At 72.9% G+C, this 57,671-nt stretch carries 43 protein-coding genes and 3 pseudogenes (1 of these 46 running past the window's edge); 18 read left to right on the plus strand and 28 right to left on the minus strand.

All coding sequences use genetic code 11. The features are described 5' to 3' along the window. Positions 1-249 precede the first annotated feature (249 nt). The 5 genes from ACIO5E_RS23770 to ACIO5E_RS23790 form a co-directional block, all read right to left on the minus strand. A complete protein-coding gene (locus ACIO5E_RS23770; protein ID WP_400671134.1) occupies positions 250-1,911 on the minus strand; it encodes a hypothetical protein in 1,662 nt (553 codons plus the stop codon). Further along, complete coding sequence (locus tag ACIO5E_RS23775) at positions 1,901-2,377, minus strand: hypothetical protein (protein ID WP_400671137.1); 477 nt, start codon at positions 2,375-2,377, stop codon at positions 1,901-1,903. Before ACIO5E_RS23775 ends, ACIO5E_RS23770 begins: the two co-directional genes overlap by 11 nt. Next, positions 2,374-2,709 carry a peptide deformylase gene (locus tag ACIO5E_RS23780; protein ID WP_400671140.1) on the minus strand — a complete coding sequence of 112 codons (336 nt, stop codon included), beginning with the start codon at positions 2,707-2,709 and terminating at the stop codon, positions 2,374-2,376. The genes ACIO5E_RS23775 and ACIO5E_RS23780 overlap by 4 nt, the downstream gene beginning before the upstream one ends. A gap of 931 nt (positions 2,710-3,640) precedes the next feature. Continuing rightward, entirely contained in the window at positions 3,641-7,906 is a 4,266-nt protein-coding gene (locus ACIO5E_RS23785) for a trypsin-like peptidase domain-containing protein (protein WP_400671142.1), read from the minus strand. Beyond that, complete coding sequence (locus ACIO5E_RS23790; RefSeq protein ID WP_400671144.1) at positions 7,903-8,229, minus strand: CU044_2847 family protein; 327 nt, start codon at positions 8,227-8,229, stop codon at positions 7,903-7,905. The genes ACIO5E_RS23785 and ACIO5E_RS23790 overlap by 4 nt, the downstream gene beginning before the upstream one ends. Positions 8,230-9,653: 1,424 nt before the next feature. Here ACIO5E_RS23790 and ACIO5E_RS23795 point away from each other — a divergent pair. Beyond that, positions 9,654-15,305, plus strand: a complete 5,652-nt coding sequence (locus tag ACIO5E_RS23795; protein WP_400671145.1) for a PA14 domain-containing protein — start codon at positions 9,654-9,656, stop codon at positions 15,303-15,305. A gap of 111 nt (positions 15,306-15,416) precedes the next feature. Next, positions 15,417-16,478, plus strand: a complete 1,062-nt coding sequence (locus ACIO5E_RS23800; protein ID WP_400671147.1) for a ricin-type beta-trefoil lectin domain protein — start codon at positions 15,417-15,419, stop codon at positions 16,476-16,478. Positions 16,479-16,940: 462 nt separating this feature from the next. On the opposite strand, the gene ACIO5E_RS23805 is transcribed toward ACIO5E_RS23800, so the two are convergent. The 3 genes from ACIO5E_RS23805 to ACIO5E_RS23815 all read right to left on the minus strand — a co-directional run bounded on the left by ACIO5E_RS23805 (position 16,941) and on the right by ACIO5E_RS23815 (position 19,578). Then, complete coding sequence (locus ACIO5E_RS23805) at positions 16,941-17,405, minus strand: hypothetical protein (protein WP_400671149.1); 465 nt, start codon at positions 17,403-17,405, stop codon at positions 16,941-16,943. Between the two features lie 51 nt (positions 17,406-17,456). Next, complete coding sequence (locus tag ACIO5E_RS23810; protein WP_400671152.1) at positions 17,457-18,245, minus strand: hypothetical protein; 789 nt, start codon at positions 18,243-18,245, stop codon at positions 17,457-17,459. Positions 18,246-18,642: 397 nt separating this feature from the next. After that, positions 18,643-19,578 (minus strand): TnsA-like heteromeric transposase endonuclease subunit, encoded by a 936-nt coding sequence (locus ACIO5E_RS23815; RefSeq protein WP_400671154.1) that lies wholly within the window; start codon positions 19,576-19,578, stop codon positions 18,643-18,645. 415 nt (positions 19,579-19,993) lie between these two features. Between ACIO5E_RS23815 and ACIO5E_RS23820 the strand changes: the two genes are divergently transcribed. Then, a complete protein-coding gene (locus ACIO5E_RS23820) occupies positions 19,994-20,725 on the plus strand; it encodes a thiopeptide-type bacteriocin biosynthesis protein (RefSeq protein ID WP_400671747.1) in 732 nt (243 codons plus the stop codon). Positions 20,726-20,734: 9 nt separating this feature from the next. Here the strand turns inward: ACIO5E_RS23820 and ACIO5E_RS23825 are convergent, their stop codons facing one another. The 3 genes and pseudogenes from ACIO5E_RS23825 to ACIO5E_RS23835 all read right to left on the minus strand — a co-directional run bounded on the left by ACIO5E_RS23825 (position 20,735) and on the right by ACIO5E_RS23835 (position 22,952). Next, a complete protein-coding gene (locus ACIO5E_RS23825) occupies positions 20,735-22,381 on the minus strand; it encodes a DUF4157 domain-containing protein (protein WP_400671157.1) in 1,647 nt (548 codons plus the stop codon). Between the two features lie 53 nt (positions 22,382-22,434). Next, positions 22,435-22,602 (minus strand): annotated as a pseudogene (locus ACIO5E_RS23830) (IS5/IS1182 family transposase); the annotation flags it as partial. 41 nt (positions 22,603-22,643) lie between these two features. Next, on the minus strand, positions 22,644-22,952 hold the full coding sequence (locus tag ACIO5E_RS23835; RefSeq protein ID WP_400671762.1) for a hypothetical protein: 309 nt from the start codon (positions 22,950-22,952) through the stop codon (positions 22,644-22,646). Positions 22,953-23,026: 74 nt separating this feature from the next. On the opposite strand from ACIO5E_RS23835, the gene ACIO5E_RS23840 reads away from it, so the two are divergent. Together ACIO5E_RS23840 and ACIO5E_RS23845 are read left to right on the plus strand one after the other, a co-directional pair. Further along, positions 23,027-23,974: an AraC family transcriptional regulator gene (locus tag ACIO5E_RS23840; RefSeq protein WP_400671160.1), complete on the plus strand. Its 948-nt coding sequence runs from the start codon at positions 23,027-23,029 to the stop codon at positions 23,972-23,974. 272 nt (positions 23,975-24,246) lie between these two features. Then, positions 24,247-24,507 (plus strand): annotated as a pseudogene (locus ACIO5E_RS23845) (transposase); the annotation flags it as partial. Positions 24,508-24,527: 20 nt separating this feature from the next. Here the strand turns inward: ACIO5E_RS23845 and ACIO5E_RS23850 are convergent. Continuing rightward, a complete protein-coding gene (locus tag ACIO5E_RS23850) occupies positions 24,528-24,920 on the minus strand; it encodes a hypothetical protein (protein ID WP_400671163.1) in 393 nt (130 codons plus the stop codon). 192 nt (positions 24,921-25,112) lie between these two features. On the opposite strand from ACIO5E_RS23850, the gene ACIO5E_RS23855 reads away from it, so the two are divergent. From ACIO5E_RS23855 to ACIO5E_RS23880, 6 genes are all read left to right on the plus strand, one after another. Next, a complete protein-coding gene (locus ACIO5E_RS23855; RefSeq protein ID WP_400671164.1) occupies positions 25,113-26,657 on the plus strand; it encodes a phage tail sheath family protein in 1,545 nt (514 codons plus the stop codon). Between the two features lie 20 nt (positions 26,658-26,677). After that, positions 26,678-27,199, plus strand: a complete 522-nt coding sequence (locus ACIO5E_RS23860; RefSeq protein WP_400671166.1) for a phage tail protein — start codon at positions 26,678-26,680, stop codon at positions 27,197-27,199. 14 nt (positions 27,200-27,213) lie between these two features. Beyond that, positions 27,214-27,960 (plus strand): hypothetical protein, encoded by a 747-nt coding sequence (locus ACIO5E_RS23865; protein ID WP_400671169.1) that lies wholly within the window; start codon positions 27,214-27,216, stop codon positions 27,958-27,960. Positions 27,961-28,973: 1,013 nt separating this feature from the next. Further along, the gene (locus tag ACIO5E_RS23870) at positions 28,974-29,417 is read left to right on the plus strand and encodes a hypothetical protein (protein ID WP_400671171.1); all 444 of its coding nucleotides are present in this window, start codon (positions 28,974-28,976) and stop codon (positions 29,415-29,417) included. Further along, positions 29,414-30,709: a DUF4255 domain-containing protein gene (locus ACIO5E_RS23875; protein WP_400671173.1), complete on the plus strand. Its 1,296-nt coding sequence runs from the start codon at positions 29,414-29,416 to the stop codon at positions 30,707-30,709. Before ACIO5E_RS23870 ends, ACIO5E_RS23875 begins: the two co-directional genes overlap by 4 nt. Further along, on the plus strand, positions 30,706-32,640 hold the full coding sequence (locus ACIO5E_RS23880) for an ATP-binding protein (protein WP_400671175.1): 1,935 nt from the start codon (positions 30,706-30,708) through the stop codon (positions 32,638-32,640). Before ACIO5E_RS23875 ends, ACIO5E_RS23880 begins: the two co-directional genes overlap by 4 nt. A 15-nt stretch (positions 32,641-32,655) precedes the next feature. Here the strand turns inward: ACIO5E_RS23880 and ACIO5E_RS23885 are convergent, their stop codons facing one another. From ACIO5E_RS23885 to ACIO5E_RS23930, 10 genes are read right to left on the minus strand one after another with little or no spacing between them, the layout of a single operon-like run. Then, the gene (locus tag ACIO5E_RS23885) at positions 32,656-35,802 is read right to left on the minus strand and encodes a DUF6519 domain-containing protein (protein ID WP_400671177.1); all 3,147 of its coding nucleotides are present in this window, start codon (positions 35,800-35,802) and stop codon (positions 32,656-32,658) included. A gap of 5 nt (positions 35,803-35,807) precedes the next feature. Continuing rightward, positions 35,808-37,985 (minus strand): phage tail protein, encoded by a 2,178-nt coding sequence (locus ACIO5E_RS23890; protein ID WP_400671179.1) that lies wholly within the window; start codon positions 37,983-37,985, stop codon positions 35,808-35,810. Continuing rightward, on the minus strand, positions 37,982-40,435 hold the full coding sequence (locus tag ACIO5E_RS23895; protein WP_400671181.1) for a putative baseplate assembly protein: 2,454 nt from the start codon (positions 40,433-40,435) through the stop codon (positions 37,982-37,984). Before ACIO5E_RS23895 ends, ACIO5E_RS23890 begins: the two co-directional genes overlap by 4 nt. Further along, on the minus strand, positions 40,432-42,975 hold the full coding sequence (locus ACIO5E_RS23900; RefSeq protein ID WP_400671184.1) for a hypothetical protein: 2,544 nt from the start codon (positions 42,973-42,975) through the stop codon (positions 40,432-40,434). The genes ACIO5E_RS23895 and ACIO5E_RS23900 overlap by 4 nt, the downstream gene beginning before the upstream one ends. After that, the gene (locus ACIO5E_RS23905; protein WP_400671185.1) at positions 42,972-43,349 is read right to left on the minus strand and encodes a GPW/gp25 family protein; all 378 of its coding nucleotides are present in this window, start codon (positions 43,347-43,349) and stop codon (positions 42,972-42,974) included. Before ACIO5E_RS23905 ends, ACIO5E_RS23900 begins: the two co-directional genes overlap by 4 nt. Then, positions 43,349-43,666 carry a hypothetical protein gene (locus ACIO5E_RS23910; RefSeq protein WP_400671188.1) on the minus strand — a complete coding sequence of 106 codons (318 nt, stop codon included), beginning with the start codon at positions 43,664-43,666 and terminating at the stop codon, positions 43,349-43,351. The genes ACIO5E_RS23905 and ACIO5E_RS23910 overlap by 1 nt, the downstream gene beginning before the upstream one ends. Continuing rightward, positions 43,666-44,202, minus strand: a complete 537-nt coding sequence (locus tag ACIO5E_RS23915) for a phage baseplate assembly protein V (protein WP_400671191.1) — start codon at positions 44,200-44,202, stop codon at positions 43,666-43,668. The genes ACIO5E_RS23910 and ACIO5E_RS23915 overlap by 1 nt, the downstream gene beginning before the upstream one ends. After that, positions 44,199-45,341: a hypothetical protein gene (locus ACIO5E_RS23920; RefSeq protein ID WP_400671193.1), complete on the minus strand. Its 1,143-nt coding sequence runs from the start codon at positions 45,339-45,341 to the stop codon at positions 44,199-44,201. The genes ACIO5E_RS23915 and ACIO5E_RS23920 overlap by 4 nt, the downstream gene beginning before the upstream one ends. A gap of 4 nt (positions 45,342-45,345) precedes the next feature. Next, complete coding sequence (locus tag ACIO5E_RS23925; protein WP_400671196.1) at positions 45,346-45,663, minus strand: hypothetical protein; 318 nt, start codon at positions 45,661-45,663, stop codon at positions 45,346-45,348. 2 nt (positions 45,664-45,665) lie between these two features. Further along, a complete protein-coding gene (locus tag ACIO5E_RS23930; protein ID WP_400671199.1) occupies positions 45,666-46,310 on the minus strand; it encodes a hypothetical protein in 645 nt (214 codons plus the stop codon). Between the two features lie 184 nt (positions 46,311-46,494). Between ACIO5E_RS23930 and ACIO5E_RS23935 the strand changes: the two genes are divergently transcribed. The 5 genes from ACIO5E_RS23935 (at position 46,495) to ACIO5E_RS23955 (ending at position 49,919) form a co-directional block, all read left to right on the plus strand. Further along, positions 46,495-47,325 (plus strand): BTAD domain-containing putative transcriptional regulator, encoded by an 831-nt coding sequence (locus tag ACIO5E_RS23935; RefSeq protein ID WP_400671202.1) that lies wholly within the window; start codon positions 46,495-46,497, stop codon positions 47,323-47,325. Further along, positions 47,322-48,062 carry a hypothetical protein gene (locus ACIO5E_RS23940; RefSeq protein WP_400671205.1) on the plus strand — a complete coding sequence of 247 codons (741 nt, stop codon included), beginning with the start codon at positions 47,322-47,324 and terminating at the stop codon, positions 48,060-48,062. The genes ACIO5E_RS23935 and ACIO5E_RS23940 overlap by 4 nt, the downstream gene beginning before the upstream one ends. A 69-nt stretch (positions 48,063-48,131) precedes the next feature. Beyond that, positions 48,132-48,881 carry a hypothetical protein gene (locus tag ACIO5E_RS23945; RefSeq protein WP_400671208.1) on the plus strand — a complete coding sequence of 250 codons (750 nt, stop codon included), beginning with the start codon at positions 48,132-48,134 and terminating at the stop codon, positions 48,879-48,881. Positions 48,882-48,945: 64 nt separating this feature from the next. Then, a complete protein-coding gene (locus tag ACIO5E_RS23950; protein ID WP_400671210.1) occupies positions 48,946-49,662 on the plus strand; it encodes a hypothetical protein in 717 nt (238 codons plus the stop codon). A gap of 65 nt (positions 49,663-49,727) precedes the next feature. Continuing rightward, a complete protein-coding gene (locus ACIO5E_RS23955; RefSeq protein ID WP_400671213.1) occupies positions 49,728-49,919 on the plus strand; it encodes a hypothetical protein in 192 nt (63 codons plus the stop codon). A gap of 197 nt (positions 49,920-50,116) precedes the next feature. On the opposite strand, the gene ACIO5E_RS23960 is transcribed toward ACIO5E_RS23955, so the two are convergent. Continuing rightward, a complete protein-coding gene (locus tag ACIO5E_RS23960; RefSeq protein WP_400671215.1) occupies positions 50,117-50,665 on the minus strand; it encodes a hypothetical protein in 549 nt (182 codons plus the stop codon). A gap of 390 nt (positions 50,666-51,055) precedes the next feature. Between ACIO5E_RS23960 and ACIO5E_RS23965 the strand changes: the two genes are divergently transcribed. Further along, positions 51,056-51,460, plus strand: a complete 405-nt coding sequence (locus ACIO5E_RS23965) for a nuclear transport factor 2 family protein (RefSeq protein WP_400671217.1) — start codon at positions 51,056-51,058, stop codon at positions 51,458-51,460. Between the two features lie 56 nt (positions 51,461-51,516). Here the strand turns inward: ACIO5E_RS23965 and ACIO5E_RS23970 are convergent, their stop codons facing one another. Together ACIO5E_RS23970 and ACIO5E_RS23975 are read right to left on the minus strand one after the other, a co-directional pair. Next, positions 51,517-52,725: an ROK family protein gene (locus ACIO5E_RS23970; RefSeq protein ID WP_400671220.1), complete on the minus strand. Its 1,209-nt coding sequence runs from the start codon at positions 52,723-52,725 to the stop codon at positions 51,517-51,519. Positions 52,726-53,012: 287 nt separating this feature from the next. Next, complete coding sequence (locus ACIO5E_RS23975; RefSeq protein WP_400671223.1) at positions 53,013-53,864, minus strand: SDR family oxidoreductase; 852 nt, start codon at positions 53,862-53,864, stop codon at positions 53,013-53,015. Between the two features lie 287 nt (positions 53,865-54,151). Here ACIO5E_RS23975 and ACIO5E_RS23980 point away from each other — a divergent pair, with 287 nt between their 5' ends. Then, complete coding sequence (locus ACIO5E_RS23980; protein ID WP_400671226.1) at positions 54,152-55,825, plus strand: SpoIIE family protein phosphatase; 1,674 nt, start codon at positions 54,152-54,154, stop codon at positions 55,823-55,825. A 117-nt stretch (positions 55,826-55,942) separates the two neighbouring features. On the opposite strand, the pseudogene ACIO5E_RS23985 reads toward ACIO5E_RS23980, so the two are convergent. From ACIO5E_RS23985 to ACIO5E_RS23995, 3 genes and pseudogenes are all read right to left on the minus strand, one after another. After that, positions 55,943-56,158: pseudogene (locus ACIO5E_RS23985) on the minus strand (PLP-dependent transferase); the annotation flags it as partial. A 95-nt stretch (positions 56,159-56,253) separates the two neighbouring features. Beyond that, on the minus strand, positions 56,254-57,597 hold the full coding sequence (locus tag ACIO5E_RS23990; protein WP_400671228.1) for a GH1 family beta-glucosidase: 1,344 nt from the start codon (positions 57,595-57,597) through the stop codon (positions 56,254-56,256). A 32-nt stretch (positions 57,598-57,629) separates the two neighbouring features. Beyond that, positions 57,630-57,671: the final stretch of a hypothetical protein gene (locus ACIO5E_RS23995; protein ID WP_400671231.1), read on the minus strand. It continues 549 nt past the right edge of the window; 42 of the gene's 591 nt are visible here — the last part of the coding sequence; its start codon lies beyond the right edge, outside the window — the gene reads right to left on this strand; the stop codon is at positions 57,630-57,632.

Consider the following 57,671-nt stretch of genomic DNA (forward strand, 5'->3'; position numbering starts at 1 on the left):
GCCCCCGGCCACCCTGGGGGGGGGGTGTTGTGGGCGTTGGTGCACAAGTTCATTTACAACTAACACCCGTGGCGGGCCGCCCGCCCCCGGGCGCCCCCCGCCGCCCGGGGGTGGCCCCCCGGGGCGGTCGTCGCTGGTGAGCGCTCCGAGTTCTACCAGAGAGACACCAACCCACGGCCAGGCCATAACAAGATCCGAACCTTGAACAGCTCCTAGCATCCTCAGAAAGGGCACTGGGGTCAGCCCGGTTCACCGGGTTGAGCTGCTGCGAGGCACATGCTCGAACTGGGCCTTGAAGCCGTCGTGTTCCTGGCCCGATGCAGCGAGGTTCTCACCGTCCAGGATTGTCTCCACGACCGATTGGATGGCGTGCATGACGGGCGTCGCCATGTAGATGCAGACGTCTGCCATTTCCTGCGTCGCCATAGGAGGCTGGGCCGAGCTGTGCCGCAGCCCAAACGGTTCTGGAAGCTGCACCTGACCGCGGACAGGCGTGGTGGACCAGCACGCGCGGGGTGCTCGGACCAGCAGTCGCGTGAGTTCGCCAAGGTCCACACGCGTCTCACTCTCACGCATGGTCGACAGTGGGTTGGCCTGGGCCCAGTGGGACTTGGGCGACTCCTGAAGTACTGCGGAGAGTGTCCCCAACGCGTAAGCGTCGATGTCCACGAGCAGGTGGGATCGCCGGATCTGCACGCGCACCAGAAAGGTCAGGACGGCGCGTCCCTCGAAGAGGTGCAACTGCAGTGCCAGGGCATGTCGGGGACCATGCGGGTCGGCCGTGTTGCAGATCCGCTGAAGCGCTGACGGCCGCATTCGCAGACCGTCCATGTCTGGGCCAATCGGCCAGGGGCGGTTCTCGGAGCGTGCCCGGAGCGGGTAGAGGGCCCAGTCATCCACGGCCACAGTACCTGGCACGGGCGGCTGCTCCGTCAAGCGTGCCCGTACAGCAGCCACCACGGTCCACGGGTGGAAGTCCTGGGCCGCACTGACGCGCTCGCCGTTCAGTGGCTGGTCGAGATGCCAGCTCGCCCAACGCTGGCCAGCCCCTGTGACGCCGGCGTCGTCGTAGAAGAAGATGTTGCTCTCCTGCTGCGCTGCGACGAGCGCGAGAGCGTCCCGTAGACGCTTCGCCTTGATGTCCCTGGGCCCGGTGGGAACTGCTTCGGGGACGAGCGCGCTGGGCGGAACTGGGCCGTACAGGAGGTCTCGCGCCGTGATCAGGTCGGCTTCCGCGTGCCGCAGCGCGATGTCGGTCGCGATCGGCCAGCACAGGACCGGCGCGAGCAGTGCGAGCGGGATGTACCAGTTCCACGGGGTCGGAAGACCGGGTGGGGTCACGGTGAGCCACATAGCGAGGCCGAGGATCAGGGCGATCGGGACGGTTCGTACGGCCTGTCGAGCCGGGAGCGTGGCCTTCACGCGAAGGGCTGCGTACCACGCTGCGGCGCCTGGTGCGAAGGGCAGCAAGGCAAGAGCGACCAGAGCCAGCTTGCGGTCCCGGGACCGGCGGCGGGCGCGGGCCTGGAGACAGTGCTCGATCACTGGGACGGGGTTCGTTCCGAACGCCTGCACCTGCGGGTGGTCTGTGTGGTCCAGCGCCCGGCGGATCAGAGCATCGCTGTATGCCTCGGCGAAGTTCTGTGCCAGCAGGGCTGGCCGGCGACGGAGACGACTGCCGGGAAATGCGTCGAGAATCCTCTCCACCGGCATGTTCCGGTAGGCGGCGGCGGCCATGATCCGGCTGGGATCGGCTGCCGCCTCGGGAGTGGTAGCGACCGCGTTCTCATCGGGTTCCACAAACAGGTACTCGAGGTCTGCTGGCTCGATGGGAGTCCTGAAGTGGAAGCGGCGCGACTTGTACTCCTCGAGCGCGCCCCGGAGCCGGGCGGAGGGCCCGTCAATGGCCATGAGCGTCTCCATTCGGCCGGGTCGGAAGGTCGCTGATCGGCTCACCGCTCTGAACTGGCCCGCGGGCGGGGGGCGGGAATGCCAGCACGCCGGTCTCGACGGCAGGTGGCGGTTCCGAGCCTGGCTGGGTGCCGCCCAATGGACTGCCGTTGAACAGTCTGACGAGTAGTGTGGGGGCCGAGGCGCCAACGATGACCGTAGCGTAGGGGCCGCTGATCTGGCCGCTCCCGGCCAGTAGGACTCCGGCCAAGCCGCCGAGCAGGACCTCCAGTCCGGCCACCGTCAGATCGGCTCTGTTGTAGAAGGTCCCGCCCCACAAGCGTGGAGGCGCCACGGGCCGTCGCCTGCGTTTCGCGGCTTCCTCGGCGAAGGCCGAGGCCCATTGGTTGGCACGCTGGTAGAAGTCGATCAGCCCTGCGAACGCTCCTCCCATGGCTCCCAGGAGAGCGGCCTGCCACAGGCTCAAGGGGACTCCTCTCGATATGAAGTGCGTAGTTGAAATGAGGGTTTCGGTCGGTGCCTTCGGTAGATCCGCGTTGATCCTGTGCCGCGGAACTCCTCGACGGGGATCGGGGTGACGCCTGGGCGCATGCGGTCGGTGTAGAGCAGGCCGTCGAGGTGGTCGATCTCATGGGCGACGAGCCGGGCCCGGCCCCTTTCGTAGGTCTCGGTGTCGTCGGATCCGTCGAGGGCGGTGGACGGGGTCCAGGTCGGCCGGGAAGTCGACGCGGACCATGAGGTGTTGGGTGGGCAGCCGTACGGCGCGCTGGAACCAGTGGCCGCTCCGGCCGGCCGCAAGGCTCAGCGTCTTCCTGTGGGCATCGAACCCTGTGTGGAGGCGGGCAAGGTCGCCCAGGTCACAGGCATCAGACCACAAGCCAGTACGTGCAGCCGGTCCCGCTGGACACCCGCCAGATAACGCCGAAGCCACGCCCCATCGCCTCCGTGGTGACCTGATCACGTGGGTCGAACCTACGGCGGAGATCCTTTCCCAGGGGCGCCTTTCGAGAATCCGGTGCACGGGAGTTCAACCGTGCTGGAGCGCCGCCCTGTACGTATGTGACAACAAGACTTGACAGTCCGAGCGCAGCCATGGCGAGAGTAACTGACACCACCCCAGCTCAGAGGGAAGCGCCGGTGGCATCTACGGCAGGCAGTCGCACGCCGTGCACCCGTGTCTACCTGGGTGCGATTGCAGTCTCTAGTTGACACATACCAGGTGTGATTGGCACACGAGAGGCTCCAGGCCCTGAAGCGGTGGGCTCACGGAGCCCACCTGTACGACGCGATCGACGAGGAGACGACCGCGCCGCCGCGCGAAGCCGCCGAGGTGCATTCCTGCTGTGTAGCTTTCCGGGCTCTTGTGGTATCGGGTGGCCAGGGTGCCGGGTCGCAGCGGCGTCTCGCGCAGCATCTCGCCGGCGTACAGCGGGATGCCCGAGAACGTCTCCGCCAGCCCCACCCTCGGCACGAAACCGGACGTCGTACCCGGCCGAGCCCGGCGGCAGCGGCCTGGTGGCGAGCGCGATCATCTCGGCGGGCCCGGTCACGTCCAGCGCGTCGATCCCGTTGAAGACCGGGATCACCACGAGGCGCGGGAGGGGTGGGAGCTGGCTCATGCCCCCGGCCTCGCCTGCGACTGGCCGTGGCGGCGATGACGGGAGTGTGCAGGATCCGGACACGGGGGCCAAGGGCGCCGGCAGCGGGCGGTCCAGGAGCGCGACAGCAGTCAGGGGCAGGTCTGGCGGTAGGACACGTCGGCGGGGACGTACTGCCGCCATTCCTCCCGGGTCATGGAGCGGCCGGCGGTCGTACAGAGCCTGCTGACGACGGCGTCGAGGTCGGTATACATCCCGGTGTCCCACAGGCGCACCGTGCTGTCCCCGCCGTTGGTGGCCAGGAGGGCTCCGTCCGGGCTGAAAAGCCCGGACGATACGTTGCCCGTGTGGCCGGTCAGGAGCGCCACCTGACTTCGCGTCTGTATGTTCCACAGCCGGACCGTGGAATCCTGGCTGCTGCTGGCGAGGGTGTTCCCGTCCGGGCTGAACGCCACATTCCACACGATGTCTGCGTGGCCCGTGAGGGCGGCCTTCTGGGTCCGGGTCCGGACGTCCCACAGTCGCACCGTGGCGTCCCAGCCGCCGCTCGCGAGGGTGTTCCCGTCCGGACTGAACGCCACGGACTGGGTGGAGCCGGTGTGGCCGGTGAGGGCGGCCTCCTGGGTCCGGGTCCGCACGTTCCACAGTCGTACCGTTCCGTCCCAGCTTCCCGTGGCCAGGAGGGCTCCGTCCGGGCTGAACGCCGCCGAGCCGACCAGGCCGGTGTGGCCGCTGAGGACCGCCGGCTGGTCAGGGTGCCGCACGTCCCACAACTTGACCGTCGGCGCGGTGAGGCCGCCACCTGTGGCGAGGGTGCTGCCGTCCGGGCTGAAGACCACGGGGCTCGACGTGCCCCTGAGGATCGTCAGCAGGCGATGGGACGACACGTCCCACAGCCGCACCGTGCCGTCGACGTAGCTGCCGGTGGCGAGCGTTCTTCCGTCCGGGCTGAAGGCCAGCGCGCCCACCAGGCCGGTGTGGCCGGTGAGGGTGGCGACTTCACGGTCGGTCGCGGTGTCCCACAGCGTTGCCGTCCCGTCGTCGCTCGCGGTGGCGAGGGTCCTCCCGTCCGGGCTGAAGGCCAAGGTGAGCAGCATGCCTTCCCGGCCCGTCAAAACGGCCAACTGGCGGTGCGTTCGAACGTCCCACAGCCTCGCCGACGGATCCCGGCCTCCGGTGGCCAGCGTCCGGCCGTCCGGGCTGAACGCCACCGGTCGCATCGCGCCGCCCTGCCCGGCGAACACGGCCAGCGGACGGCCCACGCGCATGTCCCACAGCCGTACCGTGCTGTCCTCGCCGGCGCTCGCCAGGGCACTTCCATCGGGACTGAACGCCACCGAATTGACCTCGCGCGTATGGCCGTTAAGTGTCACCAGAGCCCGGCGCGCAGGCGCGTCCCACAGTCGCACCGTCCAGTCCTGACCGGCTGTGGCCAAGGTCTGCCCGTCTGGGCTGAATGCCACCGCCCGCACAGCACCTCTGTGGCCGGTGAGAGTCGCCAGCTCCGTCCGGCTCCGCACGTCCCACAGGCGCACCGTGGCATCACCACCCGTACTGGCGAGGACGGTACCGTCGGGACTGAAGACCACCGCCAACACCTGTCCGGTGTGGCCGGTGAGGACGGCCAGCTGGCCGTGGGTTCGCACATCCCACAGCCGCACCTCCTGGTCGGCGCCGCCGCCGACGGCAAGCGTTGTCCCGTCCGGGCTGAACGCCGCCGAGATCGGCCACGAACCGTGGACACCTGCGAGTGTGGCCAGCTGACGGCGGGACTCCACGTCCCACAGCTGCACCGACCCCTGGGCATCGCCGACGCCTCCCGTGGCCAGGATCCGTCCGTCGGGGCTGAAGACCAGAGGACCCGCCGCACCGGTGAGATCTCCGACCGGGTCGAGCGTGCGACCGTCCCACAGTCGTACCCCTTGACGGGCGTAGTCGAAGGTGGCCAAGTTCCTTCCGTCCGGGCTGAACGCCACCACGTCGAGGTTCCGGCCAGGCAGGGTGCTCACCTCGCGGCGTCGGGATACGTCCCACAACCGCACCGCTTCATCCGCGCTGCCGGTGGCCAGGCTCTTTCCGTCCGGGCTGAACACCACCGATCGCACCGGGCCGGTGTGCCCGACGAGCGTACTGATCAACGGCGAGCTGGCTGCGGAGAGGAGCCGCGCCCGGGTGTCAGCCGTCGGGTGGATGCGCTGCGCGGCCAGGGCCAGGTTGGCGGCCATGGCGGGGTCGGCGGTGGCCAGGCTCGCGCTCCGGGCAATCAGTTGTCGGCTCGCGGCCAGGTCCCGCTGTTCATCGCCCGCCCGGGCGTTGACGAGAGCGAGGCCGGAGGCGATAAGTACGAGGACGGCGAGCAGCGCGAAGCCGCCCCGTACGAAGCGGCGCCGACGGGCGAGGCGCGCCTGGGCCCGCGCACTGGTGGAGACGAACTCGACTTCCTCGGCCGGGACTTCGTCCGGGCGCTCGTCGATCCATCGCCTTGCCTCGTCGACCTCGCGCCGCCCGAGCAGGAGTTCATCCGGTCGGCCCTGCTCCTGCCAGGCACGCAGGGCACGCCGGAGCTTCTCCTGCCAACTGCGGAAGGCACGGTTCGCCTCGACCCAGCGCTGCAGTCTCGGCCAGCTCTCCACCAGCGTCTGGTGGGCGAGCTCGACGGTGTCCGGCCCGTTCGGGCGGCGGGTCACGACGACCAGCCTGGTACTGGCCAACCGGTGGATCAACGACCAGTCCTGGTCCGAGAACTGAGTGCGGTCGGCGACCCTGCGGGTGTCGGGGCCGCGATCCCCTGCGTCCAGTTCCTCTGCCGGGCGGACCAGCTGGATGAAGATCCGTTCCAGCGCCGCGCGCTCGGACTCGTCCGCCCATTCCCACAGGGTGGACTCGGCGTTGCCGACCAGTGCCCCTTGGACCCCGCCGAGCCCCTGATAGGAGGCGGCGGTGAGAATGCCGCGGGTCTGCTGTTCCCAGAGTTGACTCAGGGTGAATTCCAGCATCGGCAAGGCGGCCGCGCCGAGCGGTGTGTCGCGGAGCAGCTGCTCGACCAGGCCGTCGGCGTAGCGGACTCCGCCGTGCGCCTCCAGGGGGAGGATGATGGCCGCATGCAGCTGGTCCCGGGTCATCGGCGGCACGACGACGTGCGTCGCTTCCCACGCCGCGCGCAGGACGGGAAGCTGCTCGATCTGGGAGAGGAAGTCGATCCGGGCGACGACGACGGCCTGGGCCGGCCTGCTGCCGTCGGTGCGCCGCGCGGTCAGGACACCCAGCATCGCGTCCAGCTTGCGTGCCGTTTCGGGCGCATCCGCGAGCAGAGTCTCGAACTGGTCGACGACGAGGAGGAGTTTGGCGTGTCTGCCGTGGCGGGCCAAGGTCTGTTCGAGTGCGGTGCGCAGTCCGTCCTCGCCGCTGGCCAGCTGACGGGCCAGGGCGGTCCATCGGTCGTGCCACTGGGCCGTGTCCGGGTCCGCATCGCCGGCCGAGGCGAGCGCCCAGGCGAGGAGTTCCTCGGCGGTGAGCCGCAGCCCGTGGGGCACGCGGGCGATCACATATGCCTGGTCGTCGAGCCCGGCCAGGAGGCCGGCGCTGACAAGTGAGGACTTGCCAACCCCGGAGGCACCGAGCACCGGCAGTACCGGCACCTGCTGCTCTCCGAGGAGTTCGAGCAGTCGGCGCGTCTCGTGACCGCGCCCGTGGAACACCGCCTCGTCCTGTTCGGTGAACGCCAGGAGCTCGCGGAAGGGGCTGTCGGCCAGCAGTCGGACGCGTAGTTCCGGCCATTCACGGGCCAGTGACTCGACGGTCAGGGCATAGCCCGTGCGCCGCCGCTGGTCCCCTTCGACCGCGACGACGACACCGACGACGCCCTGGAACTCCTCGTCCCACACCGGCGCGCCGCTGAACCCGCCGGCCAGCGGGAACCCGGCGTGCTCGTCACAGGTCAGCTGCCACCAGCCGGTGCCCTCGCGGCCCTCGATCGTGCCGGTGGTCCAGATTCCGGCGTCCTTGCTGCCGCCCGGCCCGGCGTACCGGGGGAACCCGAACGCCCGCCAGCGGTGTCCGGCCAGTTGGTCCGACTCCAGGATCCGCAGGGGAACGGCGCTCTCCGGCGGCGGGTCGGACAGGCGCAGTACGGCGACGTCACCGCTGTTGTCGGCCGCCACCGGGACGCTGACGTGGACTGTGGCCGATGCCCTGGGGCAGCCGGGAAGCAGCGGAAAGTCGACGGTCACGGGGAAGTCCGCCGGGAGGGGCTGGTCGTCAGGGATGCCCGCGACGGCGGCGACGACGTGCGAGCAGGTGAGCATGAGCCGTCCGGGTATCAGGAATGCGGCCCCGACCGGCCGTCCGTCGTGAAGGACGCGGGCCGTCCCGCGCTCCCAGGCCAGCGGCTGGCTCATGCTTCACTCTCGTGGCGGCTCCATTCCAGCTCCAGGGTGAAGTGCGCGTCGCCGGACGCCTTGGCCACGACGAGCCCCGCCTCGGCTGTGATCTTGATCCCGAACTCGGCCCGGATCTGGTCGGGTTTGCGGGGCAGATCGGCCAGCCGCTCCAGCAGGGCGGCGGCGACCTGCCGTACCCGGGCCAGGCCGGACTCGAAGGTCTCGGCCGAGGACTCGACCAGTGCATCTCCCCGAGCCGCCCGGAGTACGCCGGAACCCTGCCCTTCGGGCAGCTCCACGACGAACGTCTGGCCGTCGTCGAAAGGAACGCTGAGGAACATGCGACCACCCCCGTATCGCGCCGGTAAGTGTCCCGACTGGCCCGCCAGTTGACTGTGTTACGCAGCACTGCTGGACCGGCTACGCTAGGCCAGGGTGCCGGGCCGGGCAGGGGAACGATGGAGTTGTACCCCAAATCGTGATGTGGCCATGCCGTCACTTCGCAGGACTCAGCCGTTCCTCAAGGGCTCCAAGCCGAGCGCAGCCGCCGACCGCTGCATCACCGCGGTGATCCCGGAGCGGGTGGACCAGATGGCGAATCGGAAACGGAAGGGCGCCGCCGGCGGCCGCCCGGCTGTTGGTGGACCTTCTGATCGCCATCGTGCACCGGAGCGGCGACCGTCCTCGCCGCCGAACTGCGCGCCCCCGACCCCGACACCCGCCCCGACCTGCGCGTCGTCGCCCCTTGATCATCCGCAGCATGACGTCCAGGCGTCATACCGGCGGCAACCCTGTCCCCGGCGAAACGGATGGACGTCGCGCCGCAACCCGCGCTCGCCGGGCCGCCCGCCTCCTGTACGCCCGCGACCGGCACTTCCCGGAAGACCACATGGAATCCCGCCTGCGGCCCGCCGAGGCGAACGTCGGGTGGCCGCACTCCGGACAGGTCAGCTCCTGCACCGTGCGGCGGTCGCCCTGCAGTACGCGGCACCGAGCAGCGCGTGGCGCCGCCCGGCGATCCGCCGGTCCTGGTACGCCTGGGCCCGGCATGCGCCGTCGCAGTACCGGCGGCTAACAGGCGCCCTGAGGGAGAGCCGGCCGCCGCACGAATCGCAGAAGCGGACACGGGCCACGACTCCAGGCTCGCTCACCCGGCCGGGCTCCGGCTACGGCCGGGTGAGCAGGGCGGGGCCTACGCCGAGCGGGGTCCGCCTGTTCGCGTAGCGCACAACCGACTACCGGACCCCTGCCGCCTCTGTTCCATGGGCCGGTTCACCTCGTCGGCCGGAACCCTGGCCGTACGGTTTCGGCCAAATCCGGCACGGGCGCCGGGCAGTTCGGCGCTTCCGCTTAGCGGCGCCCAGGAGCACACGCTTAATCATGGCCCTGACAGGACAATGCGGCGACGACGGCCGGACCGTGCGGCGTGCCTTCCGTTTGGGGACCGGCGGTTCGGTGATTCCGGCCAAGCTGCACGCCACCTGTTCCCCGGGGCCCGCCGGTCGCGGAAGACTTCACGCCTCTGCCTGATCCGTCCAGTTGGGACCGGAGGAGAGTGGACCCGCGTCCTGCCGTGTCACGGGTTCCGGCGGACGTCGACAGCGTTGGAGGGGCCTTGTCCAGAGGTACCGGTCGAGCTCGGTTGTCCGTGCGGTCGTGGGTGCGGTTGCGGTGGATCGCGTTCGCCGTGGCGACGGTGTTGGTGGCTTCGCTAGCCCAGGCGGGCGTCCTGCCACCGGCACAGGCGTCCGCCGCATCGAGGCCGGTGCCGCGGGATCTGCCGATCCTGTCGGTCCCGTCGGCGGCCGAGCAGAAGCCGCAGGCCGAAGTGCCGCAGCAGAAGGCCGACTTCGCGCCGCTGGCGACCGGCGAGCACCCGCAGTTCGCTGCCCGCGCCGCAGCCCCGGGGGCGCCGCAGACCAGCCTGGTCTCCCCGGTCGACGGTGCCGTGGTGGGTACGGAGACGCCGGCGCTGCAGGTGGCCCCGGCCGGTGACGGCGTCCTGTACTGCTTCAAGATCTCCACCGGGTTCGACGGCCGTTCGGGCAGTGTGGTGGACTCCGGGTGCCTCGACCAGCCGCAGTGGACCGTCCCCAAGCACGTGCTGCACGACGGCGCACGCTACACCTGGACGGCGGCCACCGCGATGTCCGGCGCGACGACCGCGACCCCGCCGCAGTGGGTCGGGCACTTCACCGTCAACCAGCGGGTCGGCGACCCGGGCCCGGCACCGACGGACCACCTGGGCCCGGTGACGGTGAACCTGTTCAACGGCAACGCGCACGTCGAGGCCGCCGGCCCGGCGTTCCAGACCGTCGGCGGATCGGCGGGCGTGAACCTCGCCTACAACTCCCGCGAGGGCGCCCCGCACGGTGTGCGCACCTCCTACTTCAACGACTCCCGGCACGCGGGCACCCCGGACACGACCCCCGTGATGGTGCGCGGAGAGTCCCAGGTCAACCTGGACTGGGGCATCCCGTGGACCGGCAATCCGGACAACATGCCGTGGCGCGACAACCCGATGCCGCCCGCCCTGGACAAGAACTGGTTCGTCGTGCGTTGGGAGGGCCAGTTCAAGGCCCCGGTCAGCGGTGACTTCCGGTTCGCCGGCTCGCACACCGACGGCGCCCGGGTCTGGCTGGGCGACAAGCTGGTCTACGACAACCCCGGCCCCGCCGACCCCGGCGACGACTTCCTCCTGCCCGGCCCGCACCAGGCCCAGGAGATCGCACTGAAGGCCGGTCAGCTGGTGCCGCTGCGCGTCGAGCTGTACCACCACTCCGACCAGCGTCCGCGCATGGTGCTGTGGGCCAAGAGCAGCACCGGCCCGGACACCCAGCGCGTACACACCCTGGATCCGAGGATCGTGCCGACGGAGTGGCTGTTCTCCTCGGATGCGCAGGCGCTCCCGGCGGGTTGGACGCTGTCGGCGCAGTCCAGCGGCTACAGCCACGCCGAGATGCTGGACGGCTCGGTGGTGCTCACCGACGGAGCCGGCGGCAAGCACACCTGGGGCAAGGCATCCACAGCCGGCTACACGCCACCGGTGGGCGAGGACGGTGTGCTCGCCTTCGACACCTCCGGCCGGATCACGCTCACCGAGGGCGACACCGTGTCGCTGTTCAACCCCGACGGCACGCTGGCGGCGGTGGAGTCGGTGCTGGACGGCAAGAAGCCGGCCGCACTGCAGTACGTCTACAGCGGGACGCCGCCGCGGCTGACGCAGATCAAGGACCCGGTCTCCGGCCGGTCGCACCAGCTCTTCTACAACACCGACGGCAGCGACGGCTGTTACGGCGGGGTCGCCCGTCCGCCGGGCTCCGACCCGGCACCGCCGCAGATGCTGTGCCGGATCCGGTACTGGGACGGCAGCGAGACCCGGCTCTGGTACCAGATGGGCACCCTGGCCCGGGTCGAGAACCCCGGCGCGGTGATGCAGGACTTCGACTACGTGGGCCGGGCCTCGGCCAAGCAGCGCTACGACGAGGCCGGGGACAACGAGTTGGAGAAGCAGAAGGCCCTGGACAGCATCGGGCCGCTGGCCACCGTCCGGGGCAGCCTGGCGTACGACTGGGTGGCGCACCAGGCCCCGTCCGCGGAGAACGGGTGCACCAACACCGGTGACACCGCCGCCGCCTGCACGGTGATCGGCTACGACTCCGTGACCGAGGACCCCAAGGAGCCGCCCGCCCTGCGCGCGGTGCAGGTGCTGGCACCGGCCCCGGACGGCCGTTCGAGCGCGCTTCGGGCCGAACACTTCTACCAGTACTACCTCGAACGCAAGCAGGCCACCGTGGCGCTGGCCGGGGTGTACGACTCGACCCGCTCGCGCACCGTGACCTACGACGACGCCGGCCGCACCCTGGTCACCACCGACTTCACCGGGGCGAGCATCGCCGCGGAGTGGAACACCAAGGACCAGGCCACCGCCTCCGTCGACAGCGCCGGCCGGCGCTCCACCACGGTCTACGACCACGCCGACCGCCCGGTCGACAAGTACGGGCCCGCGCCGACGTCCTGCTTCACCGGCCAGACCCCCACGCCCGCGTGCGCGGCGAGGATGCCGCATACCCACACCACGTACGACGAGGGGCTGGCGGGGCTGTCCGCCGCCTTCTACGACAACCCGGAGCTGGCGGGTGTGCCGACGGTGTTCGCCACCGGGGTCGGCGCGGGCGACGGGGCGCTGTCGCGGTCCTGGGGCGCGAGCCCGCCGGTGGCGAACACCGGTGGCTGGTCGGGCCGGTTCACCGGCGAGGTCCAGTTCCCCGCCGCCGGCGACTACGGCCTCGGGTTCACGGCGGTCGACGGCGTCCGCCTGTGGGTGGACGACGTGTTGACCGTCGACAGCTGGAGCGACAAGCCCAGCACCGCGGTCACCGGCACGTACACCAACACCACGGCCGGCAGTCGGCACCGCGTCCGGGTCGACTACTACAACCGCTCCGGCACGACCGGGGCGCTGGCCTTCACCTGGACCCCGCCCGGCACCGGCGCCCCGGCACCGGTGCCGGGGGCGAACCTCGCGCCCCGGTACGGCTGGTCGACGGGTACCACCACCGAGGACACCTCCGGCGGCGACAAGGAACGGGCGCCGTCCAAGCGCGGCGCGAGCAGCTACTCCGACCCGGCGGCCGGGATCGACCCGGTGTACGGGCTCAAGGTGTCCGCGACGGCCGACCCCGGCGGGCTCAACCTCACCGCCCGCTCCGGCTACGAACGGCCCGGCACGGGATACCTGCGCAAGCTGACCGAAGCGCTGCCGGCCGGCGACATCACCGACCCCGACAGGCGCGACACCACCACCTACTACGGCGACACCGAGACCCGCGCCAACCCGTGCGACCCGAACGCCCCGGCCGCCAACCAGGGCGGCATGGTCAAGACAGTCACCGGAGCCAAGCCGGGCAGCGGGCCGGCGTTCACCAGCGAGACGGTCTACGACGAGACCGGCCGTCCTGTCGCCGAGCGTGTCAACGACGAGCCGTGGAGCTGCACCAGCTACGACGCCCGCGGACGGGTGGCCCAGAAGGTCTTCCCGGCCTTCGGGGACAAGCCGGCACGCACGGTCAGCTACGACTACGCGGTCGGCGGCAACCCGCTCGTCTCGAAGGCCGGCGATGCGAACGGGTCGATCACCACCGTGATCGACCTGCTCGGCCAAGAGGTGGGCTACACGGACGCCAACGGCGTCACGTCGACCTCCACCTACGACCAGGTCGGTCGGTTGACCACCGACACCACCACGGTCAAGGGCGTGTCCAGTGCCGTGTCCTACGCCTGGAACGACGCCAACCAGCTGACCCAGGTCAAGGTCGACGGCACCGTCGTCGCCACCCCCGCCTACACCGCCGCAGCCGAACTGGCCTCTGTCGCCTACGGCAACGGGTCCCGCCTCGACTCGCTGACGCGCAACGACTCCGGCAAGCCCACGGCGCTGGCGTGGAAGACCGTGGCGTCCACCGTAGTCGACACCGTCACCCGCTCCCGGGACAACCGCATCACCGACGAGGCGGTGACCGAGGACGGCAGGAACGCCGCGACCTACTCCTACACCTACGACCCGGTGGGCCGGCTCGTCGCCGCGACCGTCCCGCACCACCAGCTCACCTACCGGTTCGACCCGGCCGACGGGTGCGGACCGGCCAGGACCACCGGGCTGAACACCAACCGCACCGCGTCCACCGACAGCCGCGACGGTGCCGCCGCGGTCACCACCACCTACTGCTACGACGCCGCCGACCGGCTCACCGCGACCACCGGCGGCCTCGCACTGGCGTTCGGCTACGACGCCCGCGGTGACGCCGTGAAGATCGGCGACGACACCCTGGGGTACGACTCCACCAAGCGCCACATCTCCACCACCACCGCAAGCGGCGCCACCATCTCCTACACCCGTGACCCGGCCGACCGCTTGACCGGCCGAACCGTCACCGGATTCGCCGACCCGTCGAAGAACGGGACCACCCGCTACTCCTACACCTCCAAGCACGACGACGCGGACCTGATCCTGGACCAGGACGGCGCTCTGCTGCAACGGATCGTGGCGCTGCCCGGCGGCGTGCTGCTGACCAAGAACTACGACAAGGCCGCGACCACCAACTGGTCCTACCCCAACATCCACGGCGACGTCCTGTTCACCGCCGACGGCACGGCCGCCCGCACCGGCGCCCTGCACCTGTACGACCCGTTCGGGCAGAACATCGATCCCACGACCGGCGCGTTCGCCGACATCCCGATCCCGGCCACCGCCGCCGGCGGCATGGACTTCGGCTGGCTGGGCCAGCACGAGCGGCCGGTGGAGCACCTGGCCGGCCAGCAGGCCATCGAGATGGGCGCCCGCGTCTACCTGCCCGTGCTGGGCCGGTTCCTGCAGATGGACCCGGTGAAGGGCGGATCGGCCAACGACTACGACTACGTCAACGCCGACCCGGTCAACGGACTGGACCTCGCCGGGACGTTCTCCTGGAAGTCGGTGGTGCACGTGGCGACCACCGCGGCCGAGGTGGTGGCCTTCGTACCCGGCCCGATCGGGACGGTGTCCTCCGGGTTGGCTGCGGCCGGCCAACTCGCCCAGGGCAACAAGGAAGCCGCAGCCATGGACGCGCTCGGCATGATCCCCGGCGGCAAACTCGCCGCCACCGTGGCCAAGGACGCCGTCAAGGAGGCATCGACGCTGGGCAGGGCCGCCGCCGCCGTCGAGAAGTGCAACTCGTTCTCCCCGGACACCTTGGTGGAGATGGCCGACGGCACCACGAAGCCGATCAGCGAGGTCCATGAAGGCGACCAGGTCAAGGCCACCGACCCGGCCACCGATGCCACCCTCGGCGAGCCCGTCGCGGGAGTCATCGTCGGCCGCGGCGTCAAGCACCTGATCGACATCGGTGTCGACGGCTCGGGACAGGCGACGCTCACCGCCACCGCCGGCCACCCCTTCTGGGTCCAGGACCGCGGCTGGGTGGACGCCGGGAACCTCAGGACCGGCGACCTCGTCCGCGCCCCTTCGAGCACCGGTGCCGTACGCATCACCGTGATCCACGACCGCGGCGAGGTCGCCGACCAGACCGTCTACAACCTCAGCGTCAGCCGCATCCACACCTACCACGTCCGAGTCGGTGCCGACTCCCTCCTCGTCCACAACTCCGCGTGCCCCCTGCACGGGAACTCCCCCTTCAAGGAATGCCCGGGGTGCATGATCAACGGCACGGGGGAACGCAAAGCGGTCGACACCGTGGCAGAGCACGAAGTGGGGGCCAAGTCGACCAGGGAAGAGTCCAGCGCACGCGTGGACGCGGTGGACACCCTCAGCCACGCACACCTCGATCCGACCGGCCTGACCGCGGCGGTGGTCGCCGGCGCCGCAGCCGCCCGACTGGGGAGCGCGGCAACGAACGCGACCAGGAGGCTCAGGAGGTAGCGGAACGCTGTCCGCCTCCTCGGCCGCCTGTCGTTCGACCGGAATACGCCTCATGAAAGGACCACGCGTGTGGCCAGAACCGTAGCCAGGAAAAGAAGATCGTTGTGGCAGGTGGCGACCGTCATCGCCGCGCTGGTGGGCGCAGCCCTGGGGGTCGGCGCCGTTCCGGCCGCGGCCGCGCCCCCAGCGGATACGAGCCTGACGGCACTGATCCAGCTGCCGTTCACCAACGTCAGCAACGGCAAACAACTGGATGTCCAGGACGGCAGCTACGACGACAACGCGCCCATCTCCGTCAACTCGGCGCCGGGGTCCGCCACGACGTGGCGCATCAACACGGGCACCAGCCTCGGCTCGGGGTTCGCCATCGCCAACGCCACCACCGGCAAGTGCATGGACCTGACCACCGCCCGCTACCAACTGCGGCAACAGCCCTGTGACGGGCGCGCGTCCGAGCAGTGGTACTTCCAACCGGTCGCCGGATCGGCGCAGAAGGCGTTCAGGATCCGCCAGGTCGGCGACAACTCCTGCCTGACCGTCCAGATACCTCCCGGCACCGACAACTGGGTGTACACCTACCGCTGCGACAACACGCCGTACCAGCAGTGGACGCTGCCCACCGAGGTCTACCAGACGGCGTGGAACATGGCCGTGGACTATGCGGCCGCCCGGTGCAACAAGGACACCGCGACCTGCTCGTGGTCCACGACCAGTCAGACGCCGCCGTTCACGCTGCCGGAGCAGTGCGTCTCCCCGATCTGGTTCAACGACACCTCGACCACGATCCCGTGGGAGTTCTCGCTGAGCACCACCACGGGGTGGAGCAACACCATCGGCTTCAAGCTGGGGGGAAGCCTGAAGGTCGGCGGCACTATCGGTCTCGCCAATGTCGAGCTGACGATCAACGGTGAGGTCAGCGGCGCGACCACGGTGGACCTCAAGCAAGAGCTGGGCAGCAAGCTGACCGTGAGCGTGCCCCCACGCCAGTACGGGTGGGTCACGCTGTCCGAACTGGCCACCAAGGCCACCGGAACCTTCACGTTCGACGCCCAGGGCTTCCCGTGGACCGCCGACGACACCATCACCGTGCCCCTCAAGTACGACAACAATGGCGGCGCGAGCATCTACAGCGCACGGACCAGGGCAACGTTCACCAACTGCGCCGGAACCTAGTAGCAGCGCCCACCTGGTCCCGGACGCGGTGGCCCGGTCAATTCTGGGGCCATCGTGTCCAGGCCGGGTACGTGGGCATGCGTTCACTGGATCGGGTGCCGGTCGAATGGCGAACGGGGGCGGAATCGGTCGATTCCGCCCCCACATCATGATCGGCTCTCCCAAGTGTTCCGACGGCAACGGCGTGCAGCCTGAGAAGCGGGGCAGGCCACGGTGAGCATGCCCCGCTGCGGGTCTCACAGGTGGAACAGGCCGGTTCGGGTCTCGTCGCGCCGGGCAAGCTCCGGCACCACGGGCTCCGAACGCGTGGGATGGCCCTTGGAGCACGGCGTGTAGCCCGATGGGATCGGTGGCCAGAACCGCGGCAACGGGAGGTCGGAAGAGAGGGAAGGCGCCACGGCAGGGACGATATGACCTGTTGCGATCTTGCCGGGGGGACCGTGGCGGCGGTGACCGGGGCGTTCACCCCGTCGGCCGTTTGGGCCGGTGTCCGTGGTCCAGACGCTGGGCGAGGCGGTCCGCGTAGGCGGCAATGCATCGGCGCAGGACGAGGCGGCCTGCTTTCTGGTTGGCGGGGGTGTAGGTCTGGGTGATGTTGTCGATGAGGCGGGCAGCGTCCGCCTTGGCTTCGCGGAGGCCGGTCAGCACGGGGCTGTGGGTGTATTCGGCCTGGGTGATGTCGGTCCACACCAGGACGGTGGCGGTCAGCCGTCCCTCCTCGCCGGCCATCCGGGGGAAGCGGGAGCTCAGGCCGTCGAAGAGTGCAGCCCAGTGTTCGGCGGGCATCTGCCAGTGGGTGAGCGCTGTCCGGCGCCGGGTGTAGTCGACGCGGGTCTGGTCGTCATCGAGGCGGCTCGCGATCTGGTCCACGCGGTGCTCGAAGTCCCGCCACAGGGTGGGGCCCATCTGCGGGCGGAGCTTGTTCATTGTGCTGGTGGCCTTGGCGACGGGGATGCCGAGCAGGCGGGCGCACTGGGATTAGGAGCCGCCGGCCGCCATCTCGGCGAGTTTGAGGCTGACGGCTCGTCGCAGGTGCCGGGGTGTGTAGCTGGTGGGGTTGTTCAGGCGGTCGGCGAAGTCGGCGAAGTGCTGGTCGTACCAGGGCTGGGGGAGGTAGGGCGGGACGTGTTGGGGGCCGAAGCGGCAGTCGCGGGAGGCGACGCGCACGCTGCCGTTCTCGGTGCGGCCGGCGGCGTGGAAGCCGTGCCGGTGGCGCACGAGCGCGCGGGCCAGGCGCGGGGAGATGGTCTTGCGTCGCAGCGCGGTGTACGCGGTCGCGTCGCGCCGGAAGGCGGCCTGGGCCAGGGGCTGGAGCCGCTCGCGCATGTCGCCCGGGTCGTGCTCGTCGCCCAGGAGGTGTTCGGCGGCCAGCAGGAGGGCGCCGCAGGTGGCGCTGTCCTGGGGTGCGGTCCACCGGTCCGGGGCCTGGGGGTTCGGCAGGCCCCGGGCTGTGCGGTCCTGGGCGGCGGTGCGGGTGGTCTCGACGTGGTCGTCGATGAGGTGCAGCATCGACGGCTCCAGGGTGAGGCCGTCGGCGGGGGCGGGCCAGCTGAGTGTGATCAGCTGGCTGGTGGCGGCGAGGTCCAGGAAGTACGCCCCGCCGGGCGCTGGGCCGGCGCCGTGCAGCCGGGCCTGGAGCCGCTGCTGGAGGCCGATCAGCCTTCCGACGCCGCCGGTGGGAGGTGGCGGGTGTTCGCCGGGTGGGGGGTGGTCGAGGCGGGCGCCGCAGACGGGTCCGCAGGCACCGGGACGGCTGCTGCCCGGCACGGTGGCGTCGCCTCGGCAGGCCAATGGGTGGATGCCCGGTGTGCTGGGCCGGTGGAGCAGGGCAGCCCTGCGGTGGTGGACCGGATTCGGTGATCCGCCGCAGTGCGGGCACCGGTGGGTGAGCAGGCGCTGGTGGGCGGGGCAGGCGAAGACGACGGGCAGGTGCCAACTGGCTGCCGGCCGCGGCTAGCCGCCGGAAGGTCGGCCCGGGTGCGCGTGGAGGGGCGGCAGCGGGGATGGTGCATCAGCTCCCGCAGCGAGGTGGTCCACGGCTCGGCGCCGTCCCGCGCCAGCGTCACCCGCCCCAGCTGCGGCTCCACCACATCCACGGTCCACTCGCGCCCGTTCACGATCAGCTCGATGCCGGGTCCAAGATCCCAGCAGACCGCAGCCGGTGTCACGCGACCGCCCCCGTCCCCGCGGTACGAGGAGCGAGACGGACCGGGCTCCTGTCGGTCAGCGGCACCGACACGTCGATACCCAGACGCCGGTGCCACATCAAGTGCACGGCGTGGGCGCGGGCAACGGCCGGCACGCTGCACCGCTCGACCAGGTCGCCGAAGTTCAGCGGCCCGGCCGCGACGGCGCCGAGCAGCTCGCCCTGCAGTCCGAGCGGGTCGCTCAGCTGCCGCCGTCCGGCGGAGAGGGCGTCCACCAGCTCCGGTACGTTCTCCCGCCAGCCGGACACCACGCTGTAGCGCCACCCGGCGGCAAGCGCCGCCTCGGCCGCCGCCGCGAACTTGAGCGCGTCCTCGGGGCGGATCCGGTCGCCCGGCCGCACGTCCACCAGCCACGGCCCCGTCTCGGTCAGCAGCAGGAAGTCAGGAGTGTGCTCCCTCAAACCGGCCGCCGAATCGAACCGCAGTCTGAACGGCTGGGACAGCGCCTCCGTCAGGTCCGCGGCGAAGTCCGCCACCAGGAGCAGGCTCTCCTCCTCGACGCTCTCGAACCCGTGGTGGCGGCCGGTGGACACCAAGTACTCCAGGCCCGGCCGGTGCCACTGCCCGGTCCGCCAGGTGAACCGTCGCACCGGCCGGCTCCGGACGATCTCCGCTTCAGCCTCGGCCAAGTCCCGGACCGGGTACACCACCGGCGCCCGCCCGAATCGCCACGTTGTCGTCCACCTGCGCGTCCACCCAGGCTCCAGCGCCAGCTCGCCGGCGCAGCCGCGAAAGCCCGCGTCTACGTGAGCAAGGTCCTCAAGCCCTTGCGCATCCGACCACCGGACAGTCGACGTCGCCGCCCGCCCACCACGTAACGCCATGACCGCCCGCTCCTTCGCCGCCCCACGATCAACGAGCAACCTACGACGAAGATCCAGCTTTAGGTGCATGTTCCCGACAATCAGGCGGCACCGGCGCAGAGGCTGTCAGCACCGCCCTGTACGAATTTGCCAACTAGATTCTGCCGATCATGCGTTTGAGTACCACTCAGGACTGGCAAAACAGCAGCTCATAGCACTGATGGAGTGCCATCTACCGACAGTGGTCGCGCCCTGGCCCACCTGCCGCCCGGCGGCGCCGTCGTCCTCCAGGAGCCCCTCCCCGGACTCGACGACGCCTGGGCCACCGGCCCGGACGGCCCCCACCTCGTGGAGCTCGTCGTCTCCATGACCCGCCGCGCCGCCGCCCCTCCGGCGCCACCGCCCGGCCCGCCCCGCCCCCGTCAGCCGGGCCGACCGGCTACGCCCCCCTGGCAGCGACTGGACCTACCTCAAGCTCTACGGCGACCGTCAGGAGGAGAACGCCCTGCTCGCCGGCGCCGTCCGGGACCTCGCCACCGACCTGGCGGGGCACACCGACCGCCGGGTCTTCCTGCGCTACGCGGACCCCGACCCCCACCTGCGGCTTCGTCTGCGCGGCGACCCCGGACTACTCCTCCCGGCCCTCGGCGACTGGGCGGGCGCCCTGCTGGCGGACGGGTACCCGACCCGGTTCGGCTTCGATGTCCACGACCGGGAGGTCGAACGCTACGGCGGCCTCGCCGCGCTGGACGCCACCGAGGAGCTCTACACCGCCGACGGCCAGGCCGTCCTCGACCTGCTCGACCTGCGCCACACCGGGCGGCTGCCGCTCGACGACACCGCGCTCGCGCTCCTCAGCATCGACGACCTGCTGGCGGGCATCGGCCTGGACGAGCCGGCCCGGCTGCGCCGCTACCGGCACCGCCCCCGCCACGAACGCCTCGCCGGCGCCGAATTCCGCGCCCGCCAGGCCGAGTTCCGCGAGCTGCTGACCACCCCGCCGCCACCCACCGTAGCCACCGTCCTCGCCGAACGCCGTCGACTGCTGGCCCCCGTCGCCGCCCGGCTCGCCGACCTGGACCGGCACGGTCTGCTGGGCCGCCCGCTCCCCGACCTCTGCGACAGCTACGTCCACCTGCACTGCAACCGGCTCCTGGGCCCGAGCCGCACGGCCGAGCAGACCGCCCTCGACCTGCTCGACCGCACCCGCCGGAGCCTGACCCTGCACACCGGGTGACCGCGGCGACTACTCGTGCAGTGCCAGCTCCGCCTCGCGCTCCGCGTCGGCCGCGATCTCCGCCTCCGTCTCCAGCGCTTCCTCTTCCAGCATCAGCTCGTCGTACTTCCCGACGACCTCCGCGATGCGCACGATCACCTGCTGCGCCCCCGGCGCCGGCGCTCCCCGCGCCAGGAGTTGGGGCGCCACGAACGCCAGGACCGCCGTGACCGCCACGACGCCGATCGCCACCTTCGCCTTCGCGGCAGCGGGTTCCACCCCCTCCTTCCACGTGACGTAGCGCTTCATGGCCTTCAGGAACTCCCGCCGTCCCCTGATCAGGCTCTCCACCGCGCGCCGGACGTCTCCGGTCCGCACCGACGAGTCCAGCGCCGCCAACGAGGCGTCGGTGTTGAGCCAGATCGTCTGCGGCGGGATCTCGCTGTTGAAGAGCCGGTTGACCCAGAAGCCCGCGAACCCCGAGGCCGACGGCTTGTCGATCAGCTCGGCCTGGATCTTGTGATCGCCCGAGTAGAAGTCGTACTTCCGGCGCAGCGCCCGCCCGGCCTCCGCCAGCGCGGCGAGCGCCCGCGCCCGCTCGGCGGCCTCCTCCGCGCCGGGTGCGACGGGTTGCGGCTCGCGCTCCCGGCCGACGCGTCGGTAGACCTGGTAGAGAATCAGTCCTTCCTGCCCGCCCTCGTACTCGGTCTCCGCGGTGCAGACCACACGGTCGGGGCTGCCCTCCAACGGGCCCAGGACGTGCTTCGGGTACCACGTCGCGGCGGTCTGCCGGTTCCAGGGCTTGCCGCCGTGCTTGACCTGCAGGCTGTGCGCGAGCTCGTAGTAGTGCTCGAGTTGTCCCTGTCCCGCGTCCCGGAACCGGTGGGTCTTGATCTCGTAGATCGCCCGTTCCTCGAAGTCGATGATGTCCGGCGCTAGTTGGCGCGCTATGCCGCGCAGATCACCCAGAAAGGCGCTCGCGGCCTTGTCCTCCTCGCCGTCCGGCCCCCGGGGGAGGGTGATCCCGTAGTGCGGGGATCCGCCGTACAGGAACTGGGACCCGACCAGGACCCGGTCCTTGCTCTTCCGGTGTTCGGCTCTGTAGGCGTCCTCGATGAGCTTGTTCGCGGGCTCGTAGATCCACCGCTCGGCCGCCGATTCGGGCTCCCACTGCGGTGGTGCGGGGCACGGCCCGTCCGGGTGGCGCTGGATCGTCCCGGCCGGCGGCGCGCGCCAGGTGCCGGGCGGCGGTAGGCCGGTGCCGACCAACTCCGCGGCCCGGTCCGCCTGCTGTTCGGCGGCCGTGTCGGGGAGGCCTACCGCGGTCGGCGGGGCGGTGAGTCCGCGCTGCTGCCGCACGTGGGCCAGTTCATGGGTCAGGAGCCGGCGGCCCGACGCGGTTCCGGGGCTGTAGCGGCCCGGCGCGAACACGATGTCGCTACCGACCGTGAACGCGGCGGCCCCGAGGGCCCGGGTCGAGGACCCGTCACTGTGCACCCGTACGTCGCCGAAGTCATGCCCGAACCGCGTGTCCGCCCAGGCCCGGGTGACGGGATCCAGCACGGCCCCGCCCGTCCGGGCCGCGCGGGCGGCGGTCCGGGCCGGATGCTCCGCCAGCTGCCCGCCGCCCCGCCGGACGGTGGTACGGAAGGTGTCCGGGGTCTGGTGCGATCGCACACGTTCATCGTCCCGCCGCTGCCCGGCGGCGGCAACGTGGCCAACTGATCGCTTCAGAATGCCGTTCGGTGTCGTCGGAGGCAGATGATGCCGCAGGCGAGTTCGAGGAGGCTTTGGTGGAGGTCGGCGCGCCGCTCGTAGCGGGTGCGGAGTCGCTTGAACCGGTGCGGCCACGCGCAGGCGCGCTCAACAACCCAACGCACCTTGCCCAGTCCGGAGTGACAGTGGCGTGTCGCACAGTTCCTCGCGCCCCTGGGAGCGGTCAGCCGTTGAGCCAGTCCTGGTAGCGGGTCGGTGCCAGGCGGGCGCCGGGGCCCGGGGTGAGGACGTCTCCGTGGACGGCGCCGAACAGGCCTGCCCGGTCGTCGACGACGACGGGGCGCCGGTCGCCCCGCGCGGCCAGCGTCATGCGGCCGATCTCGTCGAGCGTGAACGTGTCGGGGCCCGCGATCTCGAGAACCCCGCCGAGCGGCGTGCCGGTGGCCACGTCTGCGAGGACATCTGGGATCCATTCCTTCGTCGATGCGGTGCCAGGGCTCGGCACCGCCATGGCAAGAACGTACGCCTCCACATCGAGACGGTGAATGACCAAAGATCTCGATTCTCTGTCATATCGTCTCGCCATACAGGCACTAGAGTGGCGCTATGGACATCCTGAGCGACACCCTCGAAGTTCTGCGCACGGGACGCCCGATGGTGACTCGCACCGACGCGCACGCCCCGTGGGCCCTGAAGTTCCAACCCATCTCAGGAGCCGGATTCCACGTGGTCGTGGAAGGCCACTGCCACCTGCTGCCACCGCACGGCCAACCGCTCGCGCTCGGGCCCGGCGACATCGTGTTCCTGCGGCGCGGCAGCGGACACACCCTGTGCGACGTGCCGGACCGCGATCCGGTGGACTTCGTACCGGAGCGCGTGGACCGTTCCTCGCCGATCGGCCAGGTCACCGTGGACGGACCAGGGCCACACACGGTGCTGGTGTGCGGCGCGTACGCGATCGACGTCGATCGCCCGCATCCGCTGTTCAGCGATCTACCGGAGGTCATCCACCTCCCCGCGGTTCCCGGCCGCCACCCGGTGCTGCGCTCGGCGGTCGATCAGCTGTGCGCCGAGTTCCACGCGCCGCAGCCGGGCTCGGACGCGGTCGTCACGGCGCTCATCGATCTGCTGCTGCTGTACATCCTCCGGTCGTGGTACGCCGAACTACCGAAGGAGCGGACCGGGGGTTGGGCGGCCGCGCTGACCGACCCGGCAGTCGCCCCGGCTCTGAAGGCGATCCACGACGATCCCGGCCATCCCTGGACCGTGGAGTCTCTGGGCACCAGCGCCGGGCTGTCCCGCGCGGCGTTCGCCCGCCGCTTCGCCTCGGTGGTCGGTGAGCCGCCGTTGACCTACCTGACCAACTGGCGGATGGCCACCGCGGCGCGGTTGCTGCACCAATCGCCGACCCCGCTGAGCACAATCGCGCAGCACACGGGGTACACGTCGGAGTTCGCCTTCGCGAAAGCTTTCAAACGACACTTCGGGTCGCCGCCGGGGGCCTACCGCAAGCAGGCCAGGACGGCAGGCGACGAACCACGCGGATACAACTGACGGTGAGGGCCCGGACATCACCGCAGCGGATGGGGATACGGTGGTCGCTGCCGATCCCGGCCTCGCGGTGGCCCCGATGTGGTGGAGCGCAGGAACTGCCGGCAGCCGGCGGAGCGCGCCGGCCATAGCCGTCCCGGTCCGATGCAGCGGCTGCTGCGGTGCGCCTGTTGGGACGCGGGTGCGGCGCGCGACAAGGTCCGCCGCCGCGCCGTGGACCGTCTCGGCGCCGGTGACGGTGTCCTGATCGTGGATGGAGCCGGGACTCCGAGCGGCGCCGCCACGACTTCGACAAGTACCGCCGCCTGCTGTGGAAGCGCGGCATCAAGCCGATCATCGCCAGACGCGGCGCCCACGGGTCCGGACTGGGCAAGGTGCGCCGGGTCGTCGAGCGCGCCTTCGCCTGGCTGCACCGGCTCAGGCGACTCCGCATCCGCTACGAGCGACGCGCCGACCCCCACCAAGGCCTGCTCGAACTCGCCTGCGGCATCATCTGCCTCCGACGACACCGAACGGCGTTCTGGAACGATCAGTAAGGCCGCCGGGCGCCCGCGGGTCAGGAGCCGCCCAGGCAGGCGAGGATGTCGACCCGCACGGGCTCACTGCCGCCGTTACTGACGGTCAGCGACTCCAGTCCGCCCGGCAGGACCGCCGCCACCGCCCCGGCGCCCCACACCAGCAGCTCACCGTCGATCGTCAGCGGCGTCGGCGTGCCAGCACCCGTCGCGTGCGGGGTGAAGGTGACGGCGGCGCGCTTCCCGGACTGCGTGCGCGCGCGGACGGCGAGCAGCACCGCGACACCGGTGGTCGGCAGCAGGGCCACACCCTGCTGGTGGCCGGCCGCTGCCGCCTCGGCGAGCGCCACCGACGTGAAGGTGTAGGACTCTGGGTCCAGCTCCGTTCCCACCGGCAGCACGGGCCCGTCGGCAATCGCGACGGAAGCGCTCACGGACACCTGCACCATTACGAACCTCCCACGTCGTCGGCCGTCCGGCCGCTACCGGCGCACGAGCCTCGCACCGCCCCTGTCAACGGGTCGTCACGGCGTCGTCATCGGCGGCCCGCCCGTGACGCGGCCGTGACGGCGGTTTGACGCGCTGCTGCGACGATCCGGCCCGAGGCCGTTGCCGAAGGAGTGAGCATGCCCAATCCCCGACTGAGCGCCCCCGGCGTCTACCTGACGGAGGTCGTCGGCGGCAGCCGGACGGTCACCGGCGTGACGACCGCCGTCACCGCCTTCGTGGGCCGCGCCCTGCGCGGCCCGGTCGACGAGCCCGTGCCGCTGTCCTCGATGTCCGAGTTCGAGCAGGTCTTCGGCGGGCTCTGGCGGGACAGCGGCCTCGGCTACGCGGTGCGCGACTTCTACCTGAACGGTGGCGGGACCGCCCTGGTCGTGCGCCTGGCCGGAGGCGCCGGCACCGCGCGGATGGACGCCGGCGGCCTGCCGTTGACGGCCGCGGGGCCCGGGAACTGGGGAAACGCCCTGTTCGCCCGCGTGACGTACCCCGACGACCAGGACGCCGGTGAGATCGCCCGGAGCCAGACCGTCGACGGCGGCACCCTGTTCAACCTGGAGGTCTGGGAGGCCGGCGGCGGGGACCGGGAGTCCTTCCTCAACCTCACGCTGGACGACGGTCGCCGCCGGGTCGACCGGGTGCTCGAGAACTCCCGGCTCGTCCGCGCCGGCACCCTCCCGCAGGGCACCGCCCGGCCGCAGGAGGGGACGTACCAGGTCGTCGCCGCCACCAGCGGTGACGACGGCCACGACCTGGAGGTGGCGGACTACCTCGGAGCGCAGGGCGAGGACCTCCAGGGCACCGGCAAGGGCCTCTACGCGCTGAACCGGGCCGATCTCTTCAACCTGCTCTGCCTGCCGCCGTCCCGCCCCGACGGGAACCTCAACCCCGCCGTCTGGTCGGAGGCCGCCGCACTGTGCGTGGCCCGCAGGGCGTTCCTGCTCATCGACCCGCCGGCCGACACCCCGATCGGCACCGTCCGGACCTGGGTCGCGAAGCTGGCCCTGGCCGGTGACGCCCTCCGCGACGCCGCGCTCTACCTGCCCCGGATCCGGCACGCCGACCCGCTGCGGGACGGCGCCCTCGGCGCGTTCGTGCCCTGCGGGGCCGTCGCCGGCGTCATGGCGCGCACCGATGCGTCCCGCGGCGTCTGGAAGGCGCCCGCGGGTCTCGACGCCGGCATCGTCGGAGCCACCGGCCTGGAACAGCTCGTCGGCGACACCGAGAGCGGCGAACTGAACCCTCTGGGGATCAACTGCCTGCGGACCTTCCCGCAGGCCGGCACCGTGGTCTGGGGCGCCCGGACCCTGCGCGGCGCCGACGCGCTCGCCGACGACTACAAGTACGTACCGGTCCGGCGGTTCGCGCTCTTCCTGGAGGAGAGCCTGTACCGGGGCACCCAGTGGGTCGTCTTCGAGCCGAACGACGAGCAGCTGTGGAGCCAGATCCGCACCTCCCTCGGCTCATTCATGCAGGACCTGTTCCGCCAGGGCGCGTTCCAGGGGCGGACCCCGCGCGAGGCCTACTTCGTCGCCTGCGACGCCGAGACGACCACGCAGTACGACATCGACCGCGGCATCGTCAACATCCGCATCGGCTTCGCACCCCTGAAGCCCGCCGAGTTCGTGGTCATCACCGTCCAGCAGAAGACCGCGGACGCGGTGGGCTGACACGTCACCCGAGGAGCGACATGGCCGACTTCACGATCAACGCGACACGCTTCGACCCGTACAAGAACTTCAAGTTCAGGGTCAAGTGGGACGGCCGGTACGTGGCCGGGATCAGCAAGGTGGGCGCCCTGCGCCGGACCACCGAGGTGGTCAAGCACCGTCACGGCGGGGACCCGAGCAGCAGCCGCAAGTCCCCCGGACGCACCGAGTACGAGGCGATCACGCTGGAACGCGGGGTCACCCACGACCCCGACTTCGAGCAGTGGGCGAGCAAGGTGTGGAACTGGGGCGCCGGCCTCGGCGCCGAGACCTCGCTCAAGGACTTCCGCAAGGACGTGATCATCGAGGTCTACAACGAGGCCGGTCAGTTGGCGATCGCGTACACGGTGTACCGGTGCTGGGTGTCCGAGTTCCACGCCCTGCCCGATCTCGACGCCAACGCCAACGCGGTCGCCATCCAGTCGATCAAGCTGGAGAACGAGGGCTGGCAGCGCGATCTCGCGGTGACGGAACCCACCGAGCCCTCCTTCGTCCAGCCCTGACGGAAGCACACCCCTTGCCGACCCAGGAGGTCACCGTGCGGAGCCTCGCCGATCCCGGACAGCTGCTGACCGCATGGGAGGAGGCACTCGCGGTGCCCCTGCCGGCCCGCACCGCCGTCCTGCTGCACCGCACCGGACTCGCCCCCGACCTGGACGGCGCGCTCGACCTCGGGGTCGGGCAGTGCGCGGCCCTGGCGGCCGCGCTCCACCGGGCCGTCTACGGACCCGACGTGGACGGGCTGGTGGGCTGCACGGGATGCGGTGAACTGCTGGAGGTGCACCTGCGCCTACCGGCCGCCGACGCCGGAACGGCCGGGCCGCCGACGGTGGAGCCCGGTGAGGCCCGGGTCGGTGCCCACGCCGTCCGCGCCCCCACCGTCCGGGACCTCCTCGCCGCCGCGGGCGGCCCCGGTGACACGCGCACCGTGCTGCTGGCGCGGTGCGTCCGGCGGCTCGACGGTCAACCGTTCGACCCCGCCGCCCTGACCCCGGAGGAGGAGTCGCTCCTGGACGAGGCGGCGGAGCTGCTGGCGGGCGACGCGGAAACGGTGCTCCGTACCCGCTGCCCGGCCTGCGGCGGCGAGGTGGCGGCGGCGCTCGACATCGGCGCCGTGCTGTGGGACCAGGTGGACGCCGCCGCCCCCGCGCTGATGGCCGAGGTGACCACACTCGCCCGCGCCTTCGGCTGGAGCGAACAGGCGGTGCTCGCGATGTCCCCGTTCCGGCGGCACGCGTACCTCTCGCTGGCGGCGGCCCAGTGACCGGCTTCTTCGACCGCATGGCCGCCCGTGCTCTCGGCCGGGAGCCCCGGCTCGTCCTCCGGCGGCGCGCACGGTTCGAGCCGGCCGAGCCGGCCGCCCACCGGTCGCCCGAGTTCCCGGCCGCCGCCGTCACCTCACCCGAGCCGGACGGCGCCGCCGCCACTCCGAGTACGGGCACGCCCTTGGACACCGAGGGCGGTCCGGCCGACGAATCCGCCGGAGCACACGCCCCCGAGGGCCCGCCCTCTGAGCCGGGCCGTACGGACCGCGCCACCCTCGCGGCGGCCGACCCGCGAGCGTCCACGCCGGTCGCACCGGTCGCCCCCGCAGAGAGCGGGCACCGGCTCGCGCCCTCCCCGACGGCAGGCCCCTCCCCCAAGGGGACTCCTCCCGCCTCGGGCGGCGACCGGCCGACCGCACCGCCCACACCGGGTCCGCTCCGACAACCTCCCGGCGACGGCAGGAGGGGCCCGGTCGCCGATGCCGTGCACGTGCGGGACACGGCTCCGTCCCCTGGCGCGCCGCAGGACACCGCCGAGCCACCGCCGACGCGCCCGAGAGCCGACGGCGCACCCGCCCGGTACGGCGAACCCGGCCCGCCACCCGCACCGGGCCCCTCGTCGGCACCCGTCGCCCCTCGCCTCTCGCGTGCTCCCCACGAAGGCCCGACGGCCGGCGTGGCCGCTGAACCCCGCCTCCCGGCCTCGACCTCAGCCACCGACACCGACGCCGACGCCGACGGGCCTCCGGCCAGCCCCGGCCCACTCCACCCCGACCGGCCCGCCCCCACGAGCGCGCCGACGGCAACCCGCCACACCCCGTTCCGCCGGTCCCCCACACCCGACGAACCGACCACGCCCACCGGCACCGACACACCCCCGGCCGACCGGCCCGCCCCCACGCCGCCACCGATGCCCCAGACCCCCACCACGTCCCGGGGCCGACCCCGGACACCCGACGTACCGGCCACGGCCGATGACCGACCACCGGACGCCGACGTCCATCCCTCCCCCGTGCCGGCCCCCGGCCCGGCCCGCACCGAGGCGGGCAGCCACCCGCCGGAGCACCAGGGTCCGCCACCACCGCCCGCCACCATCCCGGAGCTGCTCGACCTCGTCCGCGAGCACGTGGTACCGGCGCTCGCCCGGGCGGGGTTGATCACTCCCGGCGAACCTCCGGCCGTCCGTCGGGCCGGCGAGGGGCAGCACGCTCCCGAGGCGTCGCCGGACCGGGCGACGGTCACCGCAGGGCGGATGCGGATCACGCCCGCCCCGGACGGCCCGCGCCGGGCCGGCGTCGGGGAGGTCCACGTCCACATCGACCGGGTCGAGGTCCTCCCTCCCGCACCGCCGCCCGCCCCACCCCCACCCCCACCACCGCCCGAGCCCTCGCGCCCCACCCCCGCCTCCGTCGACCTGGACGCCTACCTGGACGCCCGGATGGGACGGAACCGGTGAGCAACAGCCTGGCGATCGCGGCCGTCACCTCCACCCTGCGGTACGTCCTGGACACCGCCATCGGTGGCACCCACCCCGGGTCGGTCGGCGGCGCCCAGGTGACGACGCTGCGCCCCGACCGAATCATCGGCGACGACCTCGCCCACGCCTCCGGCGTCAACCTGTTCCTGTACCTGGTGACGCCCAACGCCACCTGGCGCGGCCGCGACCTGCCGAGCCGCGGCGACGACGGCACGGTCCTCCGGAGCCCCGTCACGGCGCTGGACCTGCACTACCTGATCACCTGTTACGGCCAGGACAGCGCGCTGGAGGGGCAACGGCTGCTCGGCCGGGCCCTCGACGCGCTGGCCGTCACCCCGGTGCTCGGACCGGACGTGGTGGCCGCCGCCGTGCAGGAGTACGGCGCGGCCGACGAGACCGCGTTCCTGAAGGACGCGGACCTCGCCGATCAGATCGAGTCGGTGCGGATGTCACCCGCCACCATGTCCGTGGACGACCTGTCGAAGGTCTGGTCGGTCTTCCCCCAGTCGCCGTACCTGCTCTCCGTCGGCTACACCGCCGGAGTCGTCCTGCTGACCGGTGACGCCACCGCCCGGAGGGCACTGCCGGTCAGCCGGCGGGCGATCAGCGTCGCGCCGGCCGGGGCACCGAGGTTGTTCTCCCTCGACACGGCGCCGCCCGGTGCGGTGGTCCGGGCGGGCAGCGTCCTCAGTCTGCGGGGCGAACGTCTGCTCGGGGCGACGACACAGGTCCGCATCGGCCCAGTCCGGCTCCCGGTGCGACCGGACGCGACGCCGACCACGGTGACCGTGTCCCTGGACGCCGGGGTCCCGGCGGGGTTGCACCCGGTCCAGGTCCTACAGCTCGAACCGGCCGGTGCGCCGGGTCCCTCGTCGCCGCGCATCGTGGCCACGTCGAACCGGCTGCCCGTCACCGTCCGGCCGACGGTCGTCCGGGTGACGGTCGGGACGGCGGACCTCCTCGTCGTCCTGGACCCTCCGCTGTTCGCGGGCCAGGGCGCGACGGTCTCGCTGACCCGTCTCGACTCGGCCGCCACGACCGCCACGACCGCCACGTCCGTCACGTCCGTCACGTCCGCGCCGGACGAACTCTCGTTCGCGGTGCCGCCGGTCCGGAGGGGCGCACCACCGCTGACGTCCGTCGACCTCCCCCGCAGGGCGATCCCGGACGGCAGATGGCTGGTCCGGGTCCGGGTGGACGGCGTCGAGAGCGTGCCGGAGCTCGTCGACGGCGTGTACCAGGCACCCGCCGTCACCCTCCCCGTGCCATGACCGGCGCCAACCGGGAAGGCGCGGCAGCCGGCCCCGGGGCCGGTACGTTCGCGGCCTGGGAGGTCGCCAACCGCGACCATCTGATGTCCGAACTCAACCTGCTCCGCGCCCAGTTGGACGGTCAGGCCGGGGACGGCCCACGGGCCGAGGCGGAACGGGACCTCGCCGAAGCCCGCCGCCGGCTCCCGGCGGACAGCGCCCTCGACCGGCTCGCCGCGGGTTTCGGGCTGACCGGCTTCGAACGCTCCCTGCTGCTGCTCGCGGCCGGCCCCGAACTCGCCACGGCCGTCGCCGCGGAACTGTTGTCCGCGAACGGCTCGCCCAGGCCGTCGTTCGGCACGGCGCTCTCCCTCCTGCCCGGGGCCCACTGGAGCGCGACCACCCCCGAAGCACCACTACGGCGCTGGCGGCTGCTGCACCTGCTCGACCCCTCGTCACCGATCAACAGCCCGCTGACCGTTGACGAGCGAGTGCTCCACCACCTCACCGGAACCGGCTACCTCGACACCGACCTCGCCCCGATCGCACGCCCCTTGCCCGCCCGCCCCGGCCTGCCCGCCCCGCTGCAACCCGCGGTGGACGCCGTGGTCCGCGCCTGGATCGCGCGGCGGCCCGTCCTGCTGAGCGGCCCGCAGCCGGCGAACCTCCGGCTGGTCGCCGCGGCGGCCGCGACCGCCTACGGGCGCGGGAGCCTCTTCGTGCCGGCCAGCGACCTCCCAACGGCTCCGGAGGCCCGGCGCCGGATCGTGCGCCTGATGGAGCGTGAGACCGTACTGTCCGGGCGCGTCTGGGCGGTCGCCCTCGACGGGGCCGACCCGTCGGAGCTCACCGCCCTGACCCGCACCATCGCCGAGCTCGACGCCCCGGTGACCGTGCTGTGCGACGAGGACGCCGTCGTACCCGCCGCCGAATTCGTCCGGGTACCGGTCGGGCGGCTGGGACCGGCCGACCGAGCGCAGCTGCTGGCGTCCGCGCTACGACGAGCCGGTACGCCGGCGCCACCGGCCGAGACCGGGGCCGCGGCGGCGGCCTTCGACCTCACGGCCGACGACGCCGAGGCCGTGGCCCGGGACGCCGCCCGCGGCACATCGCTCTGGCAGGCCTGCCGGGACCGGGCACGCACGTCCTTCTCCGGGCTGGCCCGGGTGCTGCGGCCCACGGCCGGCTGGGCCGACCTCGTCGTCCCCGACGCCCAGGCCGCCCAACTCCATGCCCTCACCGCCTCGGTCCGGCACCGTGACACCGTCCTGAACGACTGGGGCTTCGCCACCCGCACGGCCCGCGACCAGGGAGCGACGGCCCTGTTCGCCGGACCGAGCGGTACGGGCAAGTCCTTCGCCGCCGAGGTCATCGCGGCGGACCTGGGGCTGGACCTCGTCCAGGTGGACCTGAGCCAGGTCACGAGCAAGTACATCGGCGAGACGGAGAAGAACCTCCGCCAGGTGTTCGCCGCGGCAGAGGACAGCGCCGCCGTGCTGCTGTTCGACGAGGCGGACGCCCTCTTCGGCCGCCGGACCGAGGTCCACGACAGCCACGACCGGTACGCCAACCTGGAGACGGCCTACCTGCTCCAGCGCCTGGAACGCTTCCGGGGGTTGGCCATCCTCACCACCAATGCCAAGTCGGCGCTGGACCGTGCCTTCACCCGCCGGCTGCGCACGGTGGTGAACTTCCCGCACCCGGACTCGGCGATGCGCGAAGCCCTGTGGCGCAAGGCCTTCCCGGCCGGCACCCCCGTCGACGGCGTCGATCCGACGGAGCTCGCGAAGCTCGACCTGGCCGGCGGTGAAATCACGTCGATCGCCCTCGCCGCCGCCTACCTGGCGGCAGCCGAGAGCGGCCCCGTCACCCGGCGGCACGTACTGACGGCGGCCCGGTGGGAGCTCGCGAAGTCCGGCCGCTCCGCCGTGGCCGGTGCGAGCGGCCGGTGAGGCCCGAGGGCGTGCCTACGGGCTGTTCAGGTTGAACCACAGCACGAATCGACCTCCTACAACCTCGTCATCGGTCGGGAACTGGATCTTCGTCGTGGTGCCGTCGAATACCAGCGGCGCATGACAGTTGAGGACCATGGTGGGGTCGTCCATGCCGAAGACGGCCGAACCCTCGATGACGAAACGCCCGACGATCGGCCTCTGGTCAGCGGGCACGATCGTCTTCAGATGAGGGATGAGCACGTTGTCGATCCACCGAAGAACGTGCGCCTGGCCGAACCACTGCACGAACCTGGTGCGCCCTGGATTGGCCTGATCCGGTCTGGAGTACAGCCTGACCGTGCGCACACCGATGAACGGTTCGACCCACTGCGGGGCTTCGCCGTCGAGTGGCCATGGCAGGTCGAGCTCCACGTAACACACCGGCTTGCCCACGAAGCTTTTCGAGTTGACGTCCAGATCAGCCGTCGCGAACAGGCCCGTGCGGAGCATGTCCGGCGTGATCAGGTCACCCTGCTGCATCGACAGCGCCGGGATCCCGTGTGCCGGGTCTCCGAGGACGGTCACTCCGAGGATGTGGATCCCTGCCGGGGGCGGCGCCTGGGTCGTGACGATCACGGGAATGACCCCCGTGGCACCTTGGAGAACCACTTGGAGGGTGTCACTCGCCACTCCCGGCGCGGGCTGCCACCAGAAGGCCGCCTGGCCGGTCGAGCCGGTGGCCACCGTCACCGTTGTGTGTCCGCCCGCCGCCGTCAGGTCAGGCGGCGGCTGAAAGTCGGTCGCCTGCGCCACCAGTGCGCCCGTGCTCGCGGACGCCACCACCGACGCCCCGACCACGGGACCGCAGATGCTGTCCACCAGCACCCGGACCTGCTGCGGGAGCACCTTCTGCGAGGCCCGCAGCCGCTGGCCGTCGCCACCGAGCAGACGAAGCTCCCGCCGGGCCGCCACCTTCACCAGGGCGCTCTGCACCGTCTCCGACGCGCCGAAGACCCCGCACCCCGTGGGTGGAGTGAAGGCGACATCCGCGGCGACCGCCCGCTCGCGCGGCAGTGCCTGGGCGGTGACGGTCAGTGAGGCCGCGCCCGTGACGCCCTGGAGGGCCAGTCGCAGGGTGTCGCTGACCGCGCCGGACGCGGGCTGCCACCAGACGGCGGCCGAGCCGTCCGCGCCCGTGACCAGTGTCAACGTCGACTGCCCACCGGCGCTCGACAGATCCGCCGGCGGCTGGGCGCCCGTCGCCTGCACCACGAGTCCCCCCTGGCCGGGCGTCGCCACCACCGATGCCCCGGCCACCGGACCGCAGATGCTGTCCACCACCATCCGCACCGGCTGCGGAAGCACCTTGTCCGCCACCCGCAGGTGCTGCCCGTCGCCGCCCAGCAGCCGCAGTTCCCGCCGGGCCGCCACCTTCTCCAACGCGCTCTGCACCGTCTCCGTCGCGCCGAACACCCCGCAGGTCGCGGGGGTGCCGAAGGCGATCCCATCGGCCCGGCTCAGCCGCCCGACGAGGACGACCGGGGGCACTCCGTCGTGGTCGAGGAGTTCGGCGGTGACCGTCTGGGTCGCGGCGCCCTGGGCGTCCAGGGTCCAGGTGACCTGCGCGATGCCGTCGGCTCCGGCCTGGACGGTCACCGTGCTGCCGCTGCCGTCTCCCCCGCCGTCCAGCCGACCGGCGCCCTGGGTGCGGAAGCGGACGCGGGCGCCGACGAGCGGCAGACCGCCGTTGCGGGCGCGGACCCGGACGGGCTGGGGCAGCGCGGTCCCGGGCAACGCCTCCTGGCCGTCGCCGCCGGCCTGGTCGAGGGTGGTCAGGTGGATCAGGGCGGGGAACAGGCGGCGGCAGTCCGCCTCCAGGGTCCATCCGGTGTCGCCCTTGCCGAGGATCGCCAGGGCGACGGTGTGCCGAACCGGACCGAGCGGGGACCGGGCCTCGCCGTTCCCGTCGGCCCCGGGGGGCCAGTCGATCGACCCCTCGGTGGCGGTCTGACCGTAGAGCAGGCGCATCGTGCGGGCGGGCACGAGCCAGTAGTCGCCGGTCGAGCGCTGTCCGCCGTCGTCGGGGAACCGGACCTGGATGCCGTCCTCCAGGTCCTGCGGCCGGGTGTCCACGGGCCGCTCCGGCCCGTCCCAGCGGCGGACCAGGGGTGTGCCGCCCAGCGCGGTGAGGGAGGACGGGTGCGCGCCGGTCCAGCGGACGGTCACGCGGGTGGCGCGGGCGGCGGTGACGGTGGCGAGGAACCCGGCCTGCGCGCGGAGTTGGAGGTCGGTTCCGGTGACCTCGACGGTGTCGCCGGGCCTGATGGCGAGTTCCTCGTCGGGGCCTTCCCGGTCGAGGGTCAGCTCCGCGCTCTGCCCGTCGACCGCTGCGGTGATGGCCGTCAGACCCGCGACGACGCTGCCGTTCTCCCGGGACCAGACGAAGGTGGGCGCGCCGACGCCGGTGTTGCGGATCTCGACCCGGTAGAGCTGGTTCTCCAACCGCCGGTATCCGCCGGAGACGGTGATCAGCCGACAGGGGTCCGGGTCAGGGGTGTCGGCGTGCCGGAGCAGCGCGGCCATCGTGCCGCGGGTGACGGTGAAGGCGTCGGGTGCTTGGAGGGCGGCCGGGTCCTGCCCCGCCGTCAGGGGGATCAGGCGGACCTGCCAGACGGTCTGGGCGCGGGTGGTGGTGTCCGGGCCGCCGAGCGCCGATTCGAGCAGGGCGGCCCGTTCGTCGGCGGTGACGTGGTGGGTCCAGACATCGAGCAGGACGGCGTAGCGCCCCGTCGCCGCGGGTTCGGTGACCGCGGGCGTCCCGTCGAGCGCGCGCAGGTGGGGCTGGTTGCCGAGCGGCCATCCCGCCGTCTCGCCGGAGGGTGGCGGTGGTGACTCCACGAGGGTGCCGGCGGCGTAGTACCGTCCGGGGCCGATCCTCAGGTCCGCGAAGGCGGTGCCGTCCGGGGTGCCGCCGGTGGTGGTCAGGACGGCGAAGCCCGCGCCCGCCGCCGGGCCGCCGTCCGGCCCGACCACGTCGAGGGTCCGCGTCTCGTCGTGGTGCGCCGTGATGGCCGCCTGCTCGTTCCAGTCGGCGTCGAGCAGCACGCGGCCCTGTTGGAGGAGGACGGCCCGGTAGGCCTGCTGCGGGTCGAAGGTCCAGCGGGTGAAGTCTCCGTGCATGCGTGTCAGCTCCCGATGATTCCGATCTCCAGCCCGGCCGGCACGTACGCGGCGAGGTGCCGGCGCGCCGCTTCCCGGCGCAGCGGCCTGCGCAGGTGGTGGTGGACTCCCATCTCGGCGCCGTGCTCCCCGCCCTGCGCGATGGCGCTCGGGCAGGTGGGGGCGAGCGCGAGGTAGTACGGCGAGCCCGGGTCCGTCGACACGTACACGGGCTCCACCGGCGGGCCGCCGTCCGGGGGTGCGCAGCGGAAGCGCCGGGGCAGCTGGGAGCCGGGCCGGGCGTAGCAGTAGCGCAGGCAGCCGGTCTGGCGCTGCTCGGCGGTGGCGGTGCCGTCGATCAGGGTGTTGGCGCCGTCGATCGTGCGGGCGGTCACGTCGCCGCGCACGGTGCTGCCGTCGAGGGTCACCCGGGCGCCGGGGGCCGACACCGCGGCCGGGCCCTGGCCGGCGTCGATGACGGACTCGGTGACGGTGAGCGCCGGAACGCCGTCGGCGAGTTCGACGGCCCGCGCGATGCCGCGTACCAGGGCCACCTGGGTGCGTCCGTTGTCGCCGGTGGTGTCCGCGGCCACCATGATGCGTCCGTCGAGGGTGCACTGGGCGACGGTCAGCGCGCCCAGGTCGCCCGGCCGGACCGTCAGGTCGCCGTCCAGCAGGAAACCGTCGAGGAGGAGGCTGCTGCCCGCGGCCCCGGTCACGGCGAGCGGGCCGCCGAGGTGCGGGCGCAGTCCGTCGGGCGTGTAGAAGGCGGTGGCGCGGCCCCGCTCCGGGCGGGCCGCCGCGACGAGGACGAGCCGGGCGTCGGCGGGCAGGGTGACCGCCAGGTCGCCGCGGTGGCTGGTGCTGTCGCCGACGGCCACGACCACGGTGGTCCCGGCCGGGGAGGCCGAGGCGTGCCACAGCTGTTCGGCGAGGGCGAGCCCGTCGGCCACGGAGGTCACCACCAGGTCGTCGGGAGAGGGCTCGGCGTCGGCGCGGACGGTGATCACTCCGAGGACGTCCCGGTGTCCGTCGGCCGCGAGCACGCGGGCGTGGACGGCGCTGCGGTCGTAGGGGCCGGCGCCGACGTCGGCCAGGGCCGCGTAGTGGTAGCGGACGAGGAGGTCGGCCGGCTCGGCGGGCCGGCCGTCCTGGTAGGTCCTCAGGCGGCCGGTGACGGCGTCCACGCCGACCTGGGGGCCGGGGAGGTCGGCCAGGTCCTCCAGGCCGCAGACCCGCACGCGCTCGGGTCCGAGTTCGGTCGGCGGCCCGGCCGCGTCCGGAGGCAGGATCCGCACTCCGAGGGGCAGCCGCTCCGGGTCGAGTTCGCCGCGCCGGGCGGCCGTGAGCATGGCCAGGAGGCGCCGCGGGCGCACTGGTACGGGCAGCTCGTCCTCGTCCGCCGGGTCGGTGCCGTCCGCGGACGGTGCGCCCGGGAAGAGCGGGATGCTCCGGCCGAGCGGGTCCATGCGGTACCAGCCGTCGACGGGGCGGGGCTGCGACCAGCGCTCGCCTCCGGTGGTGGCGTCCGGGTCGGGCCCCACCCGGTACGTCCGGAGCGGGAGGAGGACGACGCCGAGGGAGGGGATGTTGTACCGGCCCCGCCCGCGCCCGATGCTACGGACGTCGGCACAGCGGGCGAGCGGGTCGAAGGCGCCCCGGGCCGGGTCGATCAGGTCCGGTGGCGGTGTCGAGCGGTCCCGTCTGCGGTCGTGCCCGGCGCCGACGTGGTCGAGCCGGTCCGCCGCGCGCAGCGAGGCGGTGGCCGGGCGGTCCGGGCGGGGGTGTTGGACGTGTGCCGAGACGGCCAGCAGCCGGTAGTACTCGACGGTCCACGCAGTCCCTCCGGTGGCCTCCGCCGCGATCCGTCCGAGCGCCGCCGCGGTGCCCTTGCGGCGGCGGTGGGAGAGCGTGTCGGCGACGAGGGCGCGCCAGCTGAAGCCGTCGCCGAGGTCGGGCAGTGGCTCGGTGAGGCCGATCAGGTCGGCGAGGTAGGGCAGGATCCACTCGTCGCAGGTCTCCGCGAACCAGCCGTCGTACAGGTCCTCCAGGTCCTGTTCCAGCAGGTCGAGTTCGGCGGCGACGGCGGAGAGCAGCGCCTGCAGGGTCCCGCCCGACTGGTCGTCACGGGCCCAGAGGTGAGCGGGGAGCAGGGCGCGGAAGCGGTCGGCGCCACCGGTCGCCGCCGTGGCGGGCACGGTCATGACGTCATCCTCCGGATCTCCGAGACCCCGGCCGCCAGGCCGAGCAGCCGGGCCGGACGGACGGCACCGGACTCCCAGTCGGCCGGTGCCGGGCCGAGCACCTGCTCGGACGCCGTGTCCGGCGGGAGGGGGTCGTGGTCGGTGGCCAGGCGCAGCAGGCGCGGAAGGGTACAGGCCGTGACGCCGGGGACGGCGCGGACGACGGTCAGCACGGCGGAGTCCGTCACCGGTGGCCCGAACGGCCGACGGCCCGGGGCGAACTCCTGCCGCAGGGCCTCCGTGACGTGCTGCCGCACGGTGAACCAGTCGGCTCCCGGGTCGGGCGAGACCTCGACCCGCACGCCGTACCACTGGGTGGCGGCGGGGAGGACGAGCAGCGGCGCGCCGGGGTCGCGGACGTCGGCGAGGGCCGAGGCGAGGGCGGCGAGCAGGGTGTCGTCGACGGGCGAGGCGCCCTCGCCGGTGGCGGTGACGACGACGGTGGGCCGGCTGCCGTTGCGGACGGTGTCGGCCCGTGCGGCGCCGATCCCGGCGAAGGCGCGGGCGAAGTCCTCGTGGTCGGCGACGGAGACGACCCGGCCAAGGGTGCGGATGCGCGTCGGGGTGTCGGCGCGGGCGTCCGCCAGGGCGGCCGGGCGGGCCCAGCCGTGGGTGGCGGCGGGGTTGGTGACGGTGGCGATGCCGAGGGGGCGGTTCAGGGGCAGGGTCAGCTGCCCCGGGTCGAGGGCGCCGTCGGTGCCGGTGCCCACCCGGTAGTCGGCGGTGATGTTCTCGGTGCCGGTGGGCAGCCGTGCTCCGTGCAGCCCGTCGCCGAACACCACCTCGACGGTGCCGTCCTCCTGGGCCCGGACGGCGTACACCGGGTCGTGCGGTCCGGCCGTCGCCAGCGAGGGCACTTCGGACCAGGGCGCGCCGTCGACCTGGATCTCCAGGGTGCTGGTCGGTTCGGCGGCCGCGGTCACCCGGCGGTGTGTCAGGGGTCCGCGGCGGGTGCGCAGCCGGTGGAAGGTGCGGGCTCCGTCACCGCTGCCGAGGACCTGGTGCACCGGTTCGCCGTGGGTCGCCCGGACGACGTTGCCGTGGACGGTGACGGTGTCCGGGTGGTAGGCGCGGTCGAGCTCCCGGTCGAGGGTGACGGTCATGACGGTGCCCGCGTCGTCGACGGCGCTGGCGAGGACGACGGCGCGCTCGACGGCGGTGGTGCCGGTGGCGGTGTCGGTGCCCCGGAGGAGGACGGTGCGGCCCGGCGGCAGTGGCGGGTCGGTCGCGGCGAGTTCCATCGTGCGGCCAGCCACCGGGCGGGTGCGCGGCATGACGGCGGCCGGCAGCTTCGTGGACTGGGCCTGGACGACGGTGGTCCGCGCGTCGAAGTGGTCCGTGGTGGCCTCGTCGACGTGGACGAGCGTGGTCCGGCCGGAGAGGCCACCGCAGGCGAGTCCGGACGGGACCACCGATGTCACCCGGTAGGGGCGGACGGCCTGGTCCGACTGCGCGACCAGCCAGGACCCGGGCAGGATCCGGGGGTGGTCGCCGTCGAGCCGCAGGACGTCGGACGGTGGCTGCTCGCAGGGCGCGGCCCCCGCGGCTGCGGGGAGCAGGCCCGCGGCCGGGGCGTTCCAGCCGAAGAGGGCGGTGCGTTCGGCGAAGGTGTGAACGCCCGGGCCCGCGCCGTCGGTGCCGGTGTCGGTGCCGGTGCTCTCCGGGCGGGTCTGGGAGGCGACGGCGTGGACGTCCAGCAGGGTCCAGCCGGGGTGTCCCGGGGGCGCAGTCGCCACGGCGGTCACCAGCAGGACGGCCCAGGCCCGCTCGGCGCCCGCCGACGCCGGCGCGACGGTGACGGGACCGAGGGCCAGCAGGGTGTCGCCCGCCCGGAGTCCGAGCGCGGTGCCGGTCAGCCACAGCCGCTCGGTGTCGGCGCCGCAGGGCTGCGGGTCGGTGGCGATGGCCGGGACGGCGTTCCAGGCGGCCTGGGCGTCGAGGTCGTCGTCGGTGCGGAAGACCTGCGGCGTCTGGTTCTGGGCCGGGACGCTCTGCACCAGGGTGCCCTTCGGCACGGTCACCAGCGGCGGTGCGCCGACGGCCTCCTCCACCGTGAAGGCCAGCTCGGCTTCGGCCGAGACGCCGGGGTCGAGCTCGTGGCCCAGGCTGCGGGTGAGTTCGCGGACCGAGCGCAGCTCGGTCGCCGTGCGCAGGTAGCCCTCCTGGGCGATGCGCTCGGTGTAGAAGGAGACGACGTCGGCGACCACCGCCCAGCCGTCGAGCAGGGCGATGGCCGGCTCGTCGGCGGGGCGGCGGGCCAGGGCGCGGACCGCCGGCGGCTGCGTCTCCTGCTGGAGGGTGGCCCGCATCTCGGCCATCGCCCGGGCGTGGGTGGAGATCCTCCGGACCAGCGCGGTCTGGCCCGGCGGGTTGGCGGTCGGCCGTCCGGTGGGGCCGTCGGGGTTCGTCACACGCCACCCCGCACGACGACGTCGACGAGGCCGTGCTCCGGATGCCGGGGGTCGCTGTCACAGCGCAGGGTCTCGCGCGCGGCCGCCTCGATCCGTCCGGCGGCGAGGTTGGCCAGGGTCTCGGTCCCGTCCGCTCCGAGGCGGCCGAAGCCCTCCACCTCGACCCGGGCGGCCCCGGCGACGGACATCGCCGTGCCGACGAGGTCGCTCAGGAACACCGGGTGGCCGAGGCCGAGCCGGTCGGGGTGGAAGAACCCCCGACGTCCGTCGGGGAGCACGCCGGCGGAGAGGACGGCGCGCAGCTGCCGGGCGATCTCCGGGCCCGGGTAGCCGGGTGCCGGGCAGACGGCGAGGCGGATCTCCAGGGGGACGACGGCCGCCCGGACGAGCTCGACGTCGACACCGGCCATCCGGCGGCTGTCGAGCAGCGCGGCCAGGCCCGGCGGGTACGGGTCGTCGGCGTCCACGGCGACCTCCTGGACGCGCCAGGAACCGGCCCAGCGCGTCCGGGCGACGGCCCCGCGCACACCGCCCTCCCGGACGGCGACGGCGGCGTGGTCGGCGGCGGTGACCGCGCGCTCCTGGGCGTGGAAGGCGGTCGGGGCGAGTTCCCGGACCTCGGGCAGCGGCTGCGGGTCGGTGCCGCCGGCGGCGGGCAGCGGGTTGCTGACGGTGACTCCGTCGAGCCGGGTGCCGTCGGGCAGGAGCAGGAGGGTGTCGAGGGTGTTCGCCCCGGTGTTGCCGGCCGCGCCGCCACCCGCCCGGTAGCGGGAAGTGAACTCCGTTCCGGGAGCGGGTCGACGCCCGGTGGTGCCGTCCCCGAAGCGCAGCCGGACCGAGCCGTCGGGTTCGGGTTCGACGACGAAGCGCGGTGCGCGGCGGTCGCCGCCGAGCAGGTCCGGGGCTGCCGACCAGGCCAGGGTGCCGTCGTCGAGCCGGAGTTGGGCGACGGCCTCGCGTGGGTCGGGTCGCAGGGCGTCGGCCGCGCTGCGCCAGCCGGGGCCTGGCGCCGCGGGGGCGATCGGGGCCGGGTCCGCGGGGGCGGTCCAGGCGGGGTCGGCGTGGCGCAGCAGCGGGCGGTAGGCGCCGGTGGCGGGTGCCGTCGGTGGGTCGAGGGGCCCGCCGACGAGGGTCGCGCCGTGGTCGGCGAGGACGACGTTGGCGAGCGCGACGGCGGTCGGGAGGGCGGGGCCCGGGTCGGCGGAGGAGATCCGCAGGGGCACCGGCAGTGCGTCGTCCTGGGACCAGTGCAGTTCGAGGACGCGCGGCGTGTCGGCCAGCGGGTCGACGCGTTCGACCGGGGCGCGGTCCAGGCGGACCGCGCAGCGGTGCGTCGGGTCGCCGTCCGCCAGGAGGCCGGTGGCCCCGATCTCGACCAGCACCAGGACGTCCCCGCTGCGCAGCCCGGGTTCGGAGTCCGCAGGGACGACGACGAACGCGGAGGTGCTGCCGACGGGCAGGACGGCGCCAGCGGCCCCCCAGGCGTGCAGTGGCAGCCGGTTGCGGGCGGGGAGGAGCCGGGCCGGCGCGCAGGTCTCGAAGACGGTCGCACCGGCCGACGCCGCCTCCGCCGCCGAGGGCGGCCGCCGGCCGACGGGGGTACCGGTGTCGGCGACGGCGCTGCCGCGCGGGAGGTCGACCTCGGCCGGGGTGTCGAAGGCCAGCCAGGTACGGGCCGAACAGCCCTCGTGGACGCGGTAGTCGAGGAGCCGGGCGTGGCGGCGCACGGACGACCGGCGACGGGCGGTGCCGAGGTGGGCCTCGTGCGCGATGGCGTCCTGACGGTAGGCCAGCCGGTCACCGAGGTAGGCGTAGAGCTCGATGAGGGTGACGCCGATGTCGGCGGGCGAGCGGTCGGTCCAGTCCGGGAGCAGAGCGCTCAGCCGGTCCGTCAGACGGGTGCGCAGGCCGTCGTAGTCCCTGGCGAGGTAGTCGAGGACGGGTGAGGGGGCCGTCTCGGGCGGCTCGTCGGCGGGCCGGCAGTCCAGGACGGCCGGGCAGTCCACGTCGAGGTCGAGCGGGATCTCCGCCAGGGGCTGGTCGAACCCGTCGGGCGTGCCGTTGCCGTCCTCGCCGACCAGCCGCAGCGTGTACGAGGACCGGCCGCCGCCGACCGCCCGGACGACGAGGACGCGGTGCAGGTCCTCCTCGGCGACGGCGTCGGCGACCTGCCGTCGGTCCTCGGCCGTCACCCCCGGGGGTAGGTCGTCGCCCGTGAGCGCCTGCGCGGGGTGGGCCCAGAGCACCCGGGCCGGGTCGTGGGCGGCGTCGCCGAGGACCAGGACCCGGGTGGACCCGGCGATGGCGGCCGGGACCGGTCCGTGGATCAGGTGCACGGCGAGGGTGCGCTGCTCCGATGTGCCGGGGGCGCCGCCCCGGGCGTCCGCCCGTACCGGCAGGACGTCGACGAAGTCGATCCCGTCGAGGCCGTGGACGGCCGCGACGAGCGCTCGTCGGGCGTCGCGGTCGAGTGCGGCCGTGAAGGCGCCGGGAGGTTCGGCGGCGGGCGGCTGCGGCACGGGTCCCTCGGCACGGGTCACGGGGTGACGCTCCCGCCGGTGACCCGCAGGACCCTGCTCTCCCCCGTCGGGCTGCCGGGACGCAGTGGGGTGTAGCCGACCGTGACCGTCAGCACGGTGTCCACGGCTTCCACGGTGATGTCCTCCAGCCGGATCAGGTCTCCGAGCCACTGCTGGACGGCGGCCTGGATCAGCGCCTGCGTGCCGCGGGCCAGGTCGTCGTTGCCGGGCGCGAAGACCATCCGGTCGACGCCGGCGCCGAAGTCCGGCCGGTTCACCCGCTCGCCCGGTCGGGTGAAGAGCACCGCCTCGATGAGCCCGCGCAGGTACTGCTCGTCCTGGGCCACCGCGAGACGGCCGCGCGCGTCCAGGTGCAGTGGGAACCCGAGGTGCATCACACCCCCCGCACACGGTTCTGCACGACGGTGACGAACAGCGGTCCCGCGGTGGGGACGCACACGGCCGTGCCGCCCTGGATCACCAGCGGCAGGCCGAGCGACCGGACCCGGGCCGTGCCCGTGGTCCACTGCCCGGACACGCACGGCCCGCCGGCGGTGACGGGCAGCGGGCAGCCCGTCACCAGCCACGGCGGCCCGAGGACCACGGCGGCGCTCCCGGAGACGGTGACGCGCGGGCTGAGGACGGTGGGCGTGGCGCGGCCGCCGTGCGGGCAGAGGGTGACGGCGCCCTCGTGGGCCGGGAATCCTGGCATCAGGTCACCTCCAGAGCGCCTTCGTTGACCGAGACGGTGGGCCCGCTCAGTTTCACACCGGCCAGGCCCGTGGACAGCTCCAGGCCGTCGGCGGTGCAGGAGATCCGCACCGGTACGACGGAGACGGGCGGGCCGACCTCGATGGTGAGCCCGCCGCCCGGGAGGTCGTCGAGCCTGATGGACACGGCGTCGGTCTTCCACATCTTGACCCCGGCGACGGCGGGCGAGGCCGGTGGCTCGCCGGGGCCCCAGAAGCAACCGGCCACGATGGCGTGGTCCGGGTCGCCCGCCTCGAACTCGACCCACACGTTGGCGCCGACCGGCGGCACGGCGAACAGGCCCACTCCCGGTCCCGCGTACGGCACGCAGGGCTCGGCCCAGGAGAGCCGGCCGGTGCCGAGCACGGCCGGGACGCTCACCCGCACCCGCCCGCGCATCAGCGGATCGACGTTGCCGGTGACCTTGCCCCGGTACTTCCCGTAGTAGCGGGTCGCCCGGTCGTCCTCCAGTCGCCCCGGCGTGTTCGGCGCCGTCACGGCCGCACCACCGGGACGGTCGAGCCGTGGCCGTCACGGGCCAGCGTGAAGCGCTGGGTGTACGAGCCGGGTTCCAAGCTGTGGTCGACCTTCCGGACGTACCAGAGCCCGTCGTGGGACCATCCGGCCCCGCGCACGCCGACGAGGGCGCGGGGCCGGAGCACGTCGCCGTAGCGTTCGCCGTCGGCCTCGCCCTGCGCCACCACCGCGTCGACGGAGCGGTCCACCCGCGCCTGGGCCCTCGCGAGGGCCCCGATCACGTCGGTCCCGCTGTCCCGGACCTCCCGTCGGCGCCGGATGTCCGCGTTGAACCGCAGCCACAGCGGTTCGGCCGCGAGCGGCTCGCGCAGGCTCCCGACCGTCGTCACCGGGACCTGGGCGCCGGTCAGCGGGTCCTGGACGTCCCCGTCGACCAGGACCGGGGCGAGCGCGTCGGTCCGGAAGCGGAGCGAGCGGACGTTGGTGTCCGGGCCCAGGTTCACCGAGAGGCACCGCTGCGGCGGTCCGGAGCGGACCGGCGGTCCCCAGTAGAAGGTGCTGGTCCCGGGCGCAGGGCCGGGGATCACGTACGTCACGAAGCCGTGCCGGCGGGCGAGTTCCGCCAGGTGGCCGAGGTCGGTGGCGTGCCGGGTGGGGACGCGCTCCAGCGGCAGCGGCGGGGCGGAGTCCGGCGGGGGGAGCGCACCCGAGACGATCCCGTCGACGAGGTACCGGGCGAGGATCAGCTCGACCTGCTGGTAATCGCTCAGGGACGGGTACTCCGCGTCGCTCTCGACCCGGTCGAGGAGGTAGGAGACGTCCTCTCCGGTGACGGTCAGGACCGCCGCGCCCGGCCTGTCGCCCGGGTCCAGCTCCAGCGCCGTCACGATGCCGTCGAACAGGACCCGGGGCAGTGCCCCGATCGTGACGACGAGCACCACCCGGGCGAACGGCCGGATCGGTCCGGCCTCCAGGACGGGGGTGTCGCGCAGGGCGAAAGGCCCCGAGCGGCCCGCGTCGAAGGCGAGGGCGAAGGCCGAACGGCGGTCGTCGGTCTCCAGCACGCGGACGGACCGCAGCCGTGCTGTGAGGCCAGCCGGCAGCGGAACCGGGAGGGTCGCCCCGACCAGCACGGTCAGGCGCAGGCTCGACAGTGCCACCTGGTCAGACCCCCGGGGTGGGGATTTCCAGCACGAGCCCCTCCGGGGCCGGACCGACCAGGTCGTCGAGCGCGAACACGAGGTTGGCGTCGGCCACCTGCCAGTAGGCGAGCGGGTCGCCGAGGTAGCGGGCGGTCACCGTGTCCAGCCGGTCTCCGGCCACCACCCGGTGGCTCGCCAGGGTCCGACCCGTCGGTACGGCCGTGGGCGGCGCCGACTGCGGCTGCCGCAGGTAGCGGACCTGGCGCTCCGTGCCGTCGGCGTCCCGCACCGTCGCCACCGCGACCTCCGCGTCGTCGTACCTGCCCGGTCCGCCCGCCACCGTCAACCCACCACGACGTCGGCAGCGGCCGAGACGGCCCCGGACACACCGGCCACGACGGCCATCGCCTCCTTCATGACCTGGTGCACGAGGAAGAGCGCGTACCCCGGGCTGCCCACCGGCAGGTCGTCGTAGGAGAGCACCTGCGCCGACAGATCCACCGACGCGCGGGTCGGGAAGAGGTCCGGTGTGAAGGCCTGTTCCGTGATGCTCAGCGTCTGGATCCGCACCGGAACCGCCCGGCCCGGCCCCCAGACCAGGACGGCCAGCGGGCTCTCCGGCGGCACGATCTCGATGGTGCCGGCCGCGAGCAGTGCGGCGTTCTCCACCACCTGCGCGGTGCTCGGGTAGAGCAGCATCTCCAGCGCGGCCAGCTGGGGCGCGATGCCGGCCGCGGCACGCGGGTCCCCCTGCTCCATCTGGTCGGTGGCGTCGACCTCGATCGTCATCGTCACCGTCTCCACCGGCGCCCCGGAGATCCTGCGGGCGTCCGCGGCCGGGCCGGGTGCGACCGCGCGGGGCCGCAGCGCCCGGGTCATGTGGTCGGGGTTGTACTGGAACACCACCAGGCGGGAGAGCGGACTGGTCGGATCGACCTCGACGACGGCGCCGCACAGGACCCTCGGACTGCCCGGAAAGCTCCTCATGGAGGCCACTGTCGACGGGGCGTCGTCAACACGGCGTCACGGCGGCGTCACCACATCGGGTCCGACGCCGGATGACCGAATTGTGACCGAACATGAACCACCCTTGCCGGCTTTTGACAGAGCGGAAGCGGAGAGTCACGATCTGTATCGACATCCGCCATCGCGTGAAGCAGGAGCAGAGGGCATGCCACGTGACGCGTCCATCCAGGCCGGAGTCCCTGCCGCCGCCGGCGCGAGAGACGGCCGTCGGCGCGGGCCGGTCACCGCGGATCCGGCGGGGAGTGCGGTGCTCACCCTGCTCGGATCGTTCAGGTTGCAGGTCGGACCGGCTGAAGTCCGGCTCCCGGTCGGCGCACAGCGCCTGCTCGTGGTTCTGGCCCTGCGGGGCCGGCAGAGCCGCAGCCGGGTCGCCGGCGCCCTCTGGCCCGACAGCCCCGAAGGCCGCGCCCTGGGCAGCCTGCGCACCAGCCTCTGGCGGATCAACCAGGCCGCCCCGGCGCTGGTCGTCGACACCGGCGGAGCCATCGACCTCGCCCCGGAGGTGACCGTCGACGCGCGTGAGCTCATGGAGCGCACGAAGGCGCTCCTGCAGGAGTCCCCGTCCTCCGCCGGCCCCCTCCCGCCGGCCCTCGGCGACGGCGGCGAGCTCCTCCCCGACTGGGACGACGAGTGGCTCGCGGACGAGCGCGAGCGACTGCGCCAACTGCATCTGCACGTACGCGAGACCTTCGCCGAACGGCTCGCCTCCGAAGGGAAGTTCGGGCTCGCCCTGGACATGGCCCTCGGCGCGCTGCGCCTCGACACCCTGCGGGAGAGCGCCCACCGTTCCGTCATCCGCATCCACCTGCAGGAGGGCAACCTCAGCGAGGCCCGACGCGCCTACGCCACCTGCCGGCGGGTGCTGGAACAGGAGCTCGGGGTCGCACCGGCCCCCGAGACCACCCGGATGCTCGGCCTTCCCGTGGACCGTCGGCCCCGCGCCGACCGCGCCCGCCCGGCCTGGGGGCGGACGTGACCGCGCCCGCGTCCTCGTCCGTGTCCGGGGAGTCCTGGACCGTCACCGCGTCGCCGCTGTCGGTCGGCATCGTTCCGGGCCAGTCCGCCACCGTGTCGTTCACGGTCACCAACAACGCCGCCACCCCCGCGCACCGGCCCGGGACGCTCGCCGTGCTGTCCGGTACGGGGACCGACGCTTCCTGGTTCACCATCGACCGGGCCACCCGGACCTTCGACGTGGGCGGGACCGAGACCTTCGCCGTCACCGTCCGGCCCCCCACCGCCACGGCCACCGGCGAACGCCAGTTCAGCTGCATCGCCTTCGACGCGGACCACCCCGCCGTCAGCACGACCACGCAGAGCAGCCCCGTCACCCTCGCCCTCGCTCCACCGCAGGCGTGGACGATCACCGCCACCACCCAACTGGTCCGGCTGGACGCGGACTTTACCTCCACCCAGTTGGCCTTCCAGGTCACCGGCCCGGCCGGCCGCACGGCAGAGGTACGGATCAGGCAGAACGACGGCGAAATCGGCGAAGCCGCCTGGTTGCGCCTCGACCGCCCCCGGCGGACCCTCGGCCCCTCGGGATCGGAGCTGTTCCAGGTCACCATCGGACCGCCCAGCCCGAAGGGCTTCCCCGCCCTCCCGGTAGGGAGCTTCCTCGGCGACCTGTTCGACGTGACGGGGATCCCCCTCGAGTTGCGGGCGTCCAGTGACGAGATCCAGGTGGTGGTCGACACCACTCCCTCCTCGTGAAAAGCGCCCGCGGCCGCGCCAGCCCAGCCCGGCTGGCACCGTCGGATCCCCAGACCGGAGAGAAGTGTGATGGCCGTGCCCTATGACAAGAAGCCGACACCCGCATCCGCGGCCTCGTGGACCATCACCGCGTCGCCCACGACGGTCGTCGTCCATCCGGGCGGGTCAGCCGCCGTACGGTTCACGGTCACGAACAACACCACCGCTCCCCCGCAACGACACGGCACGATCGCCGTCCTCCCCAGCCCGGGAACCGACTCCTGGTTCGAAATCAATCAGGACACCCGGACCTTCACCCCGGGCGGCAGCTCCGACTTCACCGTCACCGTCCGGCCCGCCCCCACCGGGACCACCGGCACCTACCCGTTCAGCTGCCTGGTCTACGACACGGACCACCCGACCGTCGACACCACCGTGCAGAGCAGACCCGTCACCGTCACCATTGCCCCCGCCACGGTGCCGTGGAAGATCACCGCGAGTACGTCGGTCGTCCAGGTGACCCACCAGCCCGACCTGGCGGGAGAGATCGGCTTCGAGACCTCCGGCCCGGTCGGCAGCCTGGTCACCGTACGGGTCCGGCCGGTCGGCGGCCTACCGGCCGACGCCAAGTGGTTCTCCCTGCCCAACCCTCAGCAGGAGACGATCGGGGCCTCGGGGATCGTGAGTTTCAACGTCGACGTCGGACCACCCAACCCGCTCGGCAGCGCCGTCCCACGCGGCAAGTTCTTCGGCGACCTGCTCGATCTGACGGGCGGCACCACCGTGATCCGGGCATCGAGCAGTGCGTTCCGCCTTGAGGTCGAACTCGGCCAGAGTTGACCCCGGCCGCCGGCCGTCGACACCCGGGCGGCCCGACCGACAACCCCTGCGAACGGAGAGTGCCATGACCACAGGGGCGTCCTGGACCATCACCGCGTCGCCCACGACGGTCGTCGTCCATCCGGGCGAGTCAGCCGCCGTACGGTTCACGGTCACGAACAACACCACCGCTCCCCCGCAACGACACGGCACGATCGCCGTCCTCCCCAGCCCGGGAACCGACTCCTGGTTCGACATCGATCAGGACACCCGGACCTTCACCCCGGGCGGCAGCTCCGACTTCACCGTCACCGTCCGGCCCGCCCCCACCGGGACCACCGGCACCTACCCGTTCAGCTGCCTGGTCTACGACACGGACCACCCGACCGTCGACACCACCGTGCAGAGCAGCCCCGTCACCGTCACCTTCGCCCCGATGCCGTGGGCGATCACCGCGAGTACGTCGGTGGTCCGGCTGGCCGACACCATTCTCCCCAGGGGGGAGATCGGGTTCCAGGTATCCGGCCCGGTCGGCAGCCAGGTGAAGGTCAGGGTCAGGCCGATCGACGGCCCCCCAGCCGATGCCAGGTGGTTCACCATGCCCTTCCTTCCTCAGACGATCGGAGACTCGGGGACCGCTGCTTTCGATGTCCCCGTCAGGTCACCCAATCCACTGGGCAGCGTCGTCCCGCGCACGACCTTCGTCGGTGACCTGGTCGAGATGATGGGTGACGCCCCACTGTTCCGGGCATCGAGCGGGACCTTCCGTATCGAGTTCGAACCAGACCCGCACCCGCTATGACGCCCCCCACCGGCTGAAGCTGCCCGAAGCCACCTGACCGACAACCCCTGCGATTGGAGAACGCGATGACCGCAGGGGCCTCCTGGACCATCACGGCGTCACCCACGACGGTCGGCCTCAGCGCGGGCCATCCGTCCACGGTCTCGTTCACGGTCACGAACAACGCCGCCGCCCCCGCGCAGCGACGCGGCACGATCGCTGTCCTCCCCGATCAGGGAACCGACGTGACCGCCCGGGCGACCCGGGCCGCCGGCTGAGGCCTCGCTCGCGCGCGTGGCGAGGGTGTACGCGCTGGCGCGCGGCGATTCCGCGCACGCCGGCGACAACCTCCACTGGTGACCCCAGTACGCACGAAGGCCCCTGGCCGGCACTGCTCGCGCAGTGCCGGCCGGGGGCCTTGTTTGTGTTGGTCAGGATTCCTCCGCCCTGCGCTGCATGCCCTTCTCACGCCTGCTCAGGCCTGCCAGTGCGGCTTGCCGCTTACCATCCGGCAGTAGATCATCCGCCCGTTGGCGTCATGGGTGCTCCTGCCGAGGTCGGCGTTGCGGCAGAACTGCCCGGCCGCGTAGCAGTTCCCCGCGTTCGAGCGGATCTCGCACTCCGCGCCGCCGCCGGCCGCCGCGGTCTGCTGCGGCTCCGGGTCGGTCGGCGGCTGGGCGGTGGTGATCTTCGGCTGCGGCGCCTTGGGGGCGGGCGACTGCGCGTGGGTGCTGGGCGCGGCCGGCGCCGGGGCGGCCGGCGTGCTCGGCGCGGGGTCGGGCGCGGCCGGCGGCGTGCTGACCGGGGGTGCGGCCGGCGTGCTCGGCGCGGGGTCGGGCGCGGCGGGCGGTGCCGCCGACGGGGTCACCTGGGCGGTGGCCGTGGCGGCCGCCGAGGGCGACGCCTCGGTACCGCCGTCGGCGGCCGACGGGTCGCAACCGGTCAGCGCCAGACCGACGGTGAGGACGAGTCCGGCGAATCCGGCCAGGCCGGCACGCCGGCGCCCGCGTATCCGTGAAGGCATGGGTGAAGAACGCTCCGTTCCGTTTGGGTGAGGTGCGTGATTCAAGCAGAGCCGACACGCGATCCGCACACGCATCTCCCGCTCGTTGGCAGATCGAGATCTGCCGACTACCGAGCGTCGCCGTTCGCCGGGCGGTCGTCACGCTGCGCCGAGCCACCGCCCGTCCCGACCGGGGCACAACACCGGAGCGCGGCAACCCGCAACTGCGGGACGTCCGGACGATCCGCGGGCAAACTGTCACGTGGAAGTAGCCATCCGGCTACCGTTGGTTACAGCGACAGCTCGCGGCCGACCCCAGCCCACGCCGGCGCACGCCGGGTGCATTCCGGCCACCGGGCCGGCCGTGGACCGGAGCGCCCGGGCTGTCACCGACTACGGAAGGGCGGCGCCATGGACGCTGACTCCCGGACCAGGACGGCGATCGAGGAGCATTGGCTGGCCTCGGAACGCGGGGACACCGAAGCCGAGCACGCCATCTACGCCCCGGACGCGATCCTGGACTACCCGCAGTCAGGTGAGCGGTTCCGGGGCCGCGCGACGATTGCGGCGCAACGCGGCGGACATCCGGCCGACCGGCACTTCAGCGTGCAGCGGATCACCGGCCAGGCACATCTATGGGTGAGCGAATGCATCATCACCTACGACGGTGTGCCCTCGTACTCGGTGAGCATCATGGAGTTCGCCGACCAGCACGTGGTCCACGAGACGCAGTACTTCGCCGACTCCTTCGGCGTACCCGCCCGGCGGGCCGCGCTCGCGCAGCCCATGCCGGGCCGGACCATCGCCGGAACCTGATCGCACCCGCGGGGAGCCGCCCTTCCAAGGCACAAGCGGGTCCTCTGCCAGGAGCCCTACGGCAGACCCGCCGTCCGGCGCTCGAAGATCTCGGGGCGCGCGGTCTCCAGGGCCGTGGCGACCGCGCCGAGGAGCACCGCCTCCTCCCCCAGCAAGCTCGGCGCGAGCGTCGGGCGCATCGGGGCGATCCGGTGCAGGGCCTGCTCCAGCGGTTCCAGGAGCAGGTCCGCGCTGCTGCCGATGCCGCCGCCGAGGACCACCAGGTCCGGGTCCAGTACAGCGGACAACACGGCGACGGCGTACGCGAGTTGTTCGGCCTCGTGGTCGACCGCCCGGACGGCCGCCGGATCGCCGGCCCGGGCCCGCTCGAACACCTGCTTCGCCGTGGGCGCGCCGCCCATCCCGAGGTCCTGGGCGGTGCGTACCACGGCGTCCGCGGCGGCCTCGCGCTCGATGGTCGCCACGGGCTCGCCGGGGCGGGCGGGCAGCGGGACCAGGCCGATCTCACCCAGCGCGCCGTGCGCACCGAGCAGCAGTTCACCGTCCTTGACCACGCCCACGCCCAGCCCGGTGCCGACGAGCAGGTAGGCGAACATCCGGCTGCCCCGGCCGGCGCCGAGGGTGTACTCGCCGAGCGCGGCGAGGTTGGCGTCGTTGGCGACGGTGACGGCCGTCCCCAGGCCCTCCCCGATCCGGTCGAACAGGCCGGGCCGGCCCCAGCCGGGCAGGCTGGTGGCGTAGCGGACACCGCGCCGCTCCTCGTCCCACACACCCGGGGTGCCGATCACCGCGTGCCCGATGTCGGCGGCGGCCAGGCCCGCCTCGGCAATGGCCTCATGGGCGGCGGCGACCACGGCGTCGGCGACGGCGTTCGCCGAGCGGCCCCGGTTGGCCACGTCCCGGCGGGCGACGACCGTCCCGGCGAGGTCCGCGACGGCGACCCGCAACCGGGCCCGGCCGATGTCCACCCCCAGCACGTGCCCGGCCGTCGGGTCGACCTCGTACAGCACGGCGGTGCGGCCGCGCTCGGGGGCGAACCGGCCGGCCTCGCGGACCAGCCCGGCCTGCTCCAGCGCGGCCAGGGCGGCGGAGACGGTGGGCTTGGACAGACCGGTGTCCCGGGCGAGTTGGGCCCGAGAGGAGCCGCCACCGGTGCGCAGCAGTTCGAGCAGCAGCCACTCGTTGTTGCTGCGCAGCCGCTGCCGGTTCCACGGCACTGCCGGGGCCCCGGCCGCCGGGCGGTGGGTCGACAGGTGGCGGCTCATCGGTTCCTCCGGTGTGGGCGGGACGGCTGGCGAAGCGGGCGGGCAGGGCGTGACGCAGGCAAGGCAGGGCGGGCCTGGCACGGCCCGCGGCGTCCGGTGTCGGGCGCCGCCGCCCAAGTATGACCGGTGATCATTCCGTTCCCTCCCCGACCGCCGAACCCGCGCTACCCAAGGCCGTGCCTGACCGACCCACCGACCCGCTGAAGCCCGCCACCCAGCCAAGCCCGCCGGCCTGCCAGGTCGCCAGACCGCCAGGTCGCCAGACCGCCGGTCGACCCCATCGCCCGTCAGACCACCCAGGCGCCCGTCATCCCCCGCACCGCCGAGCCGTCCAGGTCGGCCAGCTTGGTACCGGCGAAGGCCCGAGCCGTCTCGGAGGTCTGCACCCGCAGTGGCGGCCGCTCGGCGGTGAGCGCCGCGACGATCGGCTCCGCCGCCGCCTCCGGGGTCTGGGCCTGGCCGAAGGCCTTCAGCGTCCGGTCGATGTAGGCCTCCAGGGCGGGGGCGTACGGTCCGGCCGCAGCGGTCAGCGCGGGCAGGTCGAGGGCCTGGTTGCCGACGAACTCGCTGGCGACGGCGCCCGGTTCGACGACGGTGACGTGCACGCCGACGGTGGCGGCGACCGGAGCCAGCGACTCCATGAAGCCCTCGACGGCGAACTTGGCCGCGCAGTACGCCTCGTTGAAGGGCTGTCCGACCACGCCGCCGACGCTGGTCACGGTGATCACCCGGCCGCCGGTGGCCCGCAGGTGCGGCAGCGCGGCCCGGGTGACCTCGACCACGCCGAAGTAGTTCACCTCCATGGCGGCCCGCACCGGCGCCATCCCGTCCTGCTCGATGGTGCCCACGAATCCGGCGCCCGCGTTGTTGACCACGGCGTCGAGCCGGCCGTGCCGGGCGAGGACGGCGTCCAGGCAGGCGGCGACGGACTCCGGGTCGGTGACGTCCAGCCGCTCGATCTCGATCCGCCCGTCGACGCCCGCCTCGGTGGCGGCGCGGTGCAGGGCCCCGGCCCGTCCGGTGTCGCGCATGGTGGCGACGACGCCGTACCCGGCGCGGGCGGCGGCGACGGCGGCGGCCAGGCCGATCCCGGAGGAGGTGCCGGTGATGAGGACGATCGGGGTGGCGGCGGTGTCCATGGTGGTCTCTCCTCGGGCTCTCCGGGGCGTCCCCGGGGCTTGATGTGTGCGTGTGCACGCACCATACATTTGCGTGCACGCACACGCAAATGGCTCCGGTCACGGCTACACCACGGCCTCCGGCCGGTCAAGGTTTCACCCACTTGTGGGCGTGCCGCGCCCGGGCGCGTGATCATGGGCCTATGCAGTTCCGGCACGGCAACCGAGCAGAAGGCGCCCCGCCCGCGACACCGGCCCCCCGGCCCCTCGCGGCAGCGGCGGCCGCCTACGCCGCGAGCCTCGGCTCGATGCCCGAGAACAGGAGCGACGCCGACAGCAACAGCAACAGCGACAGCAACAGCCCGGACCTGCTCCGAGACCTGCTCGCCACCGCCCCGGTCGGCGTCGCCCTGCTCGACGACCAGTTGCGCTGGCAGTACCTGAACCCCGCCTTCACCGCCTTCACCGGGCTGCGCCGTGCCGACCTGCTCGGCCGCCCCGCCGAGGCCACCGCCTTCGCCGGCGCCGCACCCACCCTGCGCCGCGTCCTCGCCGACGGACACGACCGCGAACACGCCACCGGCGGGCCCGAGAGCCCCGGCTCCCCCGTCCCACCCGGCCTGCGGGTGCGCTACCGACCGCTCGAACACGCCGGGCGGACCACCGGCGTGGTCGTCGTCCTCGACGACCCGGACCCGGCCCGCGGCCGTCTCCACGAGCTCGAACAGGCCCGCGCCCGGCTCGCCCTGCTCCACGCCGCCGCCGAGCGGATCGGTACCACCCTCGACGTCTCCACCACCTGCGCCGAGCTCACCACCTTCGCCGTGCCCGGCTTCGCCGACCTCGTCACCATCGACGTCCTGCCACCCGATGCCGACCCGGCCCGGCCCGGACACGGCGTGCCCCTGCGGCTGCAGCGCGCGGCCGTCGACGCCGTCCCCGCCCTGCGCGCCGCCCTCGGCGAGTCGGCCCGGCCCGGCGAGTCCGTCCGCCACGGGGAGGGCTCGGCCGCCACCCGCAGCCTCGCCGGTGGCGTCGCGGTCCTCACCGAACCCGGCCCCGAGGACGCGGGCCCAGTCGGGATCACCTCCCTCCTCGTCCTACCGCTCGTCACCCACGACCGGCTCGTCGGCCTGCTCACCCTCGGCCGCAGCGCCGCCACCCCCGCGTTCACCCCGGACGAGGCCGCGCTCCTCGGCGCTCTCGCCGCCCACGCCGCCACCGCCATCGATCATGCCCGCCGCTACACCCGCTCCCAGGGCATCGCCCTGGAACTCCAGCGGGCCCTGCTCACCGAACCCGGCAACCCGCACCAGAACCTCCTCCTCGCCTCCCGCTACCTGCCCTCCGGCACCAGCTCAGTGGTCGGCGGCGACTGGTACGAGACGGTCCGGCTACCGTTCGGCCGCACCCTGCTCGCGATGGGAGACGTCATGGGACACGGCGTCGAGGCCGCCGTCGACATGAGCCACTACCGCTCGACCCTGCGCGACATCGCCGGCATGGACCTGCCGCCCCACCGGATCCTGCGCCAACTCGACAACGTCATCTCCTCCAACGACACCGCCCGGCCCGCGACGTGCCTGCTGGTCCTCGCCGACCCCGGCCGCGGCCGCTGGACGCTCTCCAGCGCGGGCCACCTGCCGCCCGCCCTCATCACCCCCGACCACGCCACCGAACTCCTGCAGGTGCCCACCGGCCCACCCCTCGGCACCGGCCTCGGCGGCTACGAGCAGACCACCCACCCGCTCACCCCCGACCAGACCCTCCTGCTCTACACCGACGGCCTGGTCGAACGCCGCGACGAGGACATCGACGCCTCCCTCGCCCGCCTCGCCGCCCTCCGCCTCCCCGCCACCGGCGACCTCGACGACCTCCTCGACGCCGTCCTCCACACCCTCGCCCCACCCGGCCCCACCACCCACGGCACCACCACCGACGACGACATCGCCCTCCTCGCCGCCCGCCCCAGACCCCGCTGACCACGCCCGCCCGCCCGCTCGGCGACCGCGATCGGCCCGGGCAGGTCGGTGACCCTGGTTGGTGGTCGGGTTGGAGACGGTCTCCAGGTGCAGCACCCGGGTGTTGGGCCGCAGGGCCGCCGCGACCTCGGCCTGGTCCTCGCCCCGGACGTGGGTGGCCTCCACGCCCCAGCACTCCGTGAGGTCGGCGAGCATGGCGAAGGTGCCGCCGTACAGGCTCTGTTGGGCGATCACGTGGTCGCCGGAGCGCAGCAGGGCGAGCCGGACGGTGTTGATCGCGCCCATGCCCGAGGCGGTGGCGATGGCGTCCGCGCCGCCTTCGAGGTCGGCCACCGCGGTCTCCAGCGAGCGAATGGCCTTGACTGCGGGTCACCAACTTTCCTCAGGCCGGCCATCTGGCAAGGGAGTTACGAGATTCGATCGCCCGCCTACTTCGTGAACCGCTCCCGATGGCCGGCAATCAGGTCGCGATACCAGGCGTACGAGGCCTTCGGCGTGCGGCGCTGCGTCTCGAAGTCAACGTGGACCAGACCGAAGCGCTGACTGAACAGCCCCTCCGCCCATTCGAAGTTGTCGAGGAGGGACCAGGTGTAGTAGCCGCGGATGTCGATGCCCTCGGCGACGGCCTGGGCGAGGGCGTCGAGGTGGGCGGCCATGAAGTCGATGCGAGGCTGGTCGGGGGTGGTGGATTCGGTGACGGAGCAGCCGTTCTCGGTGATGGTGATGGGTGGGAGGGCCTTGCCGTAGGTGTCGCGGAGGGAGAGGAGGAGGCGGGTGAGGGCGGTGGGGACGACGGGCCAACCGAAGGCGGTGTGGGGGACGTCGGGGATGTCGACGAGGTCGAAGGGTAGGGCGGTGTCGGTGGGGGCGGCGACGCGGGTGGGGTTGTAGAAGTTGAGGCCGAGGCCGTCGAGGCCAGGGGTGTGGATGAGGTCGAGGTCGCCGGGGTGGACGGCGCCGTAGATGTCGTCGGGGACGCCGAGGGCGGAGAGGTCGGGGTAGCGGCCGAGGAGGACGGGGTCGGTGAACAGGCGGTTGTGGAGGGTGTCGTAGGCCGCGGCGGCGGCGAGGTCGGCGGGATCGGAGGAGGCCGGCTCGACCGGGGTGAGGTTGTTGGAGAGCATCGCCTCCAGGCCGCGGTCGTGCAGGACCGTGGCGGCCAGGCCGTGGCCGAGGAGCTGGTGGTGGGCGGCGGGCAGCGCCTCGAACATCAGGGCGCGGCCGGGGGCGTGGGTGCCCAGGGCGTAGCCGAAGACGGTGTGAACGAAGGGCTCGTTGAGCGTGATCCAGGCAGGGATCCGGTCGCCGAGGCGATCGACGACGATCGCGGCGTACTCGGCGAAGCGGTAGGCCGTGTCGCGGTTGAGCCAGCCGCCGTTGTCCTCCAGACCCTGCGGGAGGTCCCAGTGGAAGAGCGTGGGCAGCGGGGTGATGCCCGCCTCCAGCAGCGCGTCCACCAGGCGGTCGTAGAAGGCGAGGCCGGCCTCGTTGACGGCGCCGGCGCCCGTGGGCAGGATGCGGGACCAGGCGACGGAGAAGCGGTAGCCGTCCAGCCCGAGGCCCTTCATCAGCTCGATGTCCTCGGGGTACCGGTGGTAGTGGTCGCAGGCCACCGCCCCGGTGTGGCCGTCGCGGACGGCGCCGGGCCGGGCGGCGAAGGTGTCCCAGACGGACGGTCCGCGGCCGTCCTCCCCCACCGCCCCCTCGATCTGGTACGCGGCGGTGGCGGCACCCCAGCGGAAGTCCGCCGGCAGGTCGAAACGGTCCGGCATGGCAGCCTCCTGACGAGAAACGTGAGGGGAAATCATGTTACTGACGTCACGCCACGGCGCCAGAGGACGATCCA

The organism is Kitasatospora sp. NPDC087314 (assembly GCF_044744365.1).
Lineage (GTDB): Bacteria > Actinomycetota > Actinomycetes > Streptomycetales > Streptomycetaceae > Kitasatospora.

What these genes read in the sequence shown, in the direction of transcription:
- ACIO5E_RS23770 (WP_400671134.1), bottom strand. Translation starts at nt 1,911, where the DNA reads ATGGCCATTGACGGGCCCTCCGCCCGGCTCCGGGGCGCGCTCGAGGAG.
- ACIO5E_RS23785 (WP_400671142.1), bottom strand. Translation starts at nt 7,906, where the DNA reads ATGAGCCAGCCGCTGGCCTGGGAGCGCGGGACGGCCCGCGTCCTTCAC.
- ACIO5E_RS23790 (WP_400671144.1), bottom strand. Translation starts at nt 8,229, where the DNA reads ATGTTCCTCAGCGTTCCTTTCGACGACGGCCAGACGTTCGTCGTGGAG.
- ACIO5E_RS23805 (WP_400671149.1), bottom strand. Translation starts at nt 17,405, where the DNA reads ATGAACAAGCTCCGCCCGCAGATGGGCCCCACCCTGTGGCGGGACTTC.
- ACIO5E_RS23815 (WP_400671154.1), bottom strand. Translation starts at nt 19,578, where the DNA reads ATGCACCTAAAGCTGGATCTTCGTCGTAGGTTGCTCGTTGATCGTGGG.
- ACIO5E_RS23840 (WP_400671160.1), top strand. Translation starts at nt 23,027, where the DNA reads ATGGACATCCTGAGCGACACCCTCGAAGTTCTGCGCACGGGACGCCCG.
- ACIO5E_RS23855 (WP_400671164.1), top strand. Translation starts at nt 25,113, where the DNA reads ATGCCCAATCCCCGACTGAGCGCCCCCGGCGTCTACCTGACGGAGGTC.
- ACIO5E_RS23860 (WP_400671166.1), top strand. Translation starts at nt 26,678, where the DNA reads ATGGCCGACTTCACGATCAACGCGACACGCTTCGACCCGTACAAGAAC.
- ACIO5E_RS23880 (WP_400671175.1), top strand. Translation starts at nt 30,706, where the DNA reads ATGACCGGCGCCAACCGGGAAGGCGCGGCAGCCGGCCCCGGGGCCGGT.
- ACIO5E_RS23885 (WP_400671177.1), bottom strand. Translation starts at nt 35,802, where the DNA reads ATGCACGGAGACTTCACCCGCTGGACCTTCGACCCGCAGCAGGCCTAC.
- ACIO5E_RS23890 (WP_400671179.1), bottom strand. Translation starts at nt 37,985, where the DNA reads ATGACCGTGCCCGCCACGGCGGCGACCGGTGGCGCCGACCGCTTCCGC.
- ACIO5E_RS23905 (WP_400671185.1), bottom strand. Translation starts at nt 43,349, where the DNA reads ATGCACCTCGGGTTCCCACTGCACCTGGACGCGCGCGGCCGTCTCGCG.
- ACIO5E_RS23910 (WP_400671188.1), bottom strand. Translation starts at nt 43,666, where the DNA reads ATGCCAGGATTCCCGGCCCACGAGGGCGCCGTCACCCTCTGCCCGCAC.
- ACIO5E_RS23930 (WP_400671199.1), bottom strand. Translation starts at nt 46,310, where the DNA reads ATGAGGAGCTTTCCGGGCAGTCCGAGGGTCCTGTGCGGCGCCGTCGTC.
- ACIO5E_RS23935 (WP_400671202.1), top strand. Translation starts at nt 46,495, where the DNA reads ATGCCACGTGACGCGTCCATCCAGGCCGGAGTCCCTGCCGCCGCCGGC.
- ACIO5E_RS23945 (WP_400671208.1), top strand. Translation starts at nt 48,132, where the DNA reads ATGGCCGTGCCCTATGACAAGAAGCCGACACCCGCATCCGCGGCCTCG.
- ACIO5E_RS23950 (WP_400671210.1), top strand. Translation starts at nt 48,946, where the DNA reads ATGACCACAGGGGCGTCCTGGACCATCACCGCGTCGCCCACGACGGTC.
- ACIO5E_RS23955 (WP_400671213.1), top strand. Translation starts at nt 49,728, where the DNA reads ATGACCGCAGGGGCCTCCTGGACCATCACGGCGTCACCCACGACGGTC.
- ACIO5E_RS23960 (WP_400671215.1), bottom strand. Translation starts at nt 50,665, where the DNA reads ATGCCTTCACGGATACGCGGGCGCCGGCGTGCCGGCCTGGCCGGATTC.
- ACIO5E_RS23965 (WP_400671217.1), top strand. Translation starts at nt 51,056, where the DNA reads ATGGACGCTGACTCCCGGACCAGGACGGCGATCGAGGAGCATTGGCTG.
- ACIO5E_RS23970 (WP_400671220.1), bottom strand. Translation starts at nt 52,725, where the DNA reads ATGAGCCGCCACCTGTCGACCCACCGCCCGGCGGCCGGGGCCCCGGCA.
- ACIO5E_RS23975 (WP_400671223.1), bottom strand. Translation starts at nt 53,864, where the DNA reads ATGGACACCGCCGCCACCCCGATCGTCCTCATCACCGGCACCTCCTCC.
- ACIO5E_RS23980 (WP_400671226.1), top strand. Translation starts at nt 54,152, where the DNA reads ATGCCCGAGAACAGGAGCGACGCCGACAGCAACAGCAACAGCGACAGC.
- ACIO5E_RS23990 (WP_400671228.1), bottom strand. Translation starts at nt 57,597, where the DNA reads ATGCCGGACCGTTTCGACCTGCCGGCGGACTTCCGCTGGGGTGCCGCC.